Source organism: Pseudomonas sp. EA_65y_Pfl1_P113, from assembly GCF_963970525.1.
In the GTDB taxonomy this organism is placed as follows: domain Bacteria; phylum Pseudomonadota; class Gammaproteobacteria; order Pseudomonadales; family Pseudomonadaceae; genus Aquipseudomonas; species Aquipseudomonas tritici.
Genome location: NZ_CAXAQM010000012.1, coordinates 115,344 through 167,660, shown reverse-complemented (window position 1 = coordinate 167,660; position 52,317 = coordinate 115,344). Strand labels below are relative to the sequence as shown.

The 52,317-nt window shown below is 61.9% G+C and carries 44 protein-coding genes (1 of these 44 cut by a window edge); 27 read left to right on the top strand and 17 right to left on the bottom strand.

Annotated features, from left to right (window positions below; translation table 11 throughout):
• Positions 1-262: 262 nt before the first annotated feature.
• Positions 263-907, bottom strand: a complete 645-nt coding sequence (gene pyrE / locus AACY52_RS13980) for an orotate phosphoribosyltransferase (protein ID WP_021492595.1) — start codon at positions 905-907, stop codon at positions 263-265.
• A gap of 82 nt (positions 908-989) precedes the next feature.
• Here pyrE and AACY52_RS13975 point away from each other — a divergent pair, with 82 nt between their 5' ends.
• Complete coding sequence (locus AACY52_RS13975) at positions 990-1,769, top strand: exodeoxyribonuclease III (RefSeq protein WP_003195493.1); 780 nt, start codon at positions 990-992, stop codon at positions 1,767-1,769.
• Positions 1,770-1,827: 58 nt separating this feature from the next.
• Here the strand turns inward: AACY52_RS13975 and AACY52_RS13970 are convergent, their stop codons facing one another.
• Positions 1,828-2,196, bottom strand: a complete 369-nt coding sequence (locus tag AACY52_RS13970; protein ID WP_065875476.1) for a DUF4870 domain-containing protein — start codon at positions 2,194-2,196, stop codon at positions 1,828-1,830.
• A 22-nt stretch (positions 2,197-2,218) separates the two neighbouring features.
• Positions 2,219-2,941 (bottom strand): ribonuclease PH, encoded by a 723-nt coding sequence (rph, locus tag AACY52_RS13965; protein ID WP_003213280.1) that lies wholly within the window; start codon positions 2,939-2,941, stop codon positions 2,219-2,221.
• 187 nt (positions 2,942-3,128) lie between these two features.
• Here rph and AACY52_RS13960 point away from each other — a divergent pair, with 187 nt between their 5' ends.
• The 6 genes from AACY52_RS13960 (at position 3,129) to AACY52_RS13935 (ending at position 8,439) form a co-directional block, all read left to right on the top strand.
• Positions 3,129-3,992, top strand: a complete 864-nt coding sequence (locus AACY52_RS13960) for a YicC/YloC family endoribonuclease (protein ID WP_339415087.1) — start codon at positions 3,129-3,131, stop codon at positions 3,990-3,992.
• Positions 3,993-4,002: 10 nt separating this feature from the next.
• The gene (gmk, locus tag AACY52_RS13955; RefSeq protein ID WP_065875477.1) at positions 4,003-4,623 is read left to right on the top strand and encodes a guanylate kinase; all 621 of its coding nucleotides are present in this window, start codon (positions 4,003-4,005) and stop codon (positions 4,621-4,623) included.
• A gap of 167 nt (positions 4,624-4,790) precedes the next feature.
• Complete coding sequence (gene rpoZ, locus AACY52_RS13950; RefSeq protein WP_003176920.1) at positions 4,791-5,054, top strand: DNA-directed RNA polymerase subunit omega; 264 nt, start codon at positions 4,791-4,793, stop codon at positions 5,052-5,054.
• Positions 5,055-5,114: 60 nt separating this feature from the next.
• Entirely contained in the window at positions 5,115-7,220 is a 2,106-nt protein-coding gene (gene spoT / locus AACY52_RS13945) for a bifunctional GTP diphosphokinase/guanosine-3',5'-bis pyrophosphate 3'-pyrophosphohydrolase (protein WP_339415086.1), read from the top strand.
• 39 nt (positions 7,221-7,259) lie between these two features.
• Positions 7,260-7,640, top strand: a complete 381-nt coding sequence (locus AACY52_RS13940) for a RidA family protein (RefSeq protein WP_003176922.1) — start codon at positions 7,260-7,262, stop codon at positions 7,638-7,640.
• Positions 7,641-7,698: 58 nt separating this feature from the next.
• Positions 7,699-8,439, top strand: a complete 741-nt coding sequence (locus tag AACY52_RS13935) for a hypothetical protein (RefSeq protein WP_339415085.1) — start codon at positions 7,699-7,701, stop codon at positions 8,437-8,439.
• Between the two features lie 69 nt (positions 8,440-8,508).
• On the opposite strand, the gene AACY52_RS13930 is transcribed toward AACY52_RS13935, so the two are convergent.
• A complete protein-coding gene (locus AACY52_RS13930; RefSeq protein WP_339415084.1) occupies positions 8,509-9,360 on the bottom strand; it encodes an SDR family oxidoreductase in 852 nt (283 codons plus the stop codon).
• Positions 9,361-9,548: 188 nt separating this feature from the next.
• On the opposite strand from AACY52_RS13930, the gene exbB reads away from it, so the two are divergent.
• From exbB to AACY52_RS13900, 6 genes are all read left to right on the top strand, one after another.
• Positions 9,549-10,517, top strand: a complete 969-nt coding sequence (exbB, locus tag AACY52_RS13925; RefSeq protein ID WP_339415083.1) for a tonB-system energizer ExbB — start codon at positions 9,549-9,551, stop codon at positions 10,515-10,517.
• A gap of 6 nt (positions 10,518-10,523) precedes the next feature.
• Positions 10,524-10,949 (top strand): TonB system transport protein ExbD, encoded by a 426-nt coding sequence (gene exbD / locus AACY52_RS13920; protein WP_339415082.1) that lies wholly within the window; start codon positions 10,524-10,526, stop codon positions 10,947-10,949.
• On the top strand, positions 10,946-11,695 hold the full coding sequence (locus AACY52_RS13915) for an energy transducer TonB (RefSeq protein ID WP_339415081.1): 750 nt from the start codon (positions 10,946-10,948) through the stop codon (positions 11,693-11,695). The genes exbD and AACY52_RS13915 overlap by 4 nt, the downstream gene beginning before the upstream one ends.
• Before the next feature lie 246 nt (positions 11,696-11,941).
• Positions 11,942-12,862 carry a hydrogen peroxide-inducible genes activator gene (locus AACY52_RS13910; RefSeq protein WP_003213305.1) on the top strand — a complete coding sequence of 307 codons (921 nt, stop codon included), beginning with the start codon at positions 11,942-11,944 and terminating at the stop codon, positions 12,860-12,862.
• An 8-nt stretch (positions 12,863-12,870) separates the two neighbouring features.
• Positions 12,871-14,946 (top strand): ATP-dependent DNA helicase RecG, encoded by a 2,076-nt coding sequence (gene recG, locus AACY52_RS13905; RefSeq protein ID WP_339415080.1) that lies wholly within the window; start codon positions 12,871-12,873, stop codon positions 14,944-14,946.
• 147 nt (positions 14,947-15,093) lie between these two features.
• Positions 15,094-16,494 (top strand): HDOD domain-containing protein, encoded by a 1,401-nt coding sequence (locus AACY52_RS13900; RefSeq protein ID WP_339415079.1) that lies wholly within the window; start codon positions 15,094-15,096, stop codon positions 16,492-16,494.
• Positions 16,495-16,546: 52 nt separating this feature from the next.
• Here AACY52_RS13900 and AACY52_RS13895 read toward each other — a convergent pair whose 3' ends face one another.
• The 13 genes from AACY52_RS13895 to tagH form a co-directional block, all read right to left on the bottom strand.
• Positions 16,547-16,927 (bottom strand): helicase, encoded by a 381-nt coding sequence (locus tag AACY52_RS13895; RefSeq protein WP_065948786.1) that lies wholly within the window; start codon positions 16,925-16,927, stop codon positions 16,547-16,549.
• 124 nt (positions 16,928-17,051) lie between these two features.
• A complete protein-coding gene (tagQ, locus tag AACY52_RS13890) occupies positions 17,052-17,978 on the bottom strand; it encodes a type VI secretion system-associated lipoprotein TagQ (protein ID WP_339415078.1) in 927 nt (308 codons plus the stop codon).
• Between the two features lie 84 nt (positions 17,979-18,062).
• Positions 18,063-19,772 (bottom strand): SUMF1/EgtB/PvdO family nonheme iron enzyme, encoded by a 1,710-nt coding sequence (locus AACY52_RS13885; RefSeq protein WP_339415077.1) that lies wholly within the window; start codon positions 19,770-19,772, stop codon positions 18,063-18,065.
• Positions 19,765-20,949 carry an ABC transporter permease gene (locus AACY52_RS13880; protein WP_339415076.1) on the bottom strand — a complete coding sequence of 395 codons (1,185 nt, stop codon included), beginning with the start codon at positions 20,947-20,949 and terminating at the stop codon, positions 19,765-19,767. The genes AACY52_RS13885 and AACY52_RS13880 overlap by 8 nt, the downstream gene beginning before the upstream one ends.
• Positions 20,949-21,653, bottom strand: a complete 705-nt coding sequence (locus AACY52_RS13875) for an ABC transporter ATP-binding protein (protein WP_339428315.1) — start codon at positions 21,651-21,653, stop codon at positions 20,949-20,951. The genes AACY52_RS13880 and AACY52_RS13875 overlap by 1 nt, the downstream gene beginning before the upstream one ends.
• A complete protein-coding gene (locus AACY52_RS13870) occupies positions 21,653-24,631 on the bottom strand; it encodes a serine/threonine-protein kinase (RefSeq protein ID WP_339560558.1) in 2,979 nt (992 codons plus the stop codon). The genes AACY52_RS13875 and AACY52_RS13870 overlap by 1 nt, the downstream gene beginning before the upstream one ends.
• On the bottom strand, positions 24,628-25,347 hold the full coding sequence (locus AACY52_RS13865; protein WP_339415074.1) for a protein phosphatase 2C domain-containing protein: 720 nt from the start codon (positions 25,345-25,347) through the stop codon (positions 24,628-24,630). Before AACY52_RS13865 ends, AACY52_RS13870 begins: the two co-directional genes overlap by 4 nt.
• Positions 25,348-26,001 carry a type VI secretion system-associated protein TagF gene (gene tagF / locus AACY52_RS13860; protein WP_339560557.1) on the bottom strand — a complete coding sequence of 218 codons (654 nt, stop codon included), beginning with the start codon at positions 25,999-26,001 and terminating at the stop codon, positions 25,348-25,350.
• Complete coding sequence (gene tssM, locus AACY52_RS13855; RefSeq protein WP_339560556.1) at positions 25,998-29,498, bottom strand: type VI secretion system membrane subunit TssM; 3,501 nt, start codon at positions 29,496-29,498, stop codon at positions 25,998-26,000. Before tssM ends, tagF begins: the two co-directional genes overlap by 4 nt.
• Complete coding sequence (locus AACY52_RS13850; RefSeq protein WP_339415071.1) at positions 29,495-30,784, bottom strand: DotU family type VI secretion system protein; 1,290 nt, start codon at positions 30,782-30,784, stop codon at positions 29,495-29,497. The genes tssM and AACY52_RS13850 overlap by 4 nt, the downstream gene beginning before the upstream one ends.
• A 6-nt stretch (positions 30,785-30,790) precedes the next feature.
• Entirely contained in the window at positions 30,791-32,125 is a 1,335-nt protein-coding gene (tssK, locus tag AACY52_RS13845; protein WP_339436645.1) for a type VI secretion system baseplate subunit TssK, read from the bottom strand.
• Between the two features lie 18 nt (positions 32,126-32,143).
• A complete protein-coding gene (gene tssJ / locus AACY52_RS13840; RefSeq protein WP_339415069.1) occupies positions 32,144-32,653 on the bottom strand; it encodes a type VI secretion system lipoprotein TssJ in 510 nt (169 codons plus the stop codon).
• Between the two features lie 57 nt (positions 32,654-32,710).
• Positions 32,711-34,063, bottom strand: a complete 1,353-nt coding sequence (gene tagH, locus AACY52_RS13835) for a type VI secretion system-associated FHA domain protein TagH (protein ID WP_339438896.1) — start codon at positions 34,061-34,063, stop codon at positions 32,711-32,713.
• A gap of 393 nt (positions 34,064-34,456) precedes the next feature.
• Between tagH and tssA the strand changes: the two genes are divergently transcribed.
• The 14 genes from tssA to AACY52_RS13765 form a co-directional block, all read left to right on the top strand.
• Positions 34,457-35,476: a type VI secretion system protein TssA gene (gene tssA, locus AACY52_RS13830; RefSeq protein ID WP_339415067.1), complete on the top strand. Its 1,020-nt coding sequence runs from the start codon at positions 34,457-34,459 to the stop codon at positions 35,474-35,476.
• A 54-nt stretch (positions 35,477-35,530) separates the two neighbouring features.
• Entirely contained in the window at positions 35,531-36,037 is a 507-nt protein-coding gene (gene tssB / locus AACY52_RS13825; protein ID WP_003231688.1) for a type VI secretion system contractile sheath small subunit, read from the top strand.
• A gap of 2 nt (positions 36,038-36,039) precedes the next feature.
• Entirely contained in the window at positions 36,040-37,536 is a 1,497-nt protein-coding gene (gene tssC, locus AACY52_RS13820; protein ID WP_339415066.1) for a type VI secretion system contractile sheath large subunit, read from the top strand.
• A gap of 75 nt (positions 37,537-37,611) precedes the next feature.
• Positions 37,612-38,100 carry a type VI secretion system tube protein Hcp gene (locus tag AACY52_RS13815; protein ID WP_034116443.1) on the top strand — a complete coding sequence of 163 codons (489 nt, stop codon included), beginning with the start codon at positions 37,612-37,614 and terminating at the stop codon, positions 38,098-38,100.
• Between the two features lie 79 nt (positions 38,101-38,179).
• Positions 38,180-38,632 carry a type VI secretion system amidase effector protein Tae4 gene (locus AACY52_RS13810; RefSeq protein WP_048723566.1) on the top strand — a complete coding sequence of 151 codons (453 nt, stop codon included), beginning with the start codon at positions 38,180-38,182 and terminating at the stop codon, positions 38,630-38,632.
• Entirely contained in the window at positions 38,632-39,057 is a 426-nt protein-coding gene (locus tag AACY52_RS13805; protein ID WP_048723565.1) for a hypothetical protein, read from the top strand. The genes AACY52_RS13810 and AACY52_RS13805 overlap by 1 nt, the downstream gene beginning before the upstream one ends.
• Positions 39,051-39,566: a type VI secretion system baseplate subunit TssE gene (gene tssE / locus AACY52_RS13800; RefSeq protein WP_034116446.1), complete on the top strand. Its 516-nt coding sequence runs from the start codon at positions 39,051-39,053 to the stop codon at positions 39,564-39,566. Before AACY52_RS13805 ends, tssE begins: the two co-directional genes overlap by 7 nt.
• The gene (gene tssF, locus AACY52_RS13795) at positions 39,563-41,422 is read left to right on the top strand and encodes a type VI secretion system baseplate subunit TssF (RefSeq protein ID WP_339436644.1); all 1,860 of its coding nucleotides are present in this window, start codon (positions 39,563-39,565) and stop codon (positions 41,420-41,422) included. Before tssE ends, tssF begins: the two co-directional genes overlap by 4 nt.
• Positions 41,386-42,429 (top strand): type VI secretion system baseplate subunit TssG, encoded by a 1,044-nt coding sequence (tssG, locus tag AACY52_RS13790; RefSeq protein WP_339415064.1) that lies wholly within the window; start codon positions 41,386-41,388, stop codon positions 42,427-42,429. The genes tssF and tssG overlap by 37 nt, the downstream gene beginning before the upstream one ends.
• The gene (gene tssH / locus AACY52_RS13785) at positions 42,422-45,085 is read left to right on the top strand and encodes a type VI secretion system ATPase TssH (protein ID WP_339428287.1); all 2,664 of its coding nucleotides are present in this window, start codon (positions 42,422-42,424) and stop codon (positions 45,083-45,085) included. The genes tssG and tssH overlap by 8 nt, the downstream gene beginning before the upstream one ends.
• A 156-nt stretch (positions 45,086-45,241) precedes the next feature.
• The gene (locus AACY52_RS13780) at positions 45,242-47,182 is read left to right on the top strand and encodes a type VI secretion system tip protein VgrG (RefSeq protein WP_339436642.1); all 1,941 of its coding nucleotides are present in this window, start codon (positions 45,242-45,244) and stop codon (positions 47,180-47,182) included.
• A 15-nt stretch (positions 47,183-47,197) separates the two neighbouring features.
• The gene (locus tag AACY52_RS13775) at positions 47,198-47,632 is read left to right on the top strand and encodes a DcrB-related protein (protein ID WP_065880297.1); all 435 of its coding nucleotides are present in this window, start codon (positions 47,198-47,200) and stop codon (positions 47,630-47,632) included.
• 12 nt (positions 47,633-47,644) lie between these two features.
• Positions 47,645-52,075 carry an RHS repeat-associated core domain-containing protein gene (locus AACY52_RS13770; protein ID WP_339560555.1) on the top strand — a complete coding sequence of 1,477 codons (4,431 nt, stop codon included), beginning with the start codon at positions 47,645-47,647 and terminating at the stop codon, positions 52,073-52,075.
• A 2-nt stretch (positions 52,076-52,077) separates the two neighbouring features.
• Positions 52,078-52,317, top strand: the 5' portion of a protein-coding gene (locus AACY52_RS13765; RefSeq protein ID WP_339436640.1) for a hypothetical protein. The gene runs 42 nt beyond the window's last position; only the first 240 of its 282 coding nucleotides appear in the window; its start codon is at positions 52,078-52,080; its stop codon lies off the right edge, out of view.

Sequence of the window (52,317 nt, the reverse complement as noted above, 5' to 3'; positions counted from 1 at the left end):
AAAAGGGAAGAAAAGTATTAATATCACGCATAAGAACGCCGGTTTTTTAGATGTGTTTGCTCGCACGAACATCATCCATCAAATCGGCGTTCTTGTTTCTGTCTTTCCCGTGATTCCGTGAAGAACCCTTTTTTTGGACACTGATTTTGCAGCAATGGGGAGATCCCCTGTGAGAGCGGGCGTGCTCGCGAAAGCGGTGGATCAGTCAGCACCCGTATCACTGAAAGCCCGCACACACGCCCACTTCACAGGATTTACTGTGTCAGACGCCGAACTGCTCGCGGTACGCACGCACAGCCGGCAGGTGTTGCTTGAGCTGCGGATCATCCTCCAGGAACTGCAGTACCTGGTTCAGCGAGACGATGCTGACCACCGGAATGCCGAAATCGCGCTCCACTTCCTGGATGGCCGACAACTCACCGTTGCCGCGCTCCTGGCGGTTCAGGGCGATCAGCACGCCGGCGGCCTTGGCGCCGTCCTGGGACGCGATGATCTGCATCACTTCGCGGATGGCAGTACCGGCAGTGATCACGTCATCGATGATCAACACATCGCCGGTGAGCGGCGCGCCCACCAGGCTGCCGCCTTCGCCATGGGCCTTGGCTTCCTTGCGGTTGAAGCACCACGGCAGGTCCCGCCCGTGATGCTCGGCCAGGGCCACGGCAGTCGCGGCGGCAAGGGGAATGCCCTTGTAGGCCGGGCCGAACAAAACGTCGAAGGAAATACCGCTTTCAACGATGGCGGCCGCGTAGAAACGACCCAACTGAGCCAGGGCCGAACCCGAGTTGAACAAGCCAGCATTGAAAAAGTACGGGCTGGTGCGCCCGGACTTCAGAGTGAACTCACCGAAGCGCAAAACGCCGCGATCGATGGCAAAACGAATGAAATCGCGTTGATACGCCTGCATGAAAAAAGCCTCAGATACCACGGATTTAGCTAATTAGGTAGACGGCGTGTATCATACACGCACGCGATTTTTGGGGCCATTTATGCGGATCATCAGTGTGAACGTTAATGGTATTCAGGCTGCAGTCGAGCGTGGTTTGCTCAGTTGGCTGCAAGCCCAGAATGCCGACGTCATCTGCCTGCAGGATACCCGCGCCTCCGCCTTTGAACTGGACGACCCAGCCTTCCAACTGGATGGCTACTTCCTTTATGCCTGCGATGCCGAAGTGCCCACCCAAGGTGGCGTGGCTTTGTATTCGCGGTTGCAACCCAAGGCGGTCATCAGCGGCCTCGGCTTCGAGACAGCCGACCGCTACGGGCGCTACCTGCAAGCCGATTTCGATAAGGTCAGCATCGCGACCTTGCTGCTCCCTTCGGGGCAGAACGGCGATGAAGACTTGAACCAGAAGTTCAAGCTAATGGACGATTTCGCCCGTTATCTGGATAAACAGCGGCGCAAACGTCGCGAGTACATTTATTGTGGCTCGCTGTACGTGGCGCAACAAAAGCTGGATATCAAGAACTGGCGCGACAGCCAGCAATCCCCGGGCTTCCTGGCGCCGGAGCGCGCTTGGATGGACGAGATTGTCGGCAACATGGGCTATGTGGATGCCCTGCGCGAAGTCAGCCGCGAAGGCGACCAGTACAGCTGGTGGCCGGACAATGAACAGGCTGAGATGCTCAACCTGGGCTGGCGTTTCGACTACCAGTTGCTGACCCCAGGTCTGCGCCGGTTCGTTCGCAGCGCACGCCTGCCGCGCCAGCCGCGCTTCTCGCAGCACGCGCCGCTTATCGTGGACTACGACTGGACACTGACCATCTAAGGTCTTTTTCCAGGCACAAAAAAACCGACATCGCTGTCGGTTTTTTTGTGCCTGTTCATTATTTGATCACGCGCCAGGTCAAGGGATAGCGATAGGCGATCCCCTTGTTGGCCTTGATGCTACCAATGATGGTCAGCACCACCGTGGCGATCGCCAGGGCGAACATCAGGAAAAACCCAACCACCGCGAAGGCCAGCACGATGCAAACCATCCAGGCGATGGCCACGGTGATCTGGAAGTTCAGGGCTTCCTTGCCCTGATCATCAATGAACGGGTCCACTTCCTTCTTCATCTGCCACAGGATCAGCGGCCCTACGACACTGCCGAAGGGGAACACAAACCCCAGAAACGCCGCGAGATGGCACAACATTGCCCCCTGACGCACTTCGTAGGAAGGCGTAGGCACCGGCATCTGGCTGTCATTCATGGCGTTTCTCCTTGAGGCCGACTCAGTCAGCCAGGGCGGCGTTCTGCAGTTCGAAAATCTCGGTCATGCCTTTCTGGGCCAAGGCCAGCATCGCGTTCAGATCAGCCGGCTGGAACGGCGCGCCTTCGGCAGTGCCCTGCACTTCGATGAAGCCACCCGTGCTGGTCATCACCACGTTCAGGTCGGTCTCGGCGGCCGAGTCTTCCAGGTAATCCAGGTCCAGCACAGGCTCGCCCTGGTACATGCCTACCGATACGGCAGCGATCATTTGCTTGAGCGGGTCACCGCCTTTCAGGCCGCCACGCTTCTTGATCACTTTGAGTGCATCAACCAGGGCGACCATGGCGCCGGTGATGGACGCGGTGCGGGTGCCGCCGTCGGCCTGGATCACGTCGCAGTCGACGTACAGGGTCACGTCGCCCAGCTTGGACATATCCAGGGCTGCGCGCAGGGAACGACCGATCAAGCGCTGGATTTCCAGGGTGCGGCCGCCTTGCTTGCCACGGCTGGCTTCACGCTGGTTACGCTCACCGGTGGCGCGCGGCAGCATGCCGTACTCGGCGGTCAACCAGCCCTGGCCCTGACCTTTAAGGAAACGCGGTACGCCGTTTTCGACGCTGACGGTGCAGATCACCTTGGTATCGCCAAACTCGACCAGTACAGACCCCTCGGCGTGTTTGGTGTAGTTGCGGGTGATGCGGATCGAGCGGAGCTGATCGGCAGCGCGACCACTTGGACGTTTCATAGGGAGACACCTGTACTGAGGACGAAAAACTGCCGAGCATTATAGAGCCGCGAGCCGATTCGGGGCACTGCTAAAAAATCCTGTTACGAATGCTCGCGTTTGGGCGTGCTCGCCCCACTGCGCTACAATCGCGCGCCTTCTTAACCATCAGCCCGTGATTGACGGGACTGCAACGCGAGGTACCTCCATGGTGCACAGCATGACCGCCTTCGCCCGCGTCGAACAAGCCGGCGTACAAGGCACCCTGAGCTGGGAATTGCGCTCGGTCAACAGCCGCTACCTGGAGCCGCATCTGCGCCTGCCCGAGTCGTTCCGCGACCTCGAAGGCGCCGTGCGTGAAGCGCTGCGCCAGGGCATCTCCCGGGGCAAACTGGAGTGCACCCTGCGCTTTACCGAGGAAACCACCGGCAAGCCGCTGCAGGTTGATCGCGACCGTGCGGCGCAATTGGTAGCCGCCGCCGAGACCATCGCCGGCCTGATCAAGCAACCTGCCGCGCTCAACCCACTGGAAGTGCTGGCTTGGCCTGGCGTATTGGTGGCCGACGCCACCGACCCGCAAGCCCTCAACGCCGAAGCCCTCGCCTTGTTCAACCAGGGCTTGAAGGAACTCAAGGCCGGCCGCGAGCGCGAAGGCGCCGAACTGGCGCGCCTGATCAGCGAGCGCCTGACCTCCATTGAAGAAGACGTGGTCACCCTGCGCGAGCTGGTGCCACAGATGCTCGCCACCCAGCGCCAGAAGGTGCTCGACCGCTTCACCGACATGAAAGCCGACCTCGACCCCACGCGCCTGGAGCAGGAAATGGTGTTGCTGGCACAGAAGAGCGACGTCGCCGAAGAACTCGACCGCCTGAGCACGCACATCCTTGAAGTACGCCGCGTGCTCAAGTCGGGCGGTGCCGCCGGTCGGCGCCTGGACTTCCTGATGCAGGAACTCAACCGCGAAGCCAATACACTCGGCTCCAAAGCGTTCGATCCGCGCAGCACTACGGCTGCGGTCAACCTCAAAGTGTTGATCGAGCAGATGCGCGAACAAGTACAGAATATTGAGTAAGGCAACCTCCATGACCCACAGCACCGGCACCCTTTACATCATTTCCGCCCCCTCGGGCGCGGGCAAAAGCAGCCTGGTCAAGGCCCTGACCGACGCTGACGAGCAGATCCGCATCTCGGTTTCCCACACCACCCGCGCCATGCGCCCGGGTGAGGTGAACGGCGTGCACTATCACTTCGTCGAACGCACCGAGTTCGTCAAGATGATCGAGCACGGCGACTTCCTTGAGCGCGCCGAAGTCTTCGGCAACCTCTACGGCACGTCGCAAAGCCACTTGCAGCAGACCCTGGACGAAGGCCACGACCTGATTCTGGAAATCGACTGGCAGGGCGCCGAGCAAGTGCGCCAGCTGATGCCCAAGGCGCGTTCGATCTTTATCCTGCCGCCGTCGCTTGAAGCCTTGCACCAGCGCTTGAAAAATCGCGGCCAGGACAGCGACGAGATCATCGAAGGCCGCATGCGTGAGGCCGTCAGCGAAATGAGCCACTACGTCGACTATGACTACCTGATCATCAACGACGATTTTGCCCACGCTTTGGACGATTTGAAGGCGATTTTCCGCACCAACCAGCTCCAGCAAAAGCGCCAACAACAGCGTTTCGGCAAATTACTGGCCGAACTGCTCGGCTGATTGGCTCTTCCCAAAACCGCTGCAAGGGCTTTACATTGGCGCTTGTAGCGGTTTTGCGAGGGCCTGAGAAAAATCAGCGCTTCCCTAAACGCTGGTGATTTTTTAAACTGTTTAGTCCGCTTGCCCAACCGGGCAGCGCGCATCTTGCATTCGCTCCGAGGAATACCATGGCCCGCGTAACCGTTGAAGACTGCCTAGAACACGTGGATAACCGCTTTGAGCTGGTCATGCTCTCTACCAAGCGTGCCCGTCAACTGGCCACTGGCGGCAAAGAGCCATTGGTCCAGTGGGAAAACGACAAGCCTACCGTTGTGGCCCTGCGTGAAATCGCTGAAGGCCTGATGAGCTACGAGTTCATCGCCAACGCCGAAATCGTTGAAGACGAACCGCTGTTTGCAGCGTTCGAGGACGAGTCCAACGAGGCCGTCTAAGCCTATGCCTGGTCGACGTAGAACGGCGCGGGGTCACAGCCAACGGCAGGAGTTAAGACTTTGCCGAGCATAGACGCCCTCGCCGATCGCTTATCGGCCTACCTCGGCCCAGACCAGGTCAACCTGGTCCGCCGAGCGTATTTCTACGCCGAACAAGCCCACGACGGGCAACGCCGCCGTAGTGGCGAGGCGTATGTCACGCATCCCCTTGCGGTGGCAAATATTCTTGCCGACATGCACATGGACCATCAAAGCCTGATGGCCGCAATGCTGCATGACGTGATCGAAGACACCGGTATCGCCAAAGAGGCGCTGCAAGCGCAGTTCGGTGAAACCGTGGCCGAACTGGTCGACGGGGTCAGCAAACTGACCCAGATGAACTTCGAGACCAAGGCCGAAGCCCAGGCGGAAAACTTCCAGAAGATGGCCATGGCCATGGCCCGCGACATTCGGGTGATTCTGGTCAAGCTGGCAGACCGGCTGCACAACATGCGCACGCTGGAAGTGCTGTCCGGCGAAAAGCGCCGGCGCATCGCCAAGGAAACCCTGGAAATCTACGCACCCATCGCCAACCGGTTGGGCATGCATGCCATTCGTATCGAGTTCGAAGACCTCGGCTTCAAGGCCATGCACCCGATGCGTTCGGCGCGCATCTACCAGGCGGTCAAACGCGCCCGGGGCAACCGCAAGGAAATCGTCAACAAAATCGAAGAGTCGCTGAGCCATTGCCTGGCGATCGACGAGATCGAAGGCGAAGTCAGCGGGCGGCAGAAGCACCTCTACGGCATCTACAAGAAGATGCGCGGCAAGCGTCGGGCCTTCAACGAAATCATGGACGTGTACGCGTTCCGGATCATCGTCGACAAGGTCGACACCTGCTACCGCGTGCTCGGCGCTGTACATAATTTGTACAAGCCCCTGCCCGGCCGCTTCAAAGACTACATCGCGATTCCCAAGGCCAACGGCTACCAGTCGCTGCATACCACGCTGTTCGGTATGCACGGGGTGCCGATCGAAATCCAGATCCGCACCCGCGAAATGGAAGAGATGGCCAACAACGGCATCGCCGCCCATTGGCTGTACAAATCCAGCGGCGACGAGCAGCCCAAAGGCACACATGCCCGCGCCCGCCAGTGGGTCAAGGGCGTGCTGGAAATGCAGCAACGTGCCGGCAACTCCCTCGAATTTATCGAAAGCGTGAAGATCGACCTGTTCCCGGACGAGGTCTACGTGTTCACGCCCAAAGGCCGGATCATGGAACTGCCCAAAGGCTCCACGGCGGTCGACTTTGCCTACGCAGTGCACACCGACGTGGGCAACAGCTGCATTGCCTGTCGGATCAATCGCCGCCTCGCGCCGCTGTCCGAACCGCTGCAAAGCGGCTCCACGGTCGAGATCGTCAGCGCACCGGGCGCACGCCCGAACCCAGCCTGGCTCAACTTTGTGGTCACCGGCAAAGCGCGCACACATATCCGTCACGCCCTGAAGCTGCAGCGCCGCTCCGAATCCATCAGCCTCGGCGAACGCCTGCTGAACAAGGTACTTAATGGTTTCGACAGTGCCCTGGACAAAGTTCCTACAGAGCGCGTGCAAGCGATGCTTCACGAGTATCGCCAGGAAACCATCGAAGACCTGCTGGAAGATATCGGCCTGGGCAACCGCATGGCCTACGTAGTCGCCCGCCGCTTGCTCGGCGAAGGTGAACAGCTACCAAGCCCGGAAGGCCCACTGGCGATTCGCGGCACCGAAGGCTTGGTGCTCAGCTACGCCAAGTGTTGCACGCCGATCCCGGGCGACCCGATTGTCGGCCACTTGTCGGCGGGCAAAGGCATGGTGGTGCACCTGGACAACTGCCGGAACATTACCGAAGTCCGTCACAACCCGGAAAAATGCATCCAGCTCTCGTGGGCCAAGGATGTCACCGGCGAATTCAACGTCGAGTTGCGCGTGGAGCTGGAACACCAACGCGGCCTGATCGCCCTGCTGGCCAGCAGCGTCAACGCGGCCGACGGCAATATCGAGAAAATCAGCATGGACGAGCGCGATGGTCGCATCAGCGTGGTCCAGCTGGTGGTCAGCGTGCACGACCGTGTGCACCTCGCCCGCGTGATCAAGAAACTGCGCGCCCTGATCGGTGTGATCCGCATCACCCGTATGCGGGCATAGGCCTTCAAATACGTCATCACCTCTTACAAGGAGTCATAAATGACCAAGACCGTTATCACCAGCGATAAAGCCCCGGCCGCGATCGGGACTTACTCCCAGGCGATCAAGGCGGGCAACACCGTCTACATGTCCGGCCAGATCCCACTGGACCCAAAGACCATGGAACTGGTGGAAGGCTTTGAAGCACAGACTGTGCAGGTCTTCGAAAACCTCAAATCGGTTGCTGAAGCTGCCGGCGGTTCGTTCAAGGACATCGTCAAGCTGAACATTTTCCTCACCGACCTGAGCCACTTCGCCAAGGTCAACGAGATCATGGGCAAGTACTTCGAACAGCCGTACCCAGCCCGCGCCGCCATCGGCGTTGCTGCCCTGCCAAAGGGTGCGCAGGTTGAGATGGACGCGATTCTGGTCATCGAGTAAAACACCCGGCGCGGCCCTCCCATAGGCTGCGCCGACTTCGTTTTAAAAGGATTTCATGATGCGCAAAGCGCTTGTAGCCTCATCATTGCTCGCCCTGCTGCTCGGCGGCTGCGCCAGCAACCCTGCCGACCTGGACGTGAGCGGCACCTGGATCAACCAGATCGCCATCGATGCGGCAGCCAAGGGCGGCCCTTTGCGTGAAGCCCTGCAAAGCTATGGCCCTAACCTCGAATGGGAGGTTAATACCAAGGCCGCGCAGGCGCGCTACTACAACGGTTTTGAAGTAGCCGAAGGCAAGTTGCTGGGTGAGAAATCCGGCGCCTGGAGCGTAGACTTCTACGGCAGCTCAGCCACCGAGCTCAAGCGTAAAGGTGAACAACTGCTGCAATCGGCCAACGACAACGAGCCAGCACAGCTGCTTGCCCGCCCCAAGGACCCCGCGCCGGACGGTGCTCCCATCGGCGCGAACTTTGAGCGTGCGCTTTACGCGGCCTACATGGGCGGCGACTGGAAGATCACCGACGGCTTCGGTAGCGGCGCCATCGTGCAGTTCCAGGCTGACGGCAAGGTTGTCGGCTTGCCTAATGTTGATCGGTACTCGCTGTGCCTGGCCGGTGATTGCGCCTCGATGAGCGGCGGCTATGACAGCATCTGGCTGCAACTCAACGGCCAGGGCAACCCGTGGATTTTTGTGCGCAAGGGCAAGCAGCTGGAAATCTTCCAGGCGATCAATACTGCGGGAGCGGATGAAGTACCTTCGTTTACGCCCGGACCGCGGCAGTGGTTGCTGGAAAAGTAATTAAGCAGCCAAACACAGATTCAAATGTGGGCGCGGCGCACCGCCGCTCCCATATTTTTTAACTGTGTTTCAGCCTTTAAGGATCGCCGCGTAGCCTTCGCGGTAAGTTGGATAGGTCGGCGTCCAACCCAGCGCCTTCGCCCGCGGATTACTGCATCGCTTGCTGCCCGCACGACGCACACTCGCATCCTCGGACCACTCCGTCACACCCAGATACTCGCGCAACCACGCCACCACTTCCGCCAGCGGAGCGGGCGCATCGTCGACGCCGATGTAGATCTCATCCAGCGAGCCACCCTGCTCCACATGCCGCAACAAAAACGCCAACAAGCCCGCCGCATCATCCGCATGAATCCGGTTGCCATATAAAGGCGGATCAATTGCGACACGGTAGCCCTGGCGAACCTGGGTCAGCAGCCATTCGCGGCCTGGTCCATAAATACCGGTCAATCGGACGATGCTGGCCGGAATGCCACTATTGAGCGCCACTTGCTCAGCCTCCAGCATCACTTGCCCGGAATAACCCTTGGCTTGAGTCTCCGACGTTTCGTCGACCCACTCTCCATTCTGCTGCCCATAGACGCTGCTGCTGGAAACAAACAACAAATGTTTCGGCTCCTGACCGTAGTCGCCCAACCACTCCAGTACGTGTTTCAGCCCTTCTACATAAGTGGCGCGATAGCCGGCTTCGTCGTGGTCAGTCGCGGCGGCGCAGTACACCAGGTAATCCACCCCGCCGATCGGCCAGGTGTCAGGGCAATCCTTGTTGAACAGGTCGCCAGCAATGCCTATCACCCCGTCAGGGAGCCGCGAAATATCCCGCCGCAAGCCATGCACCTCCCATCCCGAGGCGAGCAATTGGCTTGCCAGCCGACTACCTACATCGCCACAGCCGGCAATCACAACAGAAGGCGCTGACATCATAAAACTCCGTATTGAAAGGTCTAGGTTAGCCGCCTCGGTGGACCGCCGGCCAGAAAAAGCACAAATAAAGTTACTGTATTACTTTTGTTAACAAGAATTACTTGCAATAATGACCGCCCATTTGTCCTCGGCCCCTTGGGTCTGGAAGGACGATCACTCATTTTTTTTACTCAGGTCCGGCCAGCATGACACGTAATACAACCCCCGCTTCGCCAACCAAGCTTCACAGCCCGTCCCGCGCCTGGCGCGCGATTGCTGCGCTGCTGTTCAGCGTTCTGCTGGCACCGACCGCCGCCTTGGCTGATGCCACCGCGCCAGCTACCCCGCCTGCTGCTGCCGCACCGGCAGCTCCGGCCGCCGCGCCAGCCGCTACCGACCCGGCCCAGGCTGCTGACCCAGCCTCCGCCGACGACACCGGGGTAGCTCTGGAAGAAGACAACACCTTGGGCATGGCCCACGACCTGTCGCCGTGGGGCATGTATCAGAACGCCGACGTCGTGGTGAAAGCCGTCATGATCGGACTGGCCATTGCCTCGATCATCACCTGGACCATCTGGATCGCCAAAGGCCTCGAACTGCTGGGTGCCAAGCGTCGCCTGCGCAGCGAAATCGTCCACCTGAAAAAGGCCACCACCCTTAAGGAAGCGAGCGAAAGCGCGACCAAGAAAGGCACTCTGGCCAACACCCTGGTGCACGACGCGCTGGAAGAAATGCGCCTGTCGGCCAACGCCCGCGAAAAAGAAGGCATCAAGGAACGCGTGGCCTTCCGCCTGGAGCGCCTAGTGGCGGCCTGCGGTCGAAACATGAGCAGCGGCACCGGCGTGCTGGCAACCATCGGCTCGACCGCACCCTTCGTCGGCCTGTTCGGTACCGTGTGGGGCATCATGAACAGCTTCATCGGCATCGCCAAAACCCAAACCACCAACCTTGCCGTCGTTGCCCCCGGCATCGCCGAAGCCCTTCTGGCCACTGCACTGGGCCTGGTTGCCGCGATTCCTGCGGTAGTGATCTACAACGTCTTCGCCCGTTCGATTGCCGGCTACAAGGCCCAGGTATCGGACGCGTCGGCAGAAGTCCTGCTGCTGGTCAGCCGCGACCTCGATCACCTGCCTACCGAGCGCAGCTCGCAACCGCACATGGTGAAAGTGGGGTAATCGGCCATGGGCCTGCATTTGAATCAAGGCGACGACGAACTCGTCGAGAACCACGAAATCAACGTCACGCCGTTTATCGACGTGATGCTGGTGCTGCTGATCATCTTCATGGTGGCCGCACCGTTGGCGACCGTGGATATCAAGGTTGACCTGCCCGCGTCCAGCGCCAAGCCGGCGCCGCGACCGGAAAAACCCATCTTCCTCAGCGTCAAGGCGGACCAACGCTTGTTCCTGGGTGAAGAAGAAGTCAAGACTGAAGCCCTGGGGCCGGTGCTCGACGCCAAAACCCAAGGCAAGAAAGACACGACGATCTTCTTCCAGGCTGACAAAGGCGTGGACTACGGCGACCTGATGAGCGTGATGGATGCCCTGCGGGCAGCCGGCTACCTCAAGGTAGGCCTGGTTGGACTTGAGACGGCAGCCAAGAAATGATCACAACGCGCCACAAACTGACGCGTTATGGCACCAGCCTCGCCGTCGTACTGGGCGTGCATGCCGTCGCGATCGCTATCGCGCTGCATTGGTCAGCGCCGCGTACGGTGCAGTTGCCACCGGCCGCCATGGTCATCGACCTGGCACCGATGCCAGCCCCACCGCCGCCGGCACCGCCCAAGGTGGTCACGCCGCCGCAACCGCCTGCACCGGTCGAAGAGCTGCCCCTGCCGAAAATGGCCGAGGCACCCAAGCCGACGATCCAGGCGCCCAAGCCGGTCAAGCCCAAGCCAAAACCGCAGCCGCCCAAGCCTGTGGAGAAAAAGATCGAGCCACCCAAGGAGAAACCCTCCGAGGAACCGCCGAGCGACGCTCCACCGACTAACACGCCAGCGGAAAAATCGGCCCAGCCCGTGCCTGGCCCGTCGCCGCAACAGGTCGCCGCCAAAGCGTCTTGGGAAGGCGCACTGTTGGCGCACTTGCAGAAGTACAAGAAGTACCCACCAGGTGCCCAGGCTCGTGGCAAAGAAGGCCTGAACCGCCTGAAGTTTGTGGTGGATGCCGAAGGCAACGTGCTGTCCTATGAGTTGGTGGGCCGCTCCGGCAATGCCGACCTGGACCGCGCGACCCTGGACATGATCCGTCGTGCCCAGCCGCTGCCCAAGCCACCAGCCTATATGTTGAAAGGCGGCAGCATCGAGATCGTTGCACCGTTCGTGTACAACATTGAGAAGCGTCGCCGCTGAAGGTTGCAGGAGTCAGCTTGTGTGGGAACGGGCTTGCCTGCGATAGCATCACCTTGGTGCAACTGATAGACCGAGGTGCTTGCATCGCTGGCAAGCCCGCTCCCACATTTGATTTCACTGCCTCAAAAAATCCGTTTTTCAGCTAAATCCTCCGCACTCCCCGCTCAATCCCAACCAAAGTTCTGATAACGTGCGTCTATCGATTGCAGCCGGTATGCTTGGCCCGCAACCTCATGGACGCCCGCTATGACTCTTACAGAATTACGCTACATCGTTACCCTCGCCCAAGAGCAGCACTTCGGCCACGCGGCCGAGCGTTGCCACGTCAGCCAGCCGACGCTGTCGGTGGGCGTGAAAAAGCTTGAAGACGAACTCGGTGTGCTGATTTTCGAGCGCAGCAAGAGCGCCGTGCGCCTCACCCCGGTGGGCGAAGGCATCGTGGCCCAGGCCCAGAAGGTGCTGGAGCAGGCGCAAAGCATTCGCGAACTGGCCCAGGCCGGCAAAAACCAGCTGACCGCACCGCTGAAAGTCGGCGCCATCTACACCGTCGGCCCATACTTGTTTCCGCACCTGATCCCGCAACTGCATCGCGTTGCGCCGCAGATGCCGCTGTATATCGAAGAAAACTTCACCCACGTATTGCGCGACAAACTGCGCAACGGCGAGTTGGACGCGATCATCATCGCCTTACCGTTCAACGAAGCAGACGTACTGACCCTGCCGCTCTACGACGAGCCGTTCTACGTGTTGATGCCCGCCTCCCATCCGTGGACACAAAAAGACACCATCGATGCCGGCCTGCTCAACGACAAGAGCCTGCTGCTGCTCGGCGAAGGCCACTGCTTCCGCGACCAGGTGCTGGAAGCCTGCCCGACCCTGACCAAGGGCAACGACGGTGCCAAGCACACCACCGTGGAATCCAGTTCCCTGGAAACCATTCGCCACATGGTCGCTTCCGGCCTGGGCATTTCAATCCTGCCGCTGTCGGCGGTGGACAGCCATCACTACGCCCCCGGCGTCATCGCAGTGCGCCCACTGACGCCGCCGGTGCCGTTCCGCACCGTGGCGATCGCCTGGCGCGCCAGCTTCCCACGGCCCAAAGCGATTGAGATCCTCGCCGACTCGATCCGCCTGTGTTCGGTGGCCAAGCCGCCTGCCGCGAGCTGAGCAACGATATGACGGAGCTGTCGCAGGTGTCGGTGACGGCACTCAAGGGTGTCGGCGAGGCCATGGCCGAGAAGCTGGCCAAGGTCGGCCTGGAGAACCTCCAGGACGTGCTGTTTCACCTGCCCCTGCGCTACCAGGATCGTACCCGTGTGGTGCCCATCGGCCATCTGCGCCCTGGGCAGGATGCGGTGGTCGAAGGCACCGTCAGCGGCGCCGACGTGGTGATGGGCAAGCGCCGTAGCCTGGTCGTGCGCCTGCAGGACGGTACCGGTGGCCTGAGCCTGCGCTTCTACCATTTCAGCAATGCGCAGAAGGAAGGCCTCAAACGCGGCACCCGCGTGCGTTGCTATGGCGAAGCGCGGCCCGGCGCGTCGGGCCTGGAGATCTACCACCCGGAATACCGCGCCATCACGGGCGACGAACCGCCGCCGGTCGACACTACACTTACCCCGATCTACCCGCTCACCGAGGGCTTGACCCAGCAGCGCCTGCGCCAACTGTGCATGCAGACCCTGGCGATGCTTGGCCCGAAGAGCCTGCCCGACTGGCTGCCCCTGGAGCTGGCCCGCGACTATCAACTGGCGCCGCTGGACGATGCGATTCGCTACCTGCATCACCCGCCCGCCGACGCCGATGTCGATGAACTGGCGCTGGGTCATCACTGGGCCCAGCACCGCTTGGCCTTTGAAGAACTGCTGACCCACCAACTGTCCCAGCAACGCCTGCGCGAGAGCATGCGTTCCCTGCGCGCGCCGGCGATGCCCAAGGCAACGCGTTTGCCGGCCCAATACCTGGCCAACCTCGGCTTCGCGCCGACCGGTGCCCAGCAGCGCGTCGGCAATGAAATCGCCTACGACCTCAGCCAGAAAGAGCCAATGCTGCGGCTGATCCAGGGCGACGTGGGCGCGGGCAAGACCGTGGTCGCCGCCCTCGCTGCCTTGCAAGCCCTGGAAGCCGGTTACCAGGTGGCGCTGATGGCACCCACCGAGATTCTCGCCGAGCAACACTTCATCACCTTCAAGCGCTGGCTCGAACCGCTGGGCCTGGAAGTCGCGTGGCTGGCAGGCAAGCTCAAGGGCAAGGTGCGTGCCGCCGCGCTGGAGCAAATCGCCGGTGGCGCACCGATGGTGGTGGGCACCCACGCACTGTTCCAGGAGGAAGTGAAGTTCAAGAACCTCGCCCTGGTGATCATTGACGAACAGCACCGCTTCGGCGTGCAACAGCGCCTGGCCCTGCGCCAGAAAGGCGTGGGTGGCCGGATGAACCCGCACCAGTTGATCATGACCGCGACGCCGATCCCGCGCACCCTGGCCATGAGCGCCTACGCCGACCTCGACACTTCGATCCTCGACGAATTGCCGCCCGGCCGTACCCCGGTCAACACGGTGCTGGTCACCGACACCCGCCGTGTCGAAGTGATCGAGCGCGTACGCGGTGCCTGTGCCGAAGGCCGCCAGGCCTACTGGGTGTGCACGCTGATCGAAGAGTCCGAAGAGCTGACCTGCCAGGCCGCCGAGACCACCTTTGAAGACCTCACCAGCGCCCTGGGTGAGCTCAAGGTCGGGCTGATCCACGGGCGCATGAAGCCTGCGGAAAAGGCCGCGGTGATGGCCGAATTCAAGGCCGGCAACCTGCAACTGCTGGTGGCCACTACCGTGATCGAGGTGGGGGTGGACGTGCCCAATGCCAGCCTGATGATCATCGAAAACCCCGAGCGCCTGGGCTTGGCGCAACTGCACCAGTTACGCGGTCGTGTCGGCCGGGGCAGCGCCGCCAGCCATTGCGTGCTGCTGTACCATCCGCCGCTGTCACAGATCGGGCGCCAGCGCCTGGGCATCATGCGCGAAACCAACGACGGTTTTATCATCGCCGAAAAGGATCTCGAACTGCGCGGCCCCGGCGAAATGCTCGGCACCCGCCAAACCGGCCTGCTGCAATTCAAGGTCGCCGACCTGATGCGCGACGCCGATTTGCTTCCCGCCGTGCGCGATGCGGCGCAAGCGTTGATGGAGCGCTGGCCGGAACATGTCAGCCCGTTGCTGGATCGCTGGTTACGCCATGGGCAGCAATACGGTCAGGTCTGAAGACCGTGTAGGCGCTGGCTTGCCGGCGATGGCGCCTGCAGGAACAACAGCCCCCCATAGCCAACCGCGTCACAAACCACAGTTAGTCGACCAACATATGTATCAAGCTGGTTATACTTCGTTGAATGTAAGAAATTGGATCAGGCCATGTCAGAAGTTGCCCTCGCCACAGCCCCACTGACCGCCCCGCCGGTCATTCGGGCTCTGCTCGCAAAACTCGCCATCCCCTACACGGAAGTCAGCGATCTACCGGGCCTGAACCCTGCGCAAAAAGTCCAGGCCGTATTGCTGGAAGACGCGGTGGGCGCTCTGATGGTGCTGTTCCCGCAGAACCAGCTGCTCGACCTCAACCGCCTCACCGAACTCACGGGTCGCCGACTTACGGCCGTATCGCCGGATCGCGTCGCGCGCATGCTGGGCAAGCACAGCTTGAGCCTGCTGCCGGGCCTGCCGGCACTCACCAGTTCGCCGTGCCTATACGAAGGCAGCCTGCTCAACGAGCCGAGCCTGCTGGTGCATTCGGGCGAAGCTGGGCTGTTGCTGGAGATCTCCAGCGACGCCTTCAAGACCATGCTCACCAAGGCCAGCGCCGGCCACTTCGGCGAGCCGCTGAGCAACATCCGCCCCAACCTTGACCGCCCGAATGATGACCGTGAGGAAATCACCCAGGCCATGCAGGCGTTCACCGCGCGCCGCATCCAGCAGCGCCTGGAAGCGACCATCGAGATTCCACCGCTGGCCGACACTGCGCAGAAGATTATCAAGCTGCGTGTCGACCCCAACGCCACCATCGATGACATCACCGGCGTAGTGGAGACCGACCCGGCCCTGGCCGCGCAAGTCGTGAGCTGGGCCGCGTCGCCCTACTACGCGTCGCCGGGCAAGATCCGCTCCGTTGAGGACGCCATCGTGCGCGTGCTCGGCTTTGACCTGGTGATCAGCCTGGCGCTGGGCCTGGCTCTGGGCAAGACCTTGAGCCTGCCCAAGGACAACCCGCACCAAGCCACGCCGTACTGGCATCAGTCGATCTACACCGCCGCCGTAATCGAGGGTCTGACCCGCGCCATGCCGCGCGCCCAGCGCCCGGAAGCCGGCCTGACCTACCTCGCCGGCCTGCTGCACAACTTCGGTTACCTGCTGCTGGCCCACGTGTTCCCGCCGCACTTCTCGCTGATCTGCCGTCACTTGGAGGTCAACCCGCACCTGTGCCACAGCTATGTAGAGCAACACCTGCTGGGCATCAGCCGCGAGCAGATCGGTGCCTGGCTGATGCGCTACTGGGACATGCCGGATGAGTTATCCACCGCGCTGCGCTTCCAGCACGACCCGACTTATGACGGGCAATACGCTGAGTATCCGAACCTGGTGTGTTTGGCCGTGCGCTTGTTGCGCAGCCGAGGGATTGGTTCCGGGCCGGATGAGACGATTCCGGATGCGCTGCTTGAGCGCTTGGGGCTGACGCGGGACAAGGCTGAAGAGGTGGTCGGCAAAGTGCTGGATGCCGAGGTGTTGTTGCGTGAGTTGGCGTCGCAATTCAGTCAGGCTTAACAGCAGCTGCAAGCTTCAACAAGTAGTCAGCTTCAAGCTTGCAGCTTATGGCTCATCGCTTGGAGCTGCGCTTACGCCCCAAATACTTGGTCAACCCCTGGAACCAGATCACCAGCGCCGGGTTACCCTTGATCTGGATCGACTTGTCTTGAATCCCCGTCATGAACGCCAGTTGCTTGTTCTTCGCCTGCATCGTGGCGAAGCCGTAGGCGGCATCTTTAAAGGCAATGGCAAACGCCGGCGCAGGGTGAACACCTGAGCGGCTGGTGATGCGCTGGTCTTTGACGATGAAGTGACGGGCAACCTTGCCGTCGAGGGTCTGCAGCTGGAAAGCCAGGTCTTTATCACCCAGCTGCTGCTGGAAGGCAGGATTGGTGCGGCTGGCTTTGCCCATCATCAGGCCCAGCACCCACAGCAGAAGACGAAATTTCATGCACACGGCCTCGGTGTAATTATTGAGTGGCCGCAGCAGTTTAACGATTTGCTAAGAGAACGCCACCGATCTTGCGCATTAGCGGAAGATCGGCTGGCGTTTGACGCTTATAGCAGCATGTTACTTAAACGTTTGGGCAAGGTACCGGGGCCCAGTCGGCCAGGTTTGGATCGCGGCAGGCGCCTTCCATCTGAGCCTTGCCAGCGCTGGCGACCTGCTTGCTTTCAGCTTGCTTGGCCTGAACGGCCTGGATGCTCTTCTCGGTGGTGACCGCTTCTTTAGGCACGACCGGCAATTTCTTCTTCTTCGCGACTTTTGGCGAACTCTTGCCTTTCTGGGCCGGAACGACCAGCGGCGCCACGTCGGCTTGGGCCACGGTGACTACGTCATTACGCTGCACGCCTACTTGCTGCAGGTCTTTCTCGTAGGCCTGGGTGTAATTGTTCAGGTCTTCGCTGGCTTTGCCGTTGACCGCGACGATCAGGTCATTGGACTCCTTCAGGCCCGAAACGATTTCCGCCAGGCGCTTGCGGCCTTCAGTCTCGTTGACGGTCTTGGCCTTGCGGTCGGCCACCAGCTTGGTGAATGCGCCCTGGTAGCACTGCTGCGAGGCTTTGGCATAGGCAGTGCTGCGGTCGATGTCGGACGCGCTTTTGTTGAAGTCGGTGGAGTAGGAAGCAATGCGTTGATTGTCATCGCTGATCTGCTTCTGACGCTCGGTGTAGTAACCCGCCGCGCCGCCAGCCAAGGCGCCGCCCGCAGCGCCAATCGCGGCGTTGCGGCCGCGCTTTTCCTTGTCGCCAGTGAAAGCCCCCAGCAGTGCACCGCCGGCCGCGCCGATGGCCGCGCCAGTGACGACCGACTTGGTCATGTCCGAATCAGTCGCGCGCAGGTGTTGCACCGGCTCGTAGCAGTTCGGGTAGTACTCGACCTTGGTGCTCGACGCGACCTTGGAGGCCGGCGACGTGGCACAACCGGTCAGCACTGTGCTGAAGCCGGCCGCGATCAGCAGCAAGTGACGTTTGGAAACCGCCTTACGGGAAAAAAACATAGATGTGTTCTCTTTTAAGTTTGAATTGCCCAGCACGGCCCACCGCCGCCTGAGTCCCTTCCAAGCTCGCCATACAGCCAGCGATCATCGCTGACCGCTCGCTGCGAGCAGTTCCTTCAAGATCGTTGCCGGGTCGGCCCGCTGTTGCTTGCGGTAGTTGCCAACATGACGAACGAACAGTGTTGCGCGCGTCACCAGGCTCTTGCCGAGCACAGGCTTGCGATCCAACTCTTCCTTGATCCGTTGAAACTGCGCCTGGATCACCGCATCGGTATAGCGCGTGCCGGTGGCCAGGTTGTCGATGTAGATCGCCACTGCGCCATCCAGCGCGCTGCGGCCGTTGGCAATCGCTATGTCAAACAGCTGCGCGCTGGCCTCGTCTTTGTTGTCGGTAGCCTGCTGGCGACTCTTCTGCAGATTGGCCAAGCGAATGTTGTAGTTGCTGATGGTTTCGGCCACCAACGCGGCGGACTGAATCAGGTTGCCCGCCGCTTCTTCGCGTTGCTGGGCGATCAGCGAGACGTTGCGCTTAAGCTCTTCGTTGACCAGCCCAAGCTCGGCTTGCAGCTTGGGATCGACGCTGGCAGCGATGATACTGTCCAGGCGTTTGGTCGGCTCCTGGGCGTCGTCGATGGCGTCAGTCAACGAAGCCAGGCGACCCTCCTTTTGCCACTGCGCGAACAGTTCCTTGTAGCGCGAACGCGGCGCCGCCAAGGCGCCAATCGCCACGCGGAAACCGGTGGTCTCGTTGCTTTGCTCGGTGCCGTCGGCCGCAAACAACGGGTACTCGCGGCGCATGCCGGTGAACAACGTGCCCTCGCCTTCCAAATAGTTGCCGCCCTTGACCACAAAGCCGCCGTAGGTGCCCTGACGGCGCCCGGCATGCACCAGCTGGAAGGATTCCTGGACCATTTCCGCCGCATTGCCGATCACGTCGAACAGGCCAATCGGGTTAGGCAATTTGGTGCCGATGGGCATCAGGCGTGCGGCCTGGCCAGTGCCGCCGGCGACCTGGTTGAACACGGCGTAATTGCCGAGCGGGCCGTCGCTTTCGCTGCCTTCGACACGGCGCGGAAACAGGCGCCCTTCAAGGTCCTGACGGCTCACGGCTTGGCCACCGCGCGCGGCGTATTCCCATTCCACTTCGGTGGGCAGGCGCACAAAGCCCAGCCCGCCATCCTCCGCTGACGAACCGCGCCCACTGACCGGCAGTAACTCGCGGTGGTATTTCATCAGCCAGGCGCTGTACACCGCCGAGAAGCGCTCGGCTTCAAAGCGCGACAGCTTCACCTTGGGCAAACGCCCGGCCATGCCGGTGGGCGCATCGCACGCAGGCGCCGGTTCGCCACTGGCCAGTGACTGCGCCTGGGCCATCACTTGGGCGTATTGGCGTGCAGTCACTTCGTACTTGCCGATGAAGTACAGCATGGGCTTGAGCGGGGTCTTGGCGTCAGTCTTCGGCATCAACGGCGCGATGACTTTGTTCCACCCTTTGGGCAAATCCTTGAGGGTGAACTGGCCGTTGATGAAGTCGCGGCGGTAACCGGAAATAAACGATTGCTTATAGCCCGCCTCGCCTTCGGCAAAGGGGTAGCCGAGGCTGATTTCGCGATCGTCCAGGGTGCCTTGAGCCAGCACATAGGCGTAGCGGAACACCATGTTGCCTTCACACGGTAGCGGCAGGCTCACGTCATCCGGCAACGGCTTGGGGTTGTCGAGTTTGTCACTCGCTTCATCAGCCCAGGCCATCGAGGCCAGGCTCAGCGCCACGGCGGCGCCCAGTAACTTATACATCTCTGATTCCTTCAGAAGCCTGGATACGCGCCACTCGCCAACCGCCACAAACCGCCGCCACGGCGCTTACGCCGAGCACAGCAGCCAGGGCCAGGCCGTAATGACGCGCCAGCAGGTGGCTGGCGTATTCGCCCGGCACCTGCACGAATAGTTGATTCAAAGCGGCCTCGGCCAGGCCATACAACCCGGCACTGAGCGCAGCAGCAAAACCTGCGCTGTACAGCGCCTGCACCACCACAAACACCAACAGCCCGCCCGTGGAGAACCCCAACAGGCGCAACACTGATAACTCTCGACGCTTGCGCGCCACGGCGGCCAACGCTGCGGCAAAGATCGCCGCAAACGCGCCCGCCAACGCCAGCCCGCAGATCACCCAGAATATGATCGACAGGTTGCGGCTTAACGACTGCACTTGCGCAATGGTCTGTGCCTGGGTCGACACCAACACATTCTGCCTCGCGAAATACACCCGCAGCGGCTCCACATCGGTGAGGTTGCGGGCATACAGGCGAAACGCGGGATACACGCGCTGTGCGCTCACACCCACCTCATCACCGGCCCAACCCAACCTCGGCACTGCACGACCATCGCGGTAATCTTCAACGGCTTCCAGCAAACTCAATTCAACAAACAAACCGTCACGGGCAAAGGCTTCCAGCGGCAATACCGCCAACACCTGCAAGCGCGTGCGCTGGGCTTCTACGCGTCCCGCCACTTGCCGTGCAAAGCGGGTCTCCAGCCAATCGCCAGGCCGCGCAGCGAGCTTCTCAGCCGCGGTGTGGCTCAGCACGATCTGATCCAGGCCCTTTGGCAACGGCAGACCGCCCAACAACGGATCACCCGCCGCGGTCGGCAGCATTTCCAGGCTCAGCTCGCCCACTTGCGCCGTCGCTGCAATCTGCCGCGTACGCGGCACGGCAAACGCCACGTCACTGCGCTGACTGAGTTGCTCGATAAATGCACTGCTGAATCGACCACCGCCCAACGGAATAATTTCGCGGGTGGCGGGGTCGGTCTGCAAACGTTCGGTCAAACTGCTAACCAGTCCAAATTTCAGGCCGAATAACACCAGCAACGGCGCGATCACCGCCACCAGCGCCAGCACCGAACAGGCCGACAGCCACGCATCGTTGCGGTAATCCTGCCAGGCCAGCGACGCCACCAGGCCGATGCGCATCAGCACGCCTCCCCAAGGGTGGCGGTGACGCCGCCGTCGGTCTCGCGACGGCAACTGATACGCCGCACCTGCAAGCCACTGGCGCGCGCCAAGGGTTCGTCATGGGTGGCAATCACACACGCTGAGCGATGTTCGCGAGCCTGGGCCAGCAACGCCTGCATCACGCGCTCGGCATTCAAGGGGTCGAGGGACGCCGTCGGCTCGTCCGCCAACACCAGTTGCGGTGCATGCGCCAGCGCACGGGCACAGCTGACGCGCTGGCGTTGGCCCACGGAGAGCGCCGCCGGTTTCTTGGCCAACTGGTCGCCGATTTCCAGCTGCTCGGCCAGACGCACCACGCTGCCGTCATCCTTCAACCCCAGCAGTTGCCGCGACAAGGCGATATTGCCGCGCACATCGAGAAAGCCCAGCAGGCCGCCGGTTTGCAGCACATAGCCCAAATGCTGACTACGCAGTGCGGCCAGCGTGGATTGCTGATCGCTGCGCCACAGCCCACGGATATCGTGCTGATTGAATTCAAACTGCCCGGCCTGATCCGGCGCCAACACCAGCGCCAACAGGTCCAGCAAAGTGCTTTTGCCACAGCCACTGGGCCCGACAATCGCCAATTGCTCGCCCGCACGCAGCGCCAGCGCCGGAATCACCAGGCTATAGCGCTGGCTACCGACGCCCCGGCTCTTGTGCACCGCGCTCAGGTTAAGCATCACGGTAGCGTCGACAACGGCACGCGGTACAACGCATCACCCGGTTCGGCATCACCGAAACGGACCCAGTTGGCCAGGTCATTGTGGAAGGTCTCGTAGAGGCGGATTTTCGAATCCAGCTCGTCGATAAAGTCTTCCTGCTCGGCCACGCTCAACGACAACCACAGGTCCTGGGTCATGCTCAGCGACTTGCTGCGGTACGGCAGGCCTTCGAGGTATTCGCCGAGGACGCCGCCGTCGGCCAGGTTGCCGCCCTTGCGCAAGGCTTGCGGGTCGCGGCTCATGTAAGCCGAGGCGCTGGCGATTTCCTGGAAGAAATCCTTGGGTGAGGTCTGGGTCTTGCGCGCCGCATCCACGATCAGTTTCAGCGACTGCTGCAGGTCGTTGAGCTGTAATTTAGTCAGCATCACGCACACCTGGAACGCCGGCAGCGCCGGGTTGGTAAGGTCGCGGTCGGCGGTCCATGCGCTGACCAGTTGCGGCGCCTGGCTTGCGGTCTTACGACCGAGAAAGTCCATGTGCATGGCATAGCCGACCGCTGCGGATTTGTCTGCCAGGGTTGGCGCAGAACTCAGCAACGGCACCGGCTGCGGCGTGTTGCTGCGCACCTGATGCACCAGGTTGGCGAACACCGTACCGATCTCGTCGACGCGCTCGCCCAACTTGCGCACGTCGCCACCCGGCACCGGCGTGTAAAGGTCGCCAATCTGCGGGTTGGCGTCGGCGGTGAGGATGCGGTACTGGCTTTCGGCGCCGGCGTGGGTTTTCTTGCCGGCGTCGGTGCGCAGGTGCAGGGCGTAGATCTTGATCTGCTTGCCCAGCGCGGCCTGGCGCACTTCCGCCTCGTTCATCTGGGTGGCGGCAAACGGGTCGTTCTTGCGCAGCGCACCAGCATCGGTGACCAGCAGGATAATGCGCCCGCCGTAACCGGACCAATCCATGCCGTCCACCGCCTGCATCACCCCGGCGAACGCGTCTTCGTTGAAGGAATGGCTGGACACGGTGGAAGCCTTGACCTGGCGCGCCATGTCGAGGAAGCGTTGCGGATCGCGCCCCTGGTCGAGGCTGATCAGCGTCTTGGCGACGTATTCCAGGCCAGGGGTTTTCTTGACGCTGCTGCGAAAACCCACCATGCCAAAACTGACACTGTCCAACTCGCCGCGCTCGCCGATGCGGGTTTGCAGTTCGTGCACCACATCGCGGATCTGGTCGATGTAGGGCTGCATCGACACGGTGGTGTCGACCACCAATACAACGGCCGTGCGGAAGGCGTCGGCATTCGCCTTGATCACAGGCGTGGCCGGTTTAACCGCGCTGGTGCCTGGGTCGATGGAGGCCACATTGAGCAACTGCACCAGCTGGCCGTTTTCGTCAAAGCTCTCTTTGGAGTCGAAGATCGGCAACAGGTAGAACTGGTTCTGCGGCACGGCGCTGGCAGTCGGTTCCAGCGCAAGGATTTGGCTATTGTCTTCGCTGTTTTTCTGCGCCTTGGCCAGCACGCCTTTGGCGGCGGCCGGGTCAGCCAAGAGCTTTTCGACTTCACTGGATTGACGCAGGAACATCACCGGTGCCCGGCCCGAGCGCTCGGTAAATTTCAGCACCAGGCTCTGCTTCCAGTCGCTGACCTGCGCGGCCGGCAACCATCCATCGCTGCGCCCATCGGTGGCCGCGCCGACGCGTACCCACGGGCTGCCGTCGATGTCTTTGCGCTGGTAAACGTAGAGTACGGAGAACGCCGGCAGCGCCTTTCCTGGCGCGCTGCCTGCGTGCGCCGAAAGCTTCGCACCGGGCTTGCTGAGCACGCGCTGGAACAGGGTCTTCTTACCCGCCATCAACAGCGGGCGCTGACCGCCATCCACTTCAGCGACTGGAGGTGGCGGTTGCGTCACCTTGGGCACCACCGCAGCAGGCGGTTTGGCCGGCTCATCGCTGCCGCTCAACCACCAATAACTGGCGCCACCAATGGCCAATGCAACCGCTACCGCAACAGCGGCCAGGGCCAACACCGGCCCACGGTGTTGCTCGGACACGGCCTTGTGTTGCGTCGGGGTCACCACAGGTTGGCGTACCACGGGTTGCGGCTGTGGTTTATCGGTCGGAATATCGATGGTGACCGGGGTCATACCCCCCAGATCAAAGCTCAGCGGGATCGGCAGCGGCCGCACCAGCGTGGCTTCCGGTGAATCCGCCGGCAGTTCGTCCAGCGCCAGCAACAGCGCGTCCGCATCCGGGAAGCGTTCCGCCGGGTCCTTGGCCAACAGCTTGCGCAGCACACCCTGATAACGGCCATGGTGCACCGGCAACTCCGGCAACGGCTCGGTCAGGTGTGCCAGTGCCGTAGAGAGCGCGTCGGGGCCGCTGTAAGGCAACTTGCCGACGAGGATTTCATACAGCACCACGCCCAGCGCATACAGGTCGGCGCGGCCGTCGATCTCCTGGCCCCGCGCCTGTTCCGGGCTCATATAGCTCGGCGTGCCCACGGCAAAACCGGCCTGGGTAAATTGAGTGCGGTCATCCAAAAACTTGGCGATACCGAAGTCGGACAGCACTGCCGTGCCATCGGCGCGAAACAGAATGTTCGCCGGCTTCACATCGCGGTGCACCAGGCCTTGAGCGTGGGCATAGCCCAGCGCCGAAGCGATCTGGCGGATCAGCGTCACGCCCTGCTCCGGCGTCAGGCCTGCGGCAATGCGCTCCTTGAGCGTGCCATTGGGCAGGTATTCCATCGCCATGTAATACAGCTCACCGACATTGCCGATGTCATGGATGGTCACGGTGTGCGGGTGCGACAAGCGCGCCAGGGTCTTGCCCTCGCGCAGGAAACGCTCGCAAAAGCTCGGGTCGGCGGCCAGCGCCGCCGCCATCACCTTCAACGCCACCTTGCGCTCCAGCGAACGCTGGGTCGCCAGGTACACGCTGGCCATGGCGCCTTCGCCGATCTCGCCTTCGATGTCATAACCCGGGATGACGATGTTCATGACGATACCTTCACGACGATGGCGGTGATGTTGTCCGGCGCGCCCCGGCTAAGCCCGAGGTGCACCAGGCTGCGCACGATTTCATCCGGCGTGTCATGGCTGAGGACTTCGCGGATTTCATGGTCTTCGACGGTCTTGTTCAGCCCATCGCTGCACAGCAGGTAGCTGTCGCCGGGGGCAATCAGCAGGTCAACCGCTGCCAGCTCCAGCTGGGCTTCCACACCCACCGCGCGGGTGACGATGTTGGCGCGCGGATGCGTGCGCGCATCGGCTTCGCTGAGCAAGCCGCTGTCTTGCAGGTCCTGCACGTAGCTGTGGTCGCGGGAAATGCCTTCAAGCACGCCGTCACGCAGGCGATACAAGCGGCTGTCACCGGCCCACAGGCACACGCCGCGCAAGCCTCGCGCCGCCAGCAACACCACAGTGCTGCCCATCATGGTCACGCCCCGGTTGGCGGTTTCTTCGCGCACGGCCGCGTTGATGCGGATCAGGTCATTGCGCAAGGCCGCGCAATATTCTTCAAGGGAACGGCCCAGCGCCACACCGCGCAGGCTGTCGATGATCAGGCTGCTGACATAATCCCCCGCCGCATGCCCGCCCATGCCGTCGGCAACTACCCAAAGGCGGTTTTCCAGCAGGTCCAGGCAGGCGTCTTCGTTGACCTGGCGGACCATGCCCACATGGCTTTTGCTCGCGGATTTGTACGTCGCGCCCATCTACACCACACCTTCTTGTCCGAGCAAAAACTGCGAAAAATCGCCAGCGGCAGGCAGGCCCTGACACCGCAATAAACCAGGGGAAATCCGTTGCGAACCACGGCCCCACCACAAACTCGCGCCTTCACAGGCCTGTTCGGCGAGTGCGGTCATGCGCCCATGGGGCACGGTAGCGCTCACGCGCTGCAGGCCGGCGAAGCGGCTGTCCACTGCGCGCGGCTCAGTCGCCGGCAAGCCCAGGGTGTCGAGACCGTCATTGAAACGCTCAAAGGTGGCGCCGGCATCCAGGGTACTGAGCAACAGCTCTTCGGCCTGCTCGAACCAAGTGTCCGGCCCGCCCACGAGGGACGCTGGATTGGTGTCGTGATCAAGCAGCGCCACCACTGCCAGCGGGAAATACCGCCCGACCCGGTCAATGCTCGGCATCACCACACCCGCCGCCGCATCCGGCCCGCATACGCCCGGCGCCAATACAAAACGCCACAACGGGCTGACCAGGTACACATTGAGCCAATCACCGCCGAGGCTGCTCTGGCTGGCGAGCAAGCCTGCCGCCAGCCAGCTGTCCCACGGGCCGATAAAACTCTGGGGCAAGGCGCGGCTGACAAAGTCGCCGCGGCTGGCCAACTTGCCGTAGAAACCCAGCGTCGTCATAGCCGCTCCGGCAGGCTGAAGCCGCTGAGCACGCGGCTCTTGAACGGGTTGAAGGCGCTGTTGGCGCGCAACTCATAGGCGATGCTCGCGCCGTCGACCCGCAGGCGCAGGTTGAAACGGTCGGGCGAATTACCGGCGGTGAGGTCCGATTGCTGCAGCAAACGGAACCACGCCCATGGCCCGTCGAGGGTCACACCGGAGCGGCCACTGGCCGACGGCGGCATGATGGAAATACGCACCACACCAATGCTACCGGGGTTCGGCCATTGCATCGCAACCGGGCGGCTTGGGCCGTGGTCGTAGCTCAATTGCTGGCCGTCGAGGTCGAGCAGGAACTGGGTGATGGTCGGGTCCATCGACACGGGCTTGAGTTCGAAACGCACGACGGGCTGCGTGCCCCCCGATCTGAAGAACGCATCACGAATGGTCGCCGCACGTTGGAAGGTTTGCAGCACGCCCGGTGCAATCCCGAGTTTCTGCGCCGCGCCCGGCTGCCAGCGCCAGGTTTGCGTGGAGGTGTCGACGTAAGGCTGCAAGTATTTGCGGAAGTAGTTATCCATCACCCCGCCCACGCCGAAAAATTGGCCGAAGTCGTCCAAGGTGGCATCGCGGGCGCTGCCCGGCGACATCGGATAACGCCCAGCCAGGGACTGGCGATACACGTTGACCACTTCGCTGACCCACGCCGCGTTCAGCTGGTTACGCACCCCGCCCATCATGCTGTTGGTGGTGGAATTGACCACCGACTTGACCATGCCCTGCACCAGCGGCGGCTGGCGCTCGGCATTCAGGCTGACCCGCGTGGCCGCCGCCGCCGCCTGGTTCTTCGCCTCGCCCAGCAAGGCATCGCCGCTGGCGCCGACCATGGCGCTGACCTGCACATACAGCACGTTCATGTCAGTGAGCAGGCCGTCGATGGCCGCCGGTTCGCCTTCACTCTTGCTGACGATGCTGTTGAGTTCGGCAAAGTGCGCGGTCACTGGATCATCCGTAGCGGCGGGCGCATGGGTGGTCGGTTGTTCCTGGCCGAGCAGGCTACCCAGGCGTTCCTTGAGCTTGTCGACACCGCCTTCCACTGGCACGCCTTTGGCGGCCAACTGGCGTTCTTCGGCTTGCAGGTCGGTTTCCTTGGCGACCGCCACCAGCAGTTTTTTCAGCGGCGAGGTCGGGCCGGATATCACCCGCAATACGTCGGCCGCCTGGGCCACGCTGGTGATCGGCACAAAGTCGATGTCCGCCAGCAAGGCATCCCACTGGCGCTGGTAGTCCTGGAAATACAGGCGACGCACGTCAGCGGCGAGGCTCACTACGTTCTGCTGGTCGGCCTGCTCATGGCCCAGCACCCATTGCTCTTCGGCGAGGGTGCCGGTCTGGTTCAGGCTGCTCAGCAGGAACGCCTGGCGATAGCCTTTGGCGGTAAAGAACCCACTCAGCGGTTCGCCCAACGGCATGCCGCTTTTACGGCTGAACACCAGCGCCGCGTCACGGCCGGCGGCTTCGTTGATACGAAAATCCGGAATGCCTTCGGGCAGTTTCTGGCGTTTGACCCTGTCGTAGACGCGCTGGGCCACCGGCAGTTGTTGCAACTGGCGGCGCAGGTCATCAATCAAGCGTGGGTCAAGGCGCGCACTCGGCGGATGGCGCTCGAACAACGCCTGCAGGTGCCCGGCCAAGGCCTGGCGCTGATCGGCCGGCAGGTCGCGCGGCAGGTTGCGGTCCCAGTCAAGAGCGATCCAGGCTTTGATGAAGTCCGGGTCGTAATGCTCTGTGTCGGCGAGCATCAAATAGGCCTTGAGGCCTTCGTAGAGGAAGTCGGAACTACCGCCACCGTGCAGTTGTTCTTCAATACGCGTCACCAAGCGTGGTGCAAACACGGCGATCAACAGCTTGCGATAGACGCTGGCGGATTCGGCTTCGAGCATATCGCCCTGATACAGCCCCAGCCCTTCGGACCAGCTTGGCGAGTCGCCTGCCAGGTTCTTCACGGCGTTGAGCAACGGCAGCACGGCGAGCACTTCGCGCTGCGCCGGGCTCAGGTTCTGGACGGTCTGGCCCAGCGGCGCGACCTTTTGGTCAACCTGGGCGATATAAGCCTGGTTGGCGCGATAACTCACCCACCACAGGCTGCTGACCACCACTACCAACGCAACCGTGGCGGCGAGGACACCACGGGCAATCCACTTGCGCCGCCGCTCGACCTTGGGGTTCACCCCCACCAGGCCACGCTCGGCAAACGCAACGGCGGTGAAGAGTTTTTCGATGAAGTAACTGCGCCCGGTGCCGCTCTGGCGTGCCAGGTGCTGACGGTCCAGGTTCATGCTCTGGGCCATCGCGCCGATCAAGCGATCAATCGGGCTGCCTTCCTGGGTACCACTGGTGAAATACACACCGCGCAGCAACACACGCTCCTCAAAGGCATTGGGCTTGAACACGCCTTCGAGGAAGCTCTGCAGGCAATCCTTCAACGCGCCGAACTGCTGCGGGAAACCGTAGATCAGGTCGCGCCGCGCCGGGTCACGTTCCTGCTGCAGGCGTTCGACCAGGCGTTCGTTGAGGCGCTGTTCCAGGCCGGCGAATTCGCTCTGCAGGTGCGCCAGCGGGCTGTCACTGTTCTTGCCATCGTCCAGTGCAAAGGTCATGCCCCACACCTGGGCGCGGTCTTCCTTGCTCAGGTTGTCGAAGAACTCCATGAAGCCCGGCACCAGGTCGAGCTTGGTGAGCATCAGGTAGATCGGGAAACGTACGCCCAGTTGGGTGTACAGCTCCTGGATACGCAGGCGGATGGCCGCAGCGTGGGCGGCACGTTCCGCATCGGTGCCCAGTAGCAAGTCCGACAGGCTGATGGCGATAAAAGCGCCATCGATAGGCCGACGCGAGCGCTGCTTTTTCAGCAGGTCGAGGAAGCCCAGCCACGCAGCTTTATCCACCGTGGAGTTGCTGTCCTGGGTGGTGTAGCGCCCAGCGGTGTCGAGCAACACGGCCTGGTCGGTAAACCACCAGTCGCAGTTACGCGTACCGCCCACACCACGCACGGCACCGGCGCCCAACTGCGCGGCCAATGGGAAATGCAGCCCGGAATTGACCAGCGCGGTGGTCTTGCCCGACCCCGGTGGGCCGATGATCACGTACCACGGCAGCTCGTAAAGATTGCGACGCTCATCGCCACCGAGCTTGGCCTTTTTCAGCAGCGTCAGCGCTTCGTCCATGCGCTGGCGCAAGGTGGTGAGTTCTTCGGCCGTGGCGACGCTGTTGGGGTCGGCCGGGGTTTCGGCGGCCAGGCTGCGCATCACTTCGGCGGCCTGGCGGCGGGCCTGGATGATGCGGAACATGCGGTAGGCGATCCACACCGCAAACACCAGGATGATCAGCGCCCAACGGCGCCCTTCCGGCACCAGCACGTCGAGCAACGGCCCGACAAACCAGATGATCAAACTCAGGGCGATCAGGCCCAGCACGGGGATCACCCAGCGAATCATGAAACTGAAAAACGCCTTCACTCGACGCCCTCCGCCAATACGGTTATTTCAACCCGACGATTACGGGCGCGGCCTTCGGCTGTAGCGTTGGTGGCTACCGGCTCGGTGTCGCTTCGGCCTTCGGCGCTGAAGCGATCCGACTGGCCGGTCTTGGCCGCGAGGATCTCCAGCACTGACTTGGCCCGTGCCTCGGACAACGCCCAGTTGGACGGAAAGCGCAGCGTGGCAATCGGGCGGTTGTCGCTGTGCCCGGTGACGCGCACCTGGCCCTTGACCTTGCGGATGGCGTCGGCGATGCGCAGCATCAGCGGCTGGTAGTCATCCACGATGCTCGAGCTGGCGGATGCAAACAGTTCATCACCACGGATGGTCACCACAGAACGGTCGACGGCATCTTCAACGGCAACGCGGCCGGCCTTGATGTCCTCCACCAGGAAGCCAGCCAGGCGCGGGCGTTCGATCACCTTCGGCTGTGCCACCGGACGGTCGATGGCCTGCACCGGAATTTCGCCCAGTGCATGGATATTCTTGAACACCGGCTCGGCATCCGAAGCGAGCTTGAGGCGCAGGCCAAACAGCAACGCCAGCAACAACGCGACGCCGATGGCCACGGCGATCCACGGCGGCATGAATTGCGCCAGGCGATCCCGCGCCACGGTCACGCCGCGCCAGTGCGGCGACAGCTCGCGCTCATGTTCGCCGCGCGCGCTGCGGATAGCGGCGGCCGTGCGTTCGCGCAGGGTTTCCAAATGGCTGCGACCGTCGTTCATCACGCGGTAGCGGCCTTCGAAACCCAGGCACATGCACAGGTATAACAGCTCCAGCAGATACAGGCGTTCCCGCGGGCTTTGCAGGCAGTGATCAAGCAACTGGAAGACTTTTTCCCCGCCCCAGGCTTCTTTATGCACGGTGATCAACAGGCTTTGCTTGCCCCAATCACTGGTGCTGCCCCAAGGCGTGCTCAACACCGCTTCATCAAGGGCGGTGCACAGCGCGTAACGCGCCAACAGCACTTCATTGCGGGCGATGCCGGCCGCTTCTGCGCGCTCTTCGAACTGGCGCAGGTAGGCCAGCAACTGCGCGCGCAGGCTGGCCGGCGCCGGGTGGGCGATGGTGTTGCGCAGGCGCGTCAGCAAGGCGAGCAACGGGCCGGCGGCACTTTCCAGCGGGTTGAGGCCCTGGCTCTTGCCAGTGAGCATCGGCGCGGCCGGCATCGCCAGCGGCGAGGGTTCAGCACGCACAGGTTCCGGCGCGCGGCCACCGGGGCGCGGCATGAACTGGGTGCGGTCATCATCATTGGGATGCATCGCGGATTATCCTCGGATCGCCCAGAAGGCCAGGTTCAAGCCCGGGAACTGCCCGGCGATGTGGAAAGCGAAACCGCCGGAATTACTCAGTTGTTGCCAATGCTCGCTGCCACGATCCAGCTCGTAATACGTCGAGCCTGCGTGGTACGGCAGTTGGCGAGGCGCCACCGGCAACGGCAGCAGGCCAATGCCCGGCAGTTGCAGGTTGACCATGTCGCGGATGTGTTCCACCGAACCGACTTTGCTCTGCTGGCCGAAGCGCGCGCGCAGGGTTTCGCCGGGCACATCGGCGCGCACCACAAGAATGAAGCTGGCGCTGTCGATCAGGGTTTTGTCGGCCAGCATCGCCACGTGGATGCCATAGGCTTTCTCCACAATCGGGATCGGCGTGGCTTTGCTGTCGATCAGCATCGACAGCGCTTCACGCAGCGCGGCCATCACCGGGGCGAAGCTCAGCACCAGGTCGTCGTGCTGGTAGTGCGGGTATTCCTGAGGGCGGCGGCCCGAGGTCGAGAACGTCGAAAACTCGCCGGCCAGGCTCACCAATTCACTGAAGAAGCGTTCAGGGTGCAGCGGGCTCAACTGGCTCAAATGCTGGATCAGCGGTTGGGCACGGTTGACCAATTGCAGCAGCATGAAATCGGCAATCTCCGACGCACCACCCGCGCCCGAGGCAACTACGCGGCCGGCCAAGGCTTCGCCGCGCTGGTGCAGCAGGCCGAGCAGTTCGCTGCGAAACGCCGTCAGCGGCTTGCTTGCGGCCACGTCCAGTACGGGCGGGATGTAGGTGTCGTCGAGCACCAGCGCGCGGTCGGCGCGTTTTTCCTTAATGCGCACCAGGCCGATAGCGGCGTAATCGCTGATGCCATCCTGGGCGGTCAACAGGCGCAGGGCGCGAGAGCCGACGGCCACTGGCGCACGGTTTTCAAAGGGGGCGTTGTCGTCACGTACTTCACGCACCTGGCTCACATAACGCGCGGCTTCCAGGGCCTCGCCTTCGTCCACGGTATCGCGGGCGCCCGCGCGCTTGAGCGGCAAGGCCAGGTACACCAGGCCGTCGCGCAGGTTGTCGTCAATATTCAGCGGGCTTGGCGCGAGGTCATCATGGGGAATGTTGAAGGGCGTACCGTCGGGCAACAGGCCGCGCGCAGAGACGATTGCCAGCTTGCCCTGGGCCAGCAGGCCCTGGTCGATCAGCAACTCGGAAAAACCCCAGGCGCCCGCGGACAACGGGCGGCTGCGGGCGTCGATCAGGTTTTCCAGGTAACGGTCATGCTGTTGGAAGTGCTGCGTTCCGATGAACATGCCTTCCGACCAGACCACGCGATTGTTCCAGGACATGGGAGCTCCGATTGCTTCTTATTGGGCAGGGCTGGATGGTGAGACCACGAGGTCGGCGCGCACGGCGCGTACATCGAGGCTGATCTGGTATTCGGTGTATTGGCGCGCGGGCACTTTGATCACTGTGCGCCATTGCGCGCGGTCCAACTCTCGATAGCCCACCAACAGCCCGATCTGGCGCGTGGACGGGTCGAGGTCGCGCTGAATGCTCAGTTGCTCGCCGGGCTGCACCGTCACTTCGTCCTGGTCCAACAGGTCCAGGCCGAGGGTGGATTGCGCGCGGTCAGCCAAGGCGAAGTAATCGGCGCGTGCAAAGGTGGCGGCGTTTTTCAGCTCGAAAATACGCACCCGCACCGGAGCAGCCTGGCCGCTGGCGCCGGGGTTAAGCCCGTTGATCGCGTGGAAGTGCAGCTCGACAGCAGCTGTATCGGCCTCTGCTTCTGCCACCGCTTCGGGTTTCGCGGCGTCTTTGGCACACGCCGTCAGCAGTAGCACGGTGGCGACTGCGAGTAAAAACCTGGGAATCATCCTGCGTCCTCAATGACGTACTTAGCTATCCGTTAATTCATGTGTTGCGGCGCGGGTTTAGCGACGCTGTCGTGCGCTGTGTTCTTCGTAGGCCCGGCTGAATTCGCGGCCGAACAGGTCCTGGAAATCTTCCTGGGCCTCGCGGGAAATATTGCTGTAGAGCTCGGTGAACTGCTGCCAGTACTGGGCCTGGCGCGAGCCGTTGAAAATGCTCGACAACCCGCCGGGCTTGCCCATGCGTTCTTCCAATTGCGCCGGCTCGAAACGGCTGAGCAGGTGCTTGATCGCCGCTTCCAGGCCGGCCATCACCGCCAACTGGTGGGCGCGCAGATCGTTGAAACTGTCGCGCACGGCGAGGTCCGGCGCCATAAACGCTTGGTTTCCGTGGCGTAGCAAAAGCAGTAACGCTTCGTCGGCATTCGGGGCGAATTTCAACGGATTGTTTTCAGCAGGCTGGATCATCGTCTGCTGCATGCGGAACTCGCCCTTGAGGCTGGCGCGGGCACGCAACACGTCGATCAGGCCCTCGACCATCAGGCGGTAGCTGCGGCCGATGCTTTCCATCTGGGCTTGCGCTTGGGCCTTGTCGAGGCGTAGCTGATCGAGACCAGCGCCGCGCAGGAAGGCTTGCAGGAGGTCGGGCTGCTGCTGGGTATCGGCCACAGGGACCGGGGGCTCGACCACAGGTGGCGGTTGGATCACCGGAGCAGGTGGTGGAGGCGGTGGTGGTGCACTGGCCACTGACGTCGGCGCCGGCGCGTCGCCGAACAGGTCCCAATCCTCGGGAATCACCGAGCCCGACAACCCAGGCGTTTCAACCACAGGCGCGGGCACGGCGACGGGCGTCGGCGGGCGGAAGTCATGTTGTTCAGAAGGCACGTGATCCGCCACGGTCGGCGGCGGCACGGCGGAGGGGCTAAGGAAGTCGAACAGGTCCGGCAGGGTGTCCATCGACGAGGCGCCCTGGAACTGGGGTGCAATCGAGGGTGTTGGGATTGGCGTGGGTGTGCTCACCACGGCGCCCATCAGCGCTTCAAAGCTATTCGGTGAGTCACCGGCAAACGGCTGGCTATCGACGGCCTGCACGTTGAAATCGATACGCGCCTGGATCTCGTAATCGCCGATACGGATCAACTCACCATCTTGCAGCGGCTCGCTGTTACCCCGACGCATACGAACGCCCGCTTTAACCAACTCCACACCATTAGTGCTGTTATCGGTTAGGTAGTAACGGCCGTCTTTGTATTGAATAACGCAGTGTTGCGAGGAAACCAGCCGCTCAGGGTCAGGCAATATCCAGTCATTCTCAGAGCTGCGGCCGATAGCCAGCGCACCCTGATTCATGGACTTTTCGGAGCATTGCCCAGGGGTAATCTTGTGATAACTAGTGATAGTCAAACACAGCGACATCTTGCCTCCTTGCTGATACTTCACTCGCGGTCGATTCCCGGAACTGCGCCGCCGGGATATCCCCATCAGGTCGAACAATCGACCCTCTAAAACCTGCCAATGCCAGCATGATCGCTGATCTTAACTGGGTTCTATGACAAAAATTCTGCCCCGGTGCATCACTCGACCCACCAGTCGCGCAGGTTGTTAAGCACCGCACATCTGTCACAGAGGGCGAATAGCTTACCTTGACAAGGCATAACTACTACACCAAAAATGCACAACTTCTTGAACACCAGTAATGGCACATTAATGGCATTGCGCCTATATGACCAAGAAAACATGCAAAGTTCCTCGCACAACTAATGCATGAATTGCCCGCCATCTAACGGGCTGATAGGGAGATCGATTTCAGTGGATGTGCCGTTGCTGCTCACCGCCGTTTCTGCCACTTCGCCGTGTGGCGAAGACATGGAATATGACGCGCAATTTTTGCAATTGGAGCGTGATGCCAAGGGCCAACCCGAGCGCAGCATGGGCGACTCGATCCTGCCCGCTGAACCGCCGGAATGGCGCAGCATCCAGCAGCAAAGCCTCGACTTGCTGGCGCGCAGCAAAGACCTGCGCATCACCCATTTCCTGCTGCAAAGCTCCCTTGCCCTGCAGGGCGTGGCTGGCTTAGCCGAAGCCCTGACACTGATCAACGCGTTGCTGCGCGACTACTGGGCCGACCTGCACCCGCGCCTGGATGCCGACGACGATAACGATCCCACCGTACGCATCAACGCCCTCACCGGCTTGACCTGTGACACGAACACTCGCCTGCTGCGCGAAAGCATCCTCACGCGCTCACGCACTTTCGGCCCGGTGAGCCTGCGCGCCGCGCTCAACGCCAGCGGCCTGCTGAGTTTCGCCGATGAACAACTCGGCGCCCAGCAACTCAACGCCGCGTTCCTCGACAGCGACCCCGAGCAACTGCAAGCCACCCGCGACGCCCTGAGTACAGCCCGCGCGGCCTGCGAAGCCATCGAACAGCACGTCAATGATCAGGTCGGTTCCGCCCAGGGCGTGGACCTCAGTGCCTTGAAACAACCGCTTAAACAGGCGTTGCAGATACTCAATCAAGCGGTGCCCGGCACCGACAGCAGCAGCGAACCCGAGGCCGTCAGTGACGATAATGCCCCCTCGGTCGACTTCGCCGCCGCCCCCGCAGCACCGCGCCCCGCTGGCGATATCGCCAATCGCGACGACGTGTTGCGCAGCCTCGACAAGATCCTTGCGTACTACACCCGGCACGAGCCTTCGAGCCCGCTGCCGGTGCTGTTGAACCGCGCGAAGAATCTGGTGCACGCCGACTTCGCGGCCATCGTGCGCAATCTGATTCCCGACGGCATGTCCCAATTTGAAAACCTGCGCGGCCCGGACGGCGAGTAAGTCGCCCGGCAGTCCAGTAACAACACCGTCGCTCAAGCGACCAGGAGCAGCAACGTGGCGAAGCAAAGTTCTCAGAAATTCATCGCGCGCAACCGCGCGCCTCGAGTGCAGATCGAGTACGACGTCGAGCTTTACGGCGCCGAGAAAAAGGTCCAGCTGCCCTTCGTAATGGGTGTGATGGCCGACCTCGCCGGCAAGCCTGCCGAGCCCTTGGCGGCGGTGGCTGACCGCAAGTTCCTTGAAGTGGACGTCGACAACTTTGACTCGCGCCTCAAGGCCATGCAGCCGCGCGTGGCCTTCCACGTACCGAACGAGCTGACCGGCGAAGGCAACCTGAGCCTGGACATCACCTTCGAAAGCATGGACGACTTCAGCCCGGCTGCTGTGGCGCGCAAAGTCGATTCGCTGAACCAACTGCTTGAAGCCCGCACCCAGCTGGCCAACCTGCTGACCTACATGGACGGCAAGACCGGCGCTGAAGAAATCATCATGAAGGCGATCAAGGACCCGGCATTGCTTCAGGCACTTGCCAGCGCGCCTAAGCCTGCAGGGGACCAGTAATCATGACTGACAATACCGCCCGCGAAGGCTCCCAGATCCTGGGTGCCACCGAAGAAGCCAGCGAGTTCGCGAACCTGCTGCTGCAAGAGTTCAAGCCAAAGACCGAGCGTGCCCGCGAAGCCGTCGAAACGGCCGTGCGCACCCTGGCCGAACAGGCTCTGGCGCAAACCGACCTGGTGTCCAATGACGCGATCAAGTCGATCGAATCGATCATCGCCGCTATCGACGCCAAGCTGACCGCCCAGGTCAACCAGGTCATCCATCACCCGGATTTCCAGCAGCTGGAAAGCGCCTGGCGTGGCCTGCATTACCTGGTCAACAACACCGAGAGCGATGAGCAGCTGAAGATCCGCGTGCTCAACATCTCCAAGCCGGACCTGCACAAGACCCTGAAGAAATTCAAGGGTACCGCGTGGGACCAGAGCCCGATCTTCAAGAAGATGTACGAAGAAGAATACGGCCAGTTCGGCGGCGAACCGTACGGTTGCCTGGTGGGCGACTACTACTTCGACCAGTCGCCTCCCGACGTAGAGCTGCTGGGCGAGCTGTCGAAAGTCTGCGCCGCCATGCACTCCCCGTTCATCGCTGCGGCCTCGCCGACCGTGATGGGCATGGGCTCGTGGCAGGAGCTGTCGAACCCGCGCGACCTGACCAAGATCTTCACCACCCCGGAATACGCGGGCTGGCGCTCGCTGCGTGAATCGGAAGACTCGCGCTACATCGGCCTGACCATGCCGCGCTTCCTGGCACGCCTGCCGTACGGCGCCAAGACCGACCCGGTGGAAGCCTTCGCTTTCGAAGAAAACACCGACGGTGCCGACAGCTCCAAGTACACCTGGGCCAACGCCGCGTACGCGATGGCGGTGAACATCAACCGTTCGTTCAAACACTACGGCTGGTGCTCGCGCATCCGTGGCATCGAGTCCGGCGGCGAAGTGGAAAACCTGCCGGCCCACACGTTCCCGACCGATGACGGTGGCGTGGACATGAAGTGCCCAACCGAAATCGCCATCAGCGACCGCCGTGAAGCGGAACTGGCGAAGAACGGTTTCATGCCGCTGCTGCACAAGAAAAACACCGACTTCGCCGCGTTCATTGGTGCGCAGTCGTTGCAGAAACCGGCCGAATACGACGACCCGGACGCCACCGCCAACGCCAACCTGGCGGCGCGCCTGCCGTACCTGTTCGCCACCTGCCGTTTCGCTCACTACTTGAAGTGCATCGTGCGCGACAAGATCGGTTCCTTCAAAGAGAAGGACGAAATGCAGCGCTGGTTGCAGGACTGGATCCTCAACTACGTAGACGGTGACCCGGCGCACTCCACCGAAACCACCAAGGCCCAGCACCCATTGGCTGCCGCCGAAGTGATCGTGGAAGAAGTGGAAGGCAACCCGGGGTACTACAACTCCAAGTTCTACCTGCGCCCGCACTACCAGCTCGAAGGGCTGACCGTGTCGCTGCGCCTGGTATCGAAGCTGCCTTCGGCAAAAAGTGCCTAAGTAACTCGCTCGTTCCCACGCTCCGCGTGGGAACGATCACCCACTTCAGTGGCCCGTGCCACATAGGGAGAAAACATGGCTGTTGATATTTTCATCAAAATCGGCGACATCAAGGGCGAGTCCATGGACAAGGCCCACAAGGACGAAATCGACGTACTGAACTGGAGCTGGGGCATGGCCCAGTCCGGCAACATGCACGTTGGCGGTGGCGGCGGCGCGGGCAAGGTGAATATCCAGGACCTGTCGCTGACCAAGTACGTCGACAAGGCTTCGCCGAACCTGATGATGCACTGCGCCAGCGGCAAGCACATCGACAAGGTCAAGCTGACCGTGCGCAAGGCCGGTGGCGAAAGCCAAGTCGAGTACATGGTAATCAACCTGGAAGAAGTGCTGGTCACGTCCCTGAGCACCGGCGGTTCGGGCACCGATGATCGCCTGACCGAAAACGTCACCCTGAACTTCGCCCAGGTGATGGTCGACTACCAGCCGCAGAAAGCCGACGGCACCAAAGACGGCGGTCCGATCAAGTTTGGCTGGAATATCCGTTCCAACACTAAGCGCTGATCCGATACACCTCTGGCGCCACGCGCCGGAGGTTTGGTGCTTGCTCGCATTCGACCTTTTCCTCTTCGGTATCTGAGTCATGGCCAAACCTTCGTTCATCAATTTGTGGAAAGCGTATTCCGATCTTCTGGTTACGCATCCAAAAGCAGACCCTTGCAATGGTCCCTGGGCCAATCAATGCGCTATCCGCATGAGCCTGGTGCTCAACGCCGAGCTGACCATCAAGGTCAACAAATCTACCTATACCGAGCCCAAGTGTGCCCATGAACACGCCAGGGGTGCCGAGTCGTTGGCTAATTGGCTGTGGAAAAGGCATCTGGGACGACCGGCCATTTTGGGTAACACCGCCGAAGACCGTCGCACGCTGATGGGCAAAACCGGGCTCATCTTTTTCAAGGATTGTTTCCAGCAATCAGGCGAGTCCCTGGATAACCGTACCGGCGACCATATTGATCTATGGAACCGAGGAATAACCCAAACTGGCGATCTCTTTTTCCGCTCCAGAGCTGTCTGGTTTTGGGAGCTCACATAATGAAAAAACCACTACTCACCCTCTGCCTGACCATGAATTTGATCAGTCTGAGCGCTTGCGCCGAACATGCCGAGAATCCAGCGACCGAGGCCGTCTTCGTCGGGCAACAGCTCAAGCTGATTGATGAACAGGGCCAATGCACGCTGGTCAAGCCAGACCAAAACCACATAAAGCTGGACATGGCGTGGCCTTGCAGCTTCAGCCTGGATAGACAGCAAAAACTGCGCGTAGAGACCTTCAACGACATTCCGATTTTTGCGGTCTGGCACAGCGAGCACATGCCTGCGCCGAGCCGCGACTGCCTCAGCAAGATGCAAGCTATTCGTCAGTCTCAAGGGCTGTTTGAAGCGGCCCCCGTTAGTACATTTGCATCCTGCGGCTCGGGTGGCGACCAAAAAATGTATGTGGCGCCCTTTACGTGGTAACCGAAATCGCCACCCGCGACCGTCTGCAACCATCCCTGCTGGACCGGTTGACCGACGATGACCCAACCAACCCCAAGGAAAGCGCCGACAAACGCGTGCTGTCCCTGACCCAATTAAAAGCCTCGGTTCTGCGCGACCTGGCGTGGCTGCTCAACACCACGTCGTTGCTGGATGCCGACGCCACGCTGCACACCCCGGCCGGTACCTCGGTGGTCAATTACGGCCTGCCGGCGCTCGCGGGCAACAGCGTTTCCAGCGTGGACATCAAGGCGCTTGAAGCCCTGATCTACCAGGCCATTGCCACTTTTGAGCCACGCATTTTGCGCCACACCCTGCGCGTCAAAGCCCGCGTCGGCCATGGCGAGATGAACCACAATGCGCTGAGTTTCGAGATCGAAGGCGACCTGTGGGCGCAGCCGGTGCCGTTGCGCCTGTTGCTGCAAACCGACCTGGACCTGGAGTCTGGCCACGTACGTGTGGTCAACGCCGACCAGCGGAGACGCCCATGAACCCGCGCCTGCTGGAGCTGTACAATCAGGAACTGCACCACGTGCGCGAAAGCGCCGCCGAGTTCGCCAAGGAATACCCGAAGATCGCCAGTCGGCTGACCCTGTCCGGTATGGACTGCGCCGACCCGTACGTCGAACGTTTGCTCGAAGGTTTTGCCTACCTCACGGCCCGCGTGCAGCTCAAGCTCGACGCCGAATACCCGACCTTCACCCACAACCTGCTGGAAATCGCCTACCCGCACTACCTGGCACCGACGCCGTCGATGACCGTGGTGCAATTGCAGACCGACCCGGACGAAGGCTCGCTGGCCAGCGGTTTCCCCCTGCCCCGCGACACGGTATTGCGTGCCGCGCTGGGCCGTGAAACCCAGACTTGCTGCGAGTACCGCACCGCCCACCCGGTGACGTTGTGGCCGTTGCAGGTGAGCAACGCCGAGTACTTCGGCAACCCCGCCGCCGTGCTCGGGCGCCTGGTTGCAAGCGAGCCGAAGGCCAAAGCGGGTTTGCGCCTGACTCTGCGCACCGGCGCCGAGTTGCCGTTCAACAGCCTCGACCTGGATAACCTGCCGCTGTACCTCAGTGGTGCCGATGAGCAACCGTTTCGCCTTTACGAACAGCTGCTGGGCAACGCCTGCGCGGTGTTCGCGCGCAAACCCGGCGGCGATTGGGTCGAGCGCCTGCCGCCAGACGCGCTGCGTTCCCGTGGTTTTGACGATGCCGACGCGGCCATGCCGGTGGTTGCACGCGCGTTCCAGGGCTATCGCCTGCTGCAGGAATACTTCGCCCTGCCCCATCGTTTCCTGTTCGTCGAATTCGCCGAGCTGAGCCGTGCGGTCAAGCGCTGCGACGGTCAGGAGCTGGAACTGATCGTGCTGTTTGATCGCCACGAGCCGAGCCTGGAAGGCAGCGTCGGCCCGGCGCAGTTCCTGCCGTTCTGCACCCCGGCGATCAACCTGTTCCCGAAACGTGTGGACCGTATTCACCTGTCTGACCGCGTCAACGAACACCATGTGATCGCTGACCGCACGCGGCCGATGGATTTCGAGATTCACTCCTTGAGCAGCATCACCGGCCACGGCACCGGGCCGGAGCAGCCGTTTTTGCCGTTCTACGCGGTACGCGATCCATCCCGCTACGGCCGCGACCAGGCCTATTACACGGTGCGCCGTGAGCCGCGAGTGCTGTCCAGCGACCAGCGCCGCAACGGCCCGCGCTCCACTTACGTGGGCAGCGAAACCTTTGTCAGCCTGGTGGACAGCCGGCAGTCGCCCTACCGCCATGACCTGCGCCAACTCGGCGTGACGGCGCTGTGCACCAACCGCGATCTGCCTTTGTTCATGACCGTGGGCAATGGCAAGACCGACTTTACCTTGGCCGACAGCGCGCCAGTATTGGCCGTGCGGTGTGTGGCTGGCCCAAGCCGCCCGCGCCCCAGCCACGCCCACGATGCCAAGGCCTGGCGCCTGATCAGTCAGTTGTCGCTCAATTACCTCTCGCTGAGCGAACAGGGCCAAGGCGCCGGCGCCTTGCGCGAACTGCTGCGCCTGTATGGCGACAGCAACGACGCCGCCCTGCAATTGCAGATCGAAGGCCTGCGCGAAGTCAGCAGCAAAGCCGTGACCCGACGCCTGCCGATGCCCGGCCCGATTGTGTTTGGGCGTGGCCTGGAAATCACCCTGGAATTTGATGAAAACGCGTTTCGCGGCACCGGCGTGTTCCTGCTCGGTGCAGTACTGGAACGCTTCCTGGCACGCTACGTGTCGATCAACAGTTTTACCGAGACGGTGATCCGTACCACCGAACGCGGCGAGATCATGCGATGGAAAGCCAAGCCCGGACGTCGTCCGACCCTGTGAGTACCCTGGATGCGATGCATCAGGAGCCCTGGGAATACGATTTCTTCCAGGCGCTGCGGCGTATCGAGTGTGAATCGCCCGAGCTGCCGCGTCTGGGCCATTCCCTGCGCCTGGCGGATGACCCGCTGCGCCTGGGCCAGCAGGCCGATTGCACCTTCGCCCCGGCCACATTGGCCTCGGTCGATCCGGGTGGCGATGGCAAACCGGCGCGACTCGAGCAGTTCTTCTTTGGCCTCGGCGGCCCCAACGGCCCGCTGCCGCTGCATATCACCGAATACGTGCGCGAGCGCCAGCGCAACAACGCCGACAGCACCAGCAAGCAATTCCTGGATGTGTTCCACCATCGCCTGCTGAGCCTGTTTTACCGGGCCTGGGCGGAGGCACGGCCGACGGTCAGCCACGACCGTCCAGACGATGATTACTGGTCTGCACGCCTGGCGGCTTTGAGCGGGCGCGGTATGCCGAGCCTGCTCAATCAGGGACTCATCCCTGATACGGCGAAGCTGCATTACAGCGGCCACCTGTCGGCGCAAACCCGTTACCCGGACGGTTTGAAGGCGATCCTCGGCGAGTATTTCGGCCTGCCGGTGGAGATAGAAGAATACGTCGGCCAATGGCTGGAACTGCCCGAGCGCAGCCGCGTGGGCGTGAGCGCCCACAGGCTGGGTGTGGACTTTTGCCTGGGCAGCTTCGTGTGGGACCGCCAGCACAAATTCCGTATCCGCCTGGGGCCGCTCAAGCTGGATGACTACATGGGCATGCTGCCCGGCCATCAGCCGTTCAACGAGCTGGTGGCGTGGGTGGCCGAGTACCTGGGCCATGAATTGGACTGGGACCTGAACCTGGTTTTGCAACAACCCGAAGTCCCGGCGCTACAACTCAACGGCCAGTTCCGCCTGGGCTTCAACACCTGGCTCGGTCGCCCTGCGCACGACGCCAACGACCTAATCCTGGCCCGGCATTACGCCGATCAGGCCACCACCTCAAGGAATCCAGAGCATGGGTGAAATCAGTCGCGCCGCACTGTTCGGCAAACTCAACAGCGTGGCCTACAAGGCCATCGAAGCCGCCACCGTGTTCTGCAAGCTGCGGGGCAACCCGTATGTGGAACTGGCTCACTGGTTTCACCAATTGCTGCAACTGCAGGACTCGGACCTGCACCGCATCATCCGCCAGTTCAACGTTGAACCGGCGCGCCTGGCCCGTGACCTGACCGAAGCCCTGGACCGCCTACCGCGTGGCTCGACCTCGATCACTGACTTGTCGTCCCATGTGGAAGAAGCCGTGGAGCGCGGCTGGGTCTACGGCAGCCTGATGTTTGGCGAAAGCCAGGTGCGTACCGGTTACCTGGTGCTGGGTATTTTGAAGACGCCGAGCCTGCGTCATGCGTTGCTGAGCCTATCGTCGGAGTTCGACAAGATCAAAGCCGAAGCCCTGAGCGAGCGTTTTGATGAATACGTCGGCGACTCGCCGGAGAATGCCCTGAGCGCCAGCGATGGCTTCAATGCCGGCGCCGTGCCGGGCGAAGCCAGCGGTGCGATGGCGCCGAGCGCGATGGGCAAGCAGGAAGCGCTCAAACGCTTCACGGTCGACCTGACCGAGCAGGCACGCAGCGGCAAGCTTGACCCTATCGTGGGGCGTGACGAAGAGATCCGCCAACTGGTCGACATCCTGATGCGCCGCCGTCAGAACAACCCAATCCTTACTGGCGAAGCCGGCGTGGGCAAGACCGCCGTGGTCGAAGGTTTCGCCCTGCGTATCGTCGCCGGCGACGTACCGCCTGCACTCAAAGACGTGGAACTGCGCAGCCTCGACGTGGGCCTGCTGCAAGCCGGCGCCAGCATGAAAGGCGAGTTCGAACAGCGCCTGCGCCAGGTCATCGAAGACGTCCAGGCGTCGCCCAAGCCGATCATCCTGTTTATCGACGAAGCCCACACGCTGGTGGGTGCCGGTGGTGCTGCAGGCACTGGCGATGCGGCCAACCTGCTCAAGCCCGCCCTTGCCCGTGGCACCTTGCGTACCGTGGCCGCCACGACTTGGGCCGAGTACAAAAAGCACATCGAGAAAGACCCAGCCCTGACCCGCCGCTTCCAGGTAGTACAGGTTGCCGAGCCGTCGGAAGACAAGGCGCTGCTAATGATGCGTGGCGTGGCTTCGACCATGGAGAAACACCATCAGGTGCAGATCCTCGATGAGGCGCTGGAAGCCTCGGTCAAGCTGTCCCACCGCTACATCCCGGCGCGTCAGTTGCCGGACAAATCCGTGAGCCTGCTGGACACCGCCTGCGCCCGCGTCGCCATCAGCCTGCACGCGGTGCCGGCGGAAGTGGACGACAGCCGCCGTCGCATCGAAGCGCTGGAAACCGAGCTGCAAATCATCGCCCGCGAGCATGCCATCGGCATCGCCATTGGCGCGCGCCAGAGCAACAGCGAAGCCTTGCTGGCCGCAGAACGCGAACGTCTTGCGACCCTGGAAGGCCGCTGGGCCGAAGAGAGAACCCTGGTGGATGAACTCCTCGCCACCCGTGCAACCCTGCGCGAGAAAGCCGGCGCCGTAGACAGTGGCGACGACGCCTTGCGCGAGCAACTGGTCGACCTGCAACAGCGCCTCAGCGCGCTGCAAGGCGAAACCCCGCTGATCCTGCCGACCGTGGACTACCAGGCCGTGGCCTCGGTGGTCGCCGACTGGACTGGCATCCCGGTCGGCCGTATGGCGCGCAACGAACTGGAAACGGTGCTCAACCTCGACCAGCACCTGAAAAAACGCATCATCGGCCAGGACCATGCCCTGCAGATGATCGCCAAGCGCATCCAAACCTCTCGCGCCGGCCTCGACAACCCAAGCAAGCCGATTGGCGTGTTCATGCTGGCCGGCACCTCCGGCGTGGGCAAGACCGAAACCGCGCTGGCGCTGGCCGAAGCTATGTACGGCGGTGAGCAGAACGTCATCACCATTAACATGAGCGAATTCCAGGAAGCCCACACCGTGTCGACCCTCAAGGGCGCGCCACCGGGCTATATCGGCTACGGCGAAGGCGGCGTGCTGACCGAAGCGGTGCGGCGCAAGCCCTACAGCGTGGTGCTGCTGGACGAGGTGGAAAAAGCCCACCCGGACGTGCATGAGATCTTCTTCCAGGTGTTCGACAAGGGCGTGATGGAAGACGGCGAAGGCCGGGTGATCGACTTCAAGAACACCCTGATCCTGCTGACCACCAACGCCGGTACCGAGTTGATTTCCCGGGTGTGCAAAGACCCGGCAAACGTGCCGGAGCCGGAAGAAATCGCCAAGGCCCTGCGCCAGCCGCTGCTGGAGATTTTCCCGCCGGCGCTGCTCGGCCGACTGGTGACGATTCCGTACTACCCGCTGAGCGACGAGATGCTCAAGGCGATCACCCGCCTGCAACTCGACCGCATCAAGAAGCGCGTGGAAAACACCCATAAAGTCGCCTTCGACTACGACGACGAGGTGGTCGACCTGATCGTCTCTCGTTGCACCGAGACCGAAAGCGGTGGACGCATGATCGACACCATCCTGACCAACAGCCTGCTGCCGGACATGAGCCGTGAATTCCTCACGCGCATGCTGGAAGGCAAGGCGTTGGCGGGCGTGAGGATCAGCAGCCGGGATAATGAATTGCACTACGACTTCAGCGACGCAGATTGACCTGACGGAACACGGTCAAAATGTGGGAGCTGGCTTGCCTGCGATAGCGGTGTATCAGTCAACATAAATGTTGAATGTTCAATTGCTATCGTAGGCAAGCCAGCTCCCACATTGGATTCGGTTCCTTCAGTAATCAAGACCTTTACAGGACGCCCAATGCTATTCAACCAAGCCTCACGCCTGGCCAAGATCACCAGCCCTCTCGGGCCGGATGTGCTGCTGCTCAATGAAATGGGCGGCGGTGAAGAGCTGGGCAGGCTGTTCAACTATGAGCTGCAACTGACGTCCCTGGACGCCAACATCGACCTCAACCAGCTGCTCGGCAAACCCATGAGCGTGGGCCTGCAACTGGCGGATGGCGGCGAGCGGCATTTCCACGGCATCGTTGCGCGCTGCAGCCAGAACATCGACCAGGGCCAGTTCGCCAGTTACCAGGTAACGCTGCGCCCGTGGCTGTGGCTGCTCAGCCGCACTTCGGACTGCCGGATTTTCCAGAACCTGAACATCCCGCAGATCATCAAGCAGGTGTTTCGCGACCTCGGTTTTTCCGACTTCGAAGACGCCCTGAGCCGGCCCTACCGCGAGTGGGAATACTGCGTGCAGTACCGCGAGACCAGCTTCGAGTTCGTCAGCCGCTTGATGGAACAGGAAGGCATCTATTACTTCTTCCGCCACGAACAGGACCGCCATGTGCTGGTGCTGGCCGACGCCTATGGCGCCCACACTAGCGTGCCCGGCTACGCGTCGATCCCGTACTACCCCAAGGACGAGCAGCAGCGCGAACGCGACCACATGCACAACTGGCACCTGGCGCACGAAGTGCAGCCGGGCTCGCTGGAGCTCAACGACTACGACTTCCAGCGCCCCAGCGCCAGCATCGACGTGCGCTCGTCCATGCCGCGTCCGCACACCGCCGGCGACTATCCGCTGTACGACTACCCCGGCACCTACGTGCAAAGCGAAGACGGCGAGCACTATGCGCGCACCCGCATCGAAGCCCTGCAAACCCTGCACGAACAGGTCGAGTTCAGCGGCAACGCCCGTGGCCTGGGTTCAGGGCATTTGTTCAGCCTGACCGGCTTCAGTCGCCAGGACCAAAACCGCGAATACCTCATCGTCGGCTGCCGCTACTACATCGTCCAGGAAAGCCTGGAAAGCGGCGGCGGCTCGGGGTCGGCGCAGTTTGAAAGCAGCCTCACCTGCATCGACGCCCAACAAAGCTTCCGCCCACTGGCCAATACGCACCGCCCTGTCGTCAAAGGCCCGCAGACCGCGCTGGTGGTCGGCCCCAAAGGCGAGGAAATCTGGACCGACCAGTACGGCCGGGTGAAGGTGCATTTCTACTGGGACCGTCACGATCAATCCAACGAAAACAGCTCGTGCTGGATTCGTGTGTCGCAATCCTGGGCCGGGAAAAACTGGGGCTCGATGCAGATTCCACGGATCGGCCAGGAAGTGATTGTGAGCTTCCTCGAAGGCGACCCCGACCGGCCGATCATCACCGGCCGGGTGTACAACGCCGAGCAGACGGTGCCTTACGACCTACCGGAGAACGCGACTCAGAGCGGCATGAAGAGTCGATCCAGCAAAGGTGGCACGCCGGCCAACTTCAATGAAATCCGCATGGAGGACAAGAAGGGGTTGGAGCAGTTGTATATCCATGCCGAGCGGAATCAGGACATTGTGGTCGAGGTCGACGAAAGCCATTCCGTGGGGCATGACCGGAATAAGAGCATTGGGCATGACGAGACGGTGACCATCGGCAACAACCGCCTGCGCATCGTCAAGCAGGAAGACATCCTCTCCGTGGGCCAGAGGAAGACCGACAGCATCAGCCAGAGCTACGTCATCGAAGTGGGCGAGAACCTGCGCCTAGTCTGCGGTGAAAGCATTCTGGAGTTGAATGCGAGCGGGCAGATCAACCTCACCGGTGTGCAAATCAGCTTCTACGCCAGCGGCGACGCCGAGTTCAACACCGGCGGCGTGCTGCACCTGAACAACGGCGGCGGCCCAGGTGCCACGCCCGATGGCCAGGGCCAGAAAGGCGCTATCGACGCCAACATTAAAGCCGCGTTCCCCGCGCCTAAAAGCTCCTGACGAGACCTGTTTGCCATGACGTACCGGATCAACGAATTTCAGTTTCAACTGCCCGCCAGTGAGTTGCAGGACGCGACGATCAATATCCTCAAGTTCCCTGAATTGGGGACGTCCCTGATCGTCAGCCGCAGCCTGCTCGCCGAGGGCGAAACCCTGCACAGCAACTTCAATGACCAACTCCAGCGCCTGGAAAAACAGGTGCAGGATTTGCGCTATCAACCGGGTGTGGACGTGCGCCTGGGCGCCGCGCAAGAGGTCGAAGGCATCGAGCTGCGCAGCCAGTTCAACAAGGGCAATGACAAGGTGTTCCAGTACCAACTGGCGCTGGTGTTGCCGGGTACGCGCAAGATGCTTGCGTTGAGTTATGTGAAGGCTGACAAGCTTGGGGACGCCGAGGCGGCGCACTGGTCGACGATCAAGAGCTCGCTCGTGTTCGACGTCCCCCAGTGAAGCGGCCTTTGCATGTCTGACGCACTGCTCTGGGCTGCGCGCCTGGGCGATGGGCTGTCCCACACCTCTGTCATGGCGGACATCCTCGGCGGCGTGCTGGAAGTGGCGGCTAACGTGGCGATTACCGCGCTGGCAACCGCTGCGGTGGTGGCGGCTACCGGCATTACCGTCGCGACCGGTGGACTGGGGGCCTGCGTACTGGGGGCGGTAGTCGGCGTCATCGTCGGCATCGCCATGAGCAAGACCGGTGCCGACAAGGGGTTGAGCGCCATGTGCGAGGGAATCGGCAACGCGCTGTTCCCTCCCTCGGTCATGGCCACAATCCTCAGCGGGTCCACCGACACACTGATCAACGCCTTGCCCGCTGCGCGCGCGGCCGGCGTCGTGCCATCCCACGTTGCACCTGCGGGCACCGAAACCGAAACAACGCCGCCAGCACCGGAACACAGCGAAGAGCCCGGCTACCTGGACATGGCCAAAGGGTTCTTTGCGCAAATGTGGCGCCCCACCGTCGCCACGCCAGCGCCCGGCGCAGTCCCTAAACCGCTGGACGTGGTGACCTGCACAAAACACCCGCCGATGCCGCCGCAGTTTCTGGCCGAAGGCTCGGAAAAGGTCACGGTCAACGGTCAACCGGCGGTACGCAGCGGTGACCGGAGCACCTGCGACGCCACCGTGGTGTCGTCGGGGCTGATTTCGCCCAATGTGACTATCGGCGGGGGCTCAGTGGTGGTGCGCGAGATCCGCAGCGGCAAGACGCCGGGCGTTGGCCTGGCCGTCACCGCGCTGATGATGCTCAAGGGGGGTAAAGGCAAGTTCCTCAGCAACCTTCCCTGCATGCTGCTGGCAGGCGTCAATTCGTTTGTGGTCAGTCAGGCCATGGGCGCGCTGGCCAACGCCGCCATGGGCTCTTCCAACCCGGTGCACGCGAGCACGGGGGCCAAAGTGCTGGGCGGCCCCGAGGAGCTGGATTTCGCTTTGCCCGGGATCATGCCCATCGACTGGCAGCGCTTCTACAACAGCCGGGATGAACGCCGCGATGGCTTGTTTGGTGCCGGCTGGAGTGTGCCCTATGAAGTCAGCGTGCAGCTGCTGCCTCACCTTGAAGGGGGCGACTACGCGTTGTACATCGACGAGCAGGGTCGACGTATCGACATGGGTTCGATCCCTTTGGGGGGTGCCGTGTTCAGCGCTGGCGAAGGCCTCAGCGTCAAGCGTCACTTGAGCGGCCAGTGGCTGATCGAAAGCGCAGACGGCTTGTACCGACTATTCGATCCGGCGCCACAGGACGCATCGTTGCTACGCCTGAGCCAACTGGGAGATCGCAACGACAACCGAATCCACCTCGACTATGACGACGATGGTCGCCTGCTGGGCCTGCGTGACACCTTTGGCCTGGTGAGGGTCGAGCTGACGTACGACAACACTTGGCCCCATCGCGTCAGCCGAATCGAACGCCTGTATCCCGACCAACACCGTGAAGTACTGATGCATTACGCCTACGACGCCCGTGGCGACCTGGCCTCTGTACGCCAGTCCGACGGGCACGTGAAGCGCCGTTTTGCCTATGATGCCGGGCAGCGCATGGTCGAGCATCAATTGCCCACCGGCCTTCGTTGCTTCTATCAGTGGGCCAAGGTTGACGACCTTGAATGGCGTGTTGTCCGGCATTGGACGGAGGCCGGGGACACCTACACATTCGACTATGCGTTGGATACAGGCATCACCCGTATCACCGACGGGCTGGCGCGCGTCAGCATTCGACACTGGGATGAGCGACACCAGATCATCGCGTCCACCGATGCACTGGGGCGAACCTGGGCCTTCCGGTGGAATGATGATATCCAACTGCTGGGCGCAACCGACCCTCTCGGTGGGCATTATCAGTTCAGCTACGACGATGCCGGCAACCTGACTGAGACCCTCGACCCCCTGGGGCGCAGTGAATCGACCTTGTGGCTGGAGCACTGGGCGCTGCCACTGGCGGAGAGCGATGCCGCTGGCAATACCTGGCAGTACGATTACGACTCGCGGGGCAACTGCATTCGCGAAACCGACCCACTGGGCAACCGCACGGTCTATCACTATGACGGACACGGCCAAGTCAGGGAGATCATCGACGCCAGCGGCAAGCGCAAGACCTTGCGCTGGTCCCCACTGGGTCAATTGAGCGAGCACACCGACTGTACGGGCCTTACCACCCGTTTGAGCTACTGCAAGCGAGGCTTGCTGCTGGCCAGTACCGACGCGCTCGGGGAACGCACCAGCTTCAATTATGACGACCAGGGCCGACTGATCAGCAAGCAGTTACCCGATGGGCGCAGCGAGCACTATCAGCGTGACGCCAGCGGCCAGTTGATCGGCTACAGCGACCCTGCCGGCCACACCACGCGCTTCGAGCATTCGTCGAACGGCCAGTTGCGCCAGCGCATCGACGCCCATGGCCGCCGTGTGGAGTTGAGCCATGACGTCTATGGCCGCCTGCACAGCCTGACCAACGAAAATGGTGAGCACTACCGATTCGACTGGGACGACGGTGATCGCCTGACCCTCGAACAGCGCTTGGACGGCTGTCGAAAACGGTACACGTACGACCCGCTGGACAATGTCACACAGGTAGAAACCCTCGCATCGTCCGACGCCGAGCCCGCCATCATTCATGATCTGGAGCGGGATGCAGCAGGCCGGCTGATCGCCAAGCGCACCGTAGATGGTTGCACGACGTACCGCTACGATCAACTCGACCAAGTCACAGCCATCACCTTTACAGGGCACGATGGCGAGCAGCAAACCCTGGGCTTCGGTTATGACGCCCTCGGTCAGCTGACCCTCGAACAAAGCGCCGCCGGTTGCCTGGAGCATCTCTACGACGAATTGGGCAACCTGACCCAGACCCGACTTCCCGACGGCCGCTGGCTCAACCGCCTGCGCTACGGTAGCGGGCACTTGCATCAGGTCAACCTGGATGGGCAGGTCATCAGTGACTTCGAGCGGGACCGTCTGCACCGCGAAGTGCTGCGCACCCAGGGCCGTATCAGTACGCGTAGCGAATATGACCGCAGTGGACGTCTGCGTGCCCGCCAGCGCCGCCAACCGGACCACTCGCTGTTACATCCACCGGTGCAGACACGCTTGGGCTATGACGACAGCGACCAACTGGTCGAACGCTACGACAGCCAGCCCGGCACGGCACACCGCCAATTGCTGCATTACGACGCTACCGGCCGCATTCTGGCTAGCCAGGACAACCTCTTGGGTCAACGGGAAGCCTTCCGCTACGACCCGGCGGCTAACCTGTTGGACGGCTCAGGACAGGTCGCCAACAACCGATTGCTGACCTACCAGGACAAACATTACCGCTATGACGGTTTTGGCCGGATGGTTGAAAAGCGCAGCCTTCGGCGCGGCACCCAACGCTTCAGCTACGACGCGGAGCAACGGCTGGCACAGGTGCACAACGATGACGGTTCCTGGGTCATCATGACCTATGACCCGCTGGGCCGGCGCACCGCCAAGACCACCTACGACCGCAACGGTGTGCAGCGGAGCCAGACACGTTTCACTTGGGACGCGCTGCAAGTCGTGCAGGAGCACTGCAATCAGCAGACCAGCCTCTATATCTATGCCGACGAGGGCTACGAACCACTGGCCCGTATCGATGGCACAGGTGACCTTCAAAAAATCCGCTACTACCACAACGACCTCAACGGTTTGCCCGAACGCCTCACCGAGATCGACGGCCATACGGTGTGGCAAGCGCGCTATGAAGTCTGGGGCAATACCGTCGAGGAAAGCCGAGAACCCTATTTCATCGAAGAACAGAACCTGCGCTTCCAGGGCCAGTATCTGGACCGGGAAACGGGGCTGCACTACAACACTCTGCGCTTTTATGACCCGGATATCGGGCGCTTCACCACACCCGACCCCATCGGTCTGGCCGGCGGCCTGAATCTCTATCAATATGCGCCCAACCCGCTGAGCTGGATTGACCCGCTGGGCCTGATGAAATGCTCCAGCCCACCCAAGGGGCGCAAGGTCAGTCGCACCGTGTATCGGTTCGAGGAACCGGGGCGCATCGGGACCACTTGGCAGGCGCACAAGTGGAATGTGGAGTCCACACACCGCTACACCACCAAAGGCGTCGGCGGGGTGTATGGCGCGAACTCACGGAAAACCGCGCTAGGCGAGGTCACGCACTGGAAGGTCGACCTGTCCAAACGGGTGTTGGTCAGCAAGAAAGTGCAGCTCAATAATGTCTTGGACCTGACCCGCGCCGATGTGCGCAAACAGCTAGGGGTCAGCCTTAAAAGCATCACCGGCTCGAAGTACACCGAGACCCATCAGATCGGCAACTGGGCCAAGGCCAATGGCTATGATGGAATCCTGGCGCCATCGGCACGCAACCCGACTGGCAGCAACTTGATCTCCTTTGCAGGTTTTTGAACATGGAACGACTGGAAAACGAATACCCGGGTGACGCGGACTGGCAGAGCACAGTGGCCTTGTATGAAGAAGACTACCTTGACGACGATGCGCGTGAACTGGCCAAGGCCTTGGGCGGCCATCTCGACATGGCAGTGATACTGCGCGGGAAACGGGGCCTTGAGGAGGGGTTGTGGTGGATCGGGCAAACGGTTCCGGCACTGGACAACATCACCCCGCTGGAATGCCTGGAAAGTCCCACG

Coding starts and splice junctions, on each gene's coding strand:
- pyrE (WP_021492595.1), bottom strand. CDS start 907: ATGCAGGCGTATCAACGCGATTTCATTCGTTTTGCCATCGATCGCGGC.
- AACY52_RS13975 (WP_003195493.1), top strand. CDS start 990: ATGCGGATCATCAGTGTGAACGTTAATGGTATTCAGGCTGCAGTCGAG.
- AACY52_RS13970 (WP_065875476.1), bottom strand. CDS start 2,196: ATGAATGACAGCCAGATGCCGGTGCCTACGCCTTCCTACGAAGTGCGT.
- rph (WP_003213280.1), bottom strand. CDS start 2,941: ATGAAACGTCCAAGTGGTCGCGCTGCCGATCAGCTCCGCTCGATCCGC.
- AACY52_RS13960 (WP_339415087.1), top strand. CDS start 3,129: ATGGTGCACAGCATGACCGCCTTCGCCCGCGTCGAACAAGCCGGCGTA.
- gmk (WP_065875477.1), top strand. CDS start 4,003: ATGACCCACAGCACCGGCACCCTTTACATCATTTCCGCCCCCTCGGGC.
- rpoZ (WP_003176920.1), top strand. CDS start 4,791: ATGGCCCGCGTAACCGTTGAAGACTGCCTAGAACACGTGGATAACCGC.
- AACY52_RS13940 (WP_003176922.1), top strand. CDS start 7,260: ATGACCAAGACCGTTATCACCAGCGATAAAGCCCCGGCCGCGATCGGG.
- AACY52_RS13935 (WP_339415085.1), top strand. CDS start 7,699: ATGCGCAAAGCGCTTGTAGCCTCATCATTGCTCGCCCTGCTGCTCGGC.
- AACY52_RS13930 (WP_339415084.1), bottom strand. CDS start 9,360: ATGTCAGCGCCTTCTGTTGTGATTGCCGGCTGTGGCGATGTAGGTAGT.
- exbB (WP_339415083.1), top strand. CDS start 9,549: ATGACACGTAATACAACCCCCGCTTCGCCAACCAAGCTTCACAGCCCG.
- exbD (WP_339415082.1), top strand. CDS start 10,524: ATGGGCCTGCATTTGAATCAAGGCGACGACGAACTCGTCGAGAACCAC.
- AACY52_RS13915 (WP_339415081.1), top strand. CDS start 10,946: ATGATCACAACGCGCCACAAACTGACGCGTTATGGCACCAGCCTCGCC.
- AACY52_RS13910 (WP_003213305.1), top strand. CDS start 11,942: ATGACTCTTACAGAATTACGCTACATCGTTACCCTCGCCCAAGAGCAG.
- recG (WP_339415080.1), top strand. CDS start 12,871: ATGACGGAGCTGTCGCAGGTGTCGGTGACGGCACTCAAGGGTGTCGGC.
- AACY52_RS13900 (WP_339415079.1), top strand. CDS start 15,094: ATGTCAGAAGTTGCCCTCGCCACAGCCCCACTGACCGCCCCGCCGGTC.
- AACY52_RS13895 (WP_065948786.1), bottom strand. CDS start 16,927: ATGAAATTTCGTCTTCTGCTGTGGGTGCTGGGCCTGATGATGGGCAAA.
- tagQ (WP_339415078.1), bottom strand. CDS start 17,978: ATGTTTTTTTCCCGTAAGGCGGTTTCCAAACGTCACTTGCTGCTGATC.
- AACY52_RS13885 (WP_339415077.1), bottom strand. CDS start 19,772: ATGTATAAGTTACTGGGCGCCGCCGTGGCGCTGAGCCTGGCCTCGATG.
- AACY52_RS13880 (WP_339415076.1), bottom strand. CDS start 20,949: ATGCGCATCGGCCTGGTGGCGTCGCTGGCCTGGCAGGATTACCGCAAC.
- AACY52_RS13875 (WP_339428315.1), bottom strand. CDS start 21,653: ATGCTTAACCTGAGCGCGGTGCACAAGAGCCGGGGCGTCGGTAGCCAG.
- AACY52_RS13870 (WP_339560558.1), bottom strand. CDS start 24,631: ATGAACATCGTCATCCCGGGTTATGACATCGAAGGCGAGATCGGCGAA.
- AACY52_RS13865 (WP_339415074.1), bottom strand. CDS start 25,347: ATGGGCGCGACGTACAAATCCGCGAGCAAAAGCCATGTGGGCATGGTC.
- tagF (WP_339560557.1), bottom strand. CDS start 26,001: ATGACGACGCTGGGTTTCTACGGCAAGTTGGCCAGCCGCGGCGACTTT.
- AACY52_RS13850 (WP_339415071.1), bottom strand. CDS start 30,784: ATGCATCCCAATGATGATGACCGCACCCAGTTCATGCCGCGCCCCGGT.
- tssK (WP_339436645.1), bottom strand. CDS start 32,125: ATGTCCTGGAACAATCGCGTGGTCTGGTCGGAAGGCATGTTCATCGGA.
- tssJ (WP_339415069.1), bottom strand. CDS start 32,653: ATGATTCCCAGGTTTTTACTCGCAGTCGCCACCGTGCTACTGCTGACG.
- tagH (WP_339438896.1), bottom strand. CDS start 34,063: ATGTCGCTGTGTTTGACTATCACTAGTTATCACAAGATTACCCCTGGG.
- tssC (WP_339415066.1), top strand. CDS start 36,040: ATGACTGACAATACCGCCCGCGAAGGCTCCCAGATCCTGGGTGCCACC.
- AACY52_RS13815 (WP_034116443.1), top strand. CDS start 37,612: ATGGCTGTTGATATTTTCATCAAAATCGGCGACATCAAGGGCGAGTCC.
- AACY52_RS13810 (WP_048723566.1), top strand. CDS start 38,180: ATGGCCAAACCTTCGTTCATCAATTTGTGGAAAGCGTATTCCGATCTT.
- AACY52_RS13805 (WP_048723565.1), top strand. CDS start 38,632: ATGAAAAAACCACTACTCACCCTCTGCCTGACCATGAATTTGATCAGT.
- tssF (WP_339436644.1), top strand. CDS start 39,563: ATGAACCCGCGCCTGCTGGAGCTGTACAATCAGGAACTGCACCACGTG.
- tssG (WP_339415064.1), top strand. CDS start 41,386: ATGGAAAGCCAAGCCCGGACGTCGTCCGACCCTGTGAGTACCCTGGAT.
- tssH (WP_339428287.1), top strand. CDS start 42,422: ATGGGTGAAATCAGTCGCGCCGCACTGTTCGGCAAACTCAACAGCGTG.
- AACY52_RS13780 (WP_339436642.1), top strand. CDS start 45,242: ATGCTATTCAACCAAGCCTCACGCCTGGCCAAGATCACCAGCCCTCTC.
- AACY52_RS13775 (WP_065880297.1), top strand. CDS start 47,198: ATGACGTACCGGATCAACGAATTTCAGTTTCAACTGCCCGCCAGTGAG.
- AACY52_RS13770 (WP_339560555.1), top strand. CDS start 47,645: ATGTCTGACGCACTGCTCTGGGCTGCGCGCCTGGGCGATGGGCTGTCC.